53 protein-coding genes, 2 tRNA genes and 1 rRNA gene (1 of these 56 running past the window's edge) are annotated in these 57671 nt (G+C 67.4%); 41 read left to right on the top strand and 15 right to left on the bottom strand.

Annotated features, from left to right (window positions below):
* Nucleotides 1–778 carry the 5' portion of a ferritin-like domain-containing protein gene (locus GPX89_RS15685; protein WP_157388337.1) on the bottom strand. The gene continues 146 nt to the left of window position 1, outside the view, so only the first 778 of its 924 coding nucleotides appear in the window; its start codon is at nt 776–778; the stop codon falls past the left edge of the window.
* 20 nt (nt 779–798) lie between these two features.
* The gene (locus GPX89_RS15680; protein WP_157388336.1) at nt 799–1635 is read right to left on the bottom strand and encodes an SDR family NAD(P)-dependent oxidoreductase; all 837 of its coding nucleotides are present in this window, start codon (nt 1633–1635) and stop codon (nt 799–801) included.
* A 207-nt stretch (nt 1636–1842) separates the two neighbouring features.
* Between GPX89_RS15680 and GPX89_RS15675 the strand changes: the two genes are divergently transcribed.
* Nucleotides 1843–2520, top strand: coding sequence for a TetR/AcrR family transcriptional regulator (locus GPX89_RS15675; protein ID WP_328601876.1), 678 nt, complete (start codon nt 1843–1845; stop codon nt 2518–2520).
* A 3-nt stretch (nt 2521–2523) separates the two neighbouring features.
* Here the strand turns inward: GPX89_RS15675 and GPX89_RS15670 are convergent, their stop codons facing one another.
* From GPX89_RS15670 to icmF, 3 genes are all read right to left on the bottom strand, one after another.
* Entirely contained in the window at nt 2524–3510 is a 987-nt protein-coding gene (locus GPX89_RS15670) for a methyltransferase (protein ID WP_157388334.1), read from the bottom strand.
* Nucleotides 3511–3592: 82 nt separating this feature from the next.
* On the bottom strand, nt 3593–4654 hold the full coding sequence (locus tag GPX89_RS15665) for an amidohydrolase family protein (protein ID WP_235947438.1): 1062 nt from the start codon (nt 4652–4654) through the stop codon (nt 3593–3595).
* 110 nt (nt 4655–4764) lie between these two features.
* Entirely contained in the window at nt 4765–7974 is a 3210-nt protein-coding gene (icmF, locus tag GPX89_RS15660) for a fused isobutyryl-CoA mutase/GTPase IcmF (protein ID WP_157388332.1), read from the bottom strand.
* A 185-nt stretch (nt 7975–8159) separates the two neighbouring features.
* Between icmF and GPX89_RS15655 the strand changes: the two genes are divergently transcribed.
* The 5 genes from GPX89_RS15655 to GPX89_RS15635 are packed head-to-tail and all read left to right on the top strand — an operon-like array spanning nt 8160 to nt 13672.
* Nucleotides 8160–9659, top strand: a complete 1500-nt coding sequence (locus GPX89_RS15655; protein WP_157388331.1) for a CoA-acylating methylmalonate-semialdehyde dehydrogenase — start codon at nt 8160–8162, stop codon at nt 9657–9659.
* 3 nt (nt 9660–9662) lie between these two features.
* Nucleotides 9663–10802: an acyl-CoA dehydrogenase family protein gene (locus GPX89_RS15650; protein WP_157388330.1), complete on the top strand. Its 1140-nt coding sequence runs from the start codon at nt 9663–9665 to the stop codon at nt 10800–10802.
* Nucleotides 10799–11929, top strand: a complete 1131-nt coding sequence (locus GPX89_RS15645; RefSeq protein WP_235947436.1) for an enoyl-CoA hydratase/isomerase family protein — start codon at nt 10799–10801, stop codon at nt 11927–11929. The genes GPX89_RS15650 and GPX89_RS15645 overlap by 4 nt, the downstream gene beginning before the upstream one ends.
* 16 nt (nt 11930–11945) lie before the next feature.
* On the top strand, nt 11946–12848 hold the full coding sequence (mmsB, locus tag GPX89_RS15640; protein WP_157388329.1) for a 3-hydroxyisobutyrate dehydrogenase: 903 nt from the start codon (nt 11946–11948) through the stop codon (nt 12846–12848).
* Complete coding sequence (locus GPX89_RS15635) at nt 12845–13672, top strand: enoyl-CoA hydratase (protein WP_157388328.1); 828 nt, start codon at nt 12845–12847, stop codon at nt 13670–13672. The genes mmsB and GPX89_RS15635 overlap by 4 nt, the downstream gene beginning before the upstream one ends.
* A 208-nt stretch (nt 13673–13880) precedes the next feature.
* Here GPX89_RS15635 and GPX89_RS15630 read toward each other — a convergent pair whose 3' ends face one another.
* Nucleotides 13881–14942 carry an Hsp70 family protein gene (locus GPX89_RS15630; RefSeq protein ID WP_235947434.1) on the bottom strand — a complete coding sequence of 354 codons (1062 nt, stop codon included), beginning with the start codon at nt 14940–14942 and terminating at the stop codon, nt 13881–13883.
* 67 nt (nt 14943–15009) lie between these two features.
* Entirely contained in the window at nt 15010–15552 is a 543-nt protein-coding gene (locus GPX89_RS15625) for a MarR family winged helix-turn-helix transcriptional regulator (RefSeq protein WP_157388327.1), read from the bottom strand.
* Between the two features lie 127 nt (nt 15553–15679).
* Here GPX89_RS15625 and GPX89_RS15620 point away from each other — a divergent pair.
* Nucleotides 15680–15753 (top strand) — tRNA-Cys (locus GPX89_RS15620).
* Between the two features lie 47 nt (nt 15754–15800).
* On the opposite strand, the gene GPX89_RS15615 is transcribed toward GPX89_RS15620, so the two are convergent.
* Both GPX89_RS15615 and GPX89_RS15610 read right to left on the bottom strand, forming a co-directional pair.
* Complete coding sequence (locus tag GPX89_RS15615) at nt 15801–17192, bottom strand: metallophosphoesterase family protein (protein ID WP_157388326.1); 1392 nt, start codon at nt 17190–17192, stop codon at nt 15801–15803.
* A 7-nt stretch (nt 17193–17199) separates the two neighbouring features.
* Nucleotides 17200–17643 (bottom strand): Rv0361 family membrane protein, encoded by a 444-nt coding sequence (locus GPX89_RS15610; RefSeq protein WP_157388325.1) that lies wholly within the window; start codon nt 17641–17643, stop codon nt 17200–17202.
* A gap of 158 nt (nt 17644–17801) precedes the next feature.
* On the opposite strand from GPX89_RS15610, the gene GPX89_RS15605 reads away from it, so the two are divergent.
* The 6 genes from GPX89_RS15605 (at nt 17802) to GPX89_RS15580 (ending at nt 24122) form a co-directional block, all read left to right on the top strand.
* Nucleotides 17802–18824: an iron ABC transporter substrate-binding protein gene (locus GPX89_RS15605; RefSeq protein ID WP_157388324.1), complete on the top strand. Its 1023-nt coding sequence runs from the start codon at nt 17802–17804 to the stop codon at nt 18822–18824.
* Between the two features lie 92 nt (nt 18825–18916).
* A complete protein-coding gene (locus GPX89_RS15600) occupies nt 18917–20395 on the top strand; it encodes an ABC transporter permease (protein ID WP_157389068.1) in 1479 nt (492 codons plus the stop codon).
* Nucleotides 20392–21522: an ABC transporter ATP-binding protein gene (locus tag GPX89_RS15595; protein ID WP_198347515.1), complete on the top strand. Its 1131-nt coding sequence runs from the start codon at nt 20392–20394 to the stop codon at nt 21520–21522. The genes GPX89_RS15600 and GPX89_RS15595 overlap by 4 nt, the downstream gene beginning before the upstream one ends.
* Before the next feature lie 216 nt (nt 21523–21738).
* Nucleotides 21739–21963 carry a hypothetical protein gene (locus GPX89_RS15590; protein WP_157388323.1) on the top strand — a complete coding sequence of 75 codons (225 nt, stop codon included), beginning with the start codon at nt 21739–21741 and terminating at the stop codon, nt 21961–21963.
* A 152-nt stretch (nt 21964–22115) separates the two neighbouring features.
* Nucleotides 22116–23513, top strand: coding sequence for a hypothetical protein (locus tag GPX89_RS15585; RefSeq protein WP_157388322.1), 1398 nt, complete (start codon nt 22116–22118; stop codon nt 23511–23513).
* A gap of 9 nt (nt 23514–23522) precedes the next feature.
* Nucleotides 23523–24122 (top strand): TIGR03086 family metal-binding protein, encoded by a 600-nt coding sequence (locus tag GPX89_RS15580; RefSeq protein ID WP_157388321.1) that lies wholly within the window; start codon nt 23523–23525, stop codon nt 24120–24122.
* Nucleotides 24123–24128: 6 nt separating this feature from the next.
* Here GPX89_RS15580 and GPX89_RS15575 read toward each other — a convergent pair whose 3' ends face one another.
* On the bottom strand, nt 24129–25370 hold the full coding sequence (locus tag GPX89_RS15575) for an alpha/beta hydrolase family protein (RefSeq protein WP_157388320.1): 1242 nt from the start codon (nt 25368–25370) through the stop codon (nt 24129–24131).
* A gap of 210 nt (nt 25371–25580) precedes the next feature.
* Between GPX89_RS15575 and GPX89_RS15570 the strand changes: the two genes are divergently transcribed.
* Entirely contained in the window at nt 25581–25928 is a 348-nt protein-coding gene (locus GPX89_RS15570) for a DoxX family protein (protein WP_157388319.1), read from the top strand.
* Between the two features lie 412 nt (nt 25929–26340).
* Here GPX89_RS15570 and GPX89_RS15565 read toward each other — a convergent pair.
* The 3 genes from GPX89_RS15565 to GPX89_RS15555 form a co-directional block, all read right to left on the bottom strand.
* Nucleotides 26341–26413 (bottom strand) — tRNA-Arg (locus GPX89_RS15565).
* Nucleotides 26414–26539: 126 nt separating this feature from the next.
* Complete coding sequence (locus tag GPX89_RS15560; protein WP_328601875.1) at nt 26540–27265, bottom strand: DUF305 domain-containing protein; 726 nt, start codon at nt 27263–27265, stop codon at nt 26540–26542.
* 11 nt (nt 27266–27276) lie between these two features.
* Nucleotides 27277–28248: a DUF3105 domain-containing protein gene (locus tag GPX89_RS15555; protein ID WP_157388317.1), complete on the bottom strand. Its 972-nt coding sequence runs from the start codon at nt 28246–28248 to the stop codon at nt 27277–27279.
* A gap of 121 nt (nt 28249–28369) precedes the next feature.
* Here GPX89_RS15555 and argS point away from each other — a divergent pair, with 121 nt between their 5' ends.
* From argS to prmC, 10 genes are all read left to right on the top strand, one after another.
* Entirely contained in the window at nt 28370–30028 is a 1659-nt protein-coding gene (gene argS, locus GPX89_RS15550; RefSeq protein WP_328601874.1) for an arginine--tRNA ligase, read from the top strand.
* Entirely contained in the window at nt 30029–31450 is a 1422-nt protein-coding gene (gene lysA, locus GPX89_RS15545) for a diaminopimelate decarboxylase (RefSeq protein WP_157388316.1), read from the top strand.
* On the top strand, nt 31447–32778 hold the full coding sequence (locus tag GPX89_RS15540; RefSeq protein WP_157388315.1) for a homoserine dehydrogenase: 1332 nt from the start codon (nt 31447–31449) through the stop codon (nt 32776–32778). The genes lysA and GPX89_RS15540 overlap by 4 nt, the downstream gene beginning before the upstream one ends.
* Nucleotides 32775–33863, top strand: coding sequence for a threonine synthase (gene thrC, locus GPX89_RS15535; RefSeq protein WP_157388314.1), 1089 nt, complete (start codon nt 32775–32777; stop codon nt 33861–33863). Before GPX89_RS15540 ends, thrC begins: the two co-directional genes overlap by 4 nt.
* A gap of 25 nt (nt 33864–33888) precedes the next feature.
* Entirely contained in the window at nt 33889–34845 is a 957-nt protein-coding gene (gene thrB / locus GPX89_RS15530; protein ID WP_157388313.1) for a homoserine kinase, read from the top strand.
* A gap of 343 nt (nt 34846–35188) precedes the next feature.
* Nucleotides 35189–37261 (top strand): transcription termination factor Rho, encoded by a 2073-nt coding sequence (gene rho / locus GPX89_RS15525; RefSeq protein WP_328601873.1) that lies wholly within the window; start codon nt 35189–35191, stop codon nt 37259–37261.
* Nucleotides 37262–38005: 744 nt separating this feature from the next.
* The gene (gene rpmE / locus GPX89_RS15520) at nt 38006–38230 is read left to right on the top strand and encodes a 50S ribosomal protein L31 (RefSeq protein ID WP_033085055.1); all 225 of its coding nucleotides are present in this window, start codon (nt 38006–38008) and stop codon (nt 38228–38230) included.
* Nucleotides 38231–38365: 135 nt separating this feature from the next.
* Nucleotides 38366–39445 carry a peptide chain release factor 1 gene (gene prfA, locus GPX89_RS15515; RefSeq protein WP_157388311.1) on the top strand — a complete coding sequence of 360 codons (1080 nt, stop codon included), beginning with the start codon at nt 38366–38368 and terminating at the stop codon, nt 39443–39445.
* A gap of 18 nt (nt 39446–39463) precedes the next feature.
* Nucleotides 39464–39904, top strand: coding sequence for an aminoglycoside 6'-N-acetyltransferase (gene aac(6'), locus GPX89_RS15510; protein ID WP_157388310.1), 441 nt, complete (start codon nt 39464–39466; stop codon nt 39902–39904).
* 246 nt (nt 39905–40150) lie between these two features.
* Nucleotides 40151–41029: a peptide chain release factor N(5)-glutamine methyltransferase gene (prmC, locus tag GPX89_RS15505; protein ID WP_328601872.1), complete on the top strand. Its 879-nt coding sequence runs from the start codon at nt 40151–40153 to the stop codon at nt 41027–41029.
* A 294-nt stretch (nt 41030–41323) separates the two neighbouring features.
* Here prmC and GPX89_RS15500 read toward each other — a convergent pair whose 3' ends face one another.
* On the bottom strand, nt 41324–41617 hold the full coding sequence (locus GPX89_RS15500; RefSeq protein WP_157388308.1) for a DUF427 domain-containing protein: 294 nt from the start codon (nt 41615–41617) through the stop codon (nt 41324–41326).
* 101 nt (nt 41618–41718) lie between these two features.
* Here GPX89_RS15500 and GPX89_RS15495 point away from each other — a divergent pair, with 101 nt between their 5' ends.
* The 11 genes from GPX89_RS15495 to GPX89_RS15445 all read left to right on the top strand — a co-directional run bounded on the left by GPX89_RS15495 (nt 41719) and on the right by GPX89_RS15445 (nt 51535).
* A complete protein-coding gene (locus tag GPX89_RS15495) occupies nt 41719–42384 on the top strand; it encodes an L-threonylcarbamoyladenylate synthase (RefSeq protein WP_328602056.1) in 666 nt (221 codons plus the stop codon).
* Between the two features lie 11 nt (nt 42385–42395).
* Complete coding sequence (locus tag GPX89_RS15490) at nt 42396–43589, top strand: MraY family glycosyltransferase (protein WP_157388306.1); 1194 nt, start codon at nt 42396–42398, stop codon at nt 43587–43589.
* An 11-nt stretch (nt 43590–43600) separates the two neighbouring features.
* Nucleotides 43601–44029, top strand: a complete 429-nt coding sequence (locus tag GPX89_RS15485) for a hypothetical protein (protein ID WP_407939398.1) — start codon at nt 43601–43603, stop codon at nt 44027–44029.
* A gap of 417 nt (nt 44030–44446) precedes the next feature.
* Complete coding sequence (atpB, locus tag GPX89_RS15480; RefSeq protein WP_328601871.1) at nt 44447–45172, top strand: F0F1 ATP synthase subunit A; 726 nt, start codon at nt 44447–44449, stop codon at nt 45170–45172.
* Nucleotides 45173–45245: 73 nt separating this feature from the next.
* The gene (locus GPX89_RS15475) at nt 45246–45491 is read left to right on the top strand and encodes an ATP synthase F0 subunit C (RefSeq protein ID WP_040805202.1); all 246 of its coding nucleotides are present in this window, start codon (nt 45246–45248) and stop codon (nt 45489–45491) included.
* A 26-nt stretch (nt 45492–45517) separates the two neighbouring features.
* Nucleotides 45518–46072 carry a F0F1 ATP synthase subunit B gene (locus GPX89_RS15470; RefSeq protein ID WP_157388305.1) on the top strand — a complete coding sequence of 185 codons (555 nt, stop codon included), beginning with the start codon at nt 45518–45520 and terminating at the stop codon, nt 46070–46072.
* A gap of 19 nt (nt 46073–46091) precedes the next feature.
* Entirely contained in the window at nt 46092–46901 is an 810-nt protein-coding gene (locus tag GPX89_RS15465; RefSeq protein ID WP_157388304.1) for a F0F1 ATP synthase subunit delta, read from the top strand.
* 64 nt (nt 46902–46965) lie between these two features.
* Nucleotides 46966–48603, top strand: a complete 1638-nt coding sequence (atpA, locus tag GPX89_RS15460; RefSeq protein ID WP_157388303.1) for a F0F1 ATP synthase subunit alpha — start codon at nt 46966–46968, stop codon at nt 48601–48603.
* 53 nt (nt 48604–48656) lie between these two features.
* On the top strand, nt 48657–49628 hold the full coding sequence (locus GPX89_RS15455; protein ID WP_157388302.1) for a F0F1 ATP synthase subunit gamma: 972 nt from the start codon (nt 48657–48659) through the stop codon (nt 49626–49628).
* Between the two features lie 92 nt (nt 49629–49720).
* Nucleotides 49721–51151 carry a F0F1 ATP synthase subunit beta gene (atpD, locus tag GPX89_RS15450; RefSeq protein WP_157388301.1) on the top strand — a complete coding sequence of 477 codons (1431 nt, stop codon included), beginning with the start codon at nt 49721–49723 and terminating at the stop codon, nt 51149–51151.
* A gap of 6 nt (nt 51152–51157) precedes the next feature.
* The gene (locus tag GPX89_RS15445; protein WP_157388300.1) at nt 51158–51535 is read left to right on the top strand and encodes a F0F1 ATP synthase subunit epsilon; all 378 of its coding nucleotides are present in this window, start codon (nt 51158–51160) and stop codon (nt 51533–51535) included.
* A 121-nt stretch (nt 51536–51656) separates the two neighbouring features.
* Here GPX89_RS15445 and GPX89_RS15440 read toward each other — a convergent pair whose 3' ends face one another.
* Nucleotides 51657–52748 carry an NAD(P)-dependent alcohol dehydrogenase gene (locus GPX89_RS15440; RefSeq protein ID WP_328601870.1) on the bottom strand — a complete coding sequence of 364 codons (1092 nt, stop codon included), beginning with the start codon at nt 52746–52748 and terminating at the stop codon, nt 51657–51659.
* Nucleotides 52749–53069: 321 nt separating this feature from the next.
* Between GPX89_RS15440 and GPX89_RS15435 the strand changes: the two genes are divergently transcribed.
* From GPX89_RS15435 to GPX89_RS15410, 6 genes are all read left to right on the top strand, one after another.
* The gene (locus GPX89_RS15435; RefSeq protein WP_328601869.1) at nt 53070–53684 is read left to right on the top strand and encodes an MspA family porin; all 615 of its coding nucleotides are present in this window, start codon (nt 53070–53072) and stop codon (nt 53682–53684) included.
* A gap of 27 nt (nt 53685–53711) precedes the next feature.
* On the top strand, nt 53712–54422 hold the full coding sequence (locus GPX89_RS15430; protein WP_157388298.1) for an MspA family porin: 711 nt from the start codon (nt 53712–53714) through the stop codon (nt 54420–54422).
* Nucleotides 54423–54590: 168 nt separating this feature from the next.
* A complete protein-coding gene (locus GPX89_RS15425) occupies nt 54591–55013 on the top strand; it encodes a DUF2550 domain-containing protein (protein WP_198347467.1) in 423 nt (140 codons plus the stop codon).
* Nucleotides 55014–55036: 23 nt separating this feature from the next.
* The gene (locus tag GPX89_RS15420; RefSeq protein WP_328601868.1) at nt 55037–55630 is read left to right on the top strand and encodes a cob(I)yrinic acid a,c-diamide adenosyltransferase; all 594 of its coding nucleotides are present in this window, start codon (nt 55037–55039) and stop codon (nt 55628–55630) included.
* Between the two features lie 10 nt (nt 55631–55640).
* Nucleotides 55641–56903, top strand: coding sequence for a UDP-N-acetylglucosamine 1-carboxyvinyltransferase (gene murA / locus GPX89_RS15415; RefSeq protein WP_328601867.1), 1263 nt, complete (start codon nt 55641–55643; stop codon nt 56901–56903).
* Between the two features lie 446 nt (nt 56904–57349).
* Nucleotides 57350–57671 (top strand): 16S ribosomal RNA (locus GPX89_RS15410); the annotation flags it as partial.

Here is a 57671-nt window from a genome sequence, read left to right as displayed (position 1 = left end):
GCAGCCGGACCACGTGGTAGAGCGGGACGCGCTTGATGTCGGGGCTGCGCTCACCGGCTTTCTCGTAGCGGCGCACGGCATTCCAGAGCTTCTCCTCGTCCAGTCCCATCGCCATGATGTTGGTGGACATGCGCGACAGCAGCGGCGTGTACAGCACCGCGCCCATCAGGATGCTGGGTCGCAGCACGTAACCCGCCGACTCGATGGCGAGCCGTCGCATGGGTCCCGCGCCGAGCTGCTCCAGGACCTGGAAGCCGACGGCGAGATGCCGGGACTCATCACTGTTGATGTGCCGGAAAACCTCGTGGCACAGCGGATCTCGTACTTCGTCGAGCAGGAATTTCACCAGCGCGCCGTCCAGCGCGCACTCCAGCGAGGGGATCACCGTGCCCAGGACCGGCAGGGTCAGGCTGTCCCCGTAGCGGTCGAGCCACTGGATGACGAGCCGAATGTTCTTGTTGGGCAGCGGCATCGCGTCCTCGTCGAGCATGCCCCAGCGGCGCATCAAGGCCAGTTCGGCATTGGCGTGCTTCTGTTCCTCGGCGTGGAAGTACCGGTAGATCTCCTTGAGTGGTCCGTCCGGGGCGCGCAGCGTGAGCGCCGCGAAGCCGCGCGCGCCCACGTGTTCGATCCAGACCAGGTCGGCCATGAATTTCGCCAGCGCCGGGCGCTGCTCGTCGGTGATGAGTTCGGCTCCCGGTGCGTCCCAATCGATGTCGGCCAGCGCCCACTGTCGATCCTGGATGACGGTGAGCATGTCGGAATACGCGAACGCCATTGTTCAACTCCAATCGGCTGTTACCGCACCAGCCGCTCCAGCAGTCCGGCGGCACGGGTGTAGGGCTCGGGCAGCAGTCGCTTGGACTGCCAGATGGCCTTGGCCTCGAGCTGTGGGACCACATACAGCTGGCCGCGGTCCACGGCGTCGAGGGTGGTGCGGGCGATCGAACCCGGCGGGCGTCCGGTCCAGCGGATCAGGCGATCGCCCCAGCGCTGCAGGTTCTCGTCGCCGATCGAAACGCCTTCCAGGATGTTGGTTCTCACCCCGGTGGGGCAGAGCACGGTGACCGTGACGCCGGTGCCGGACAGCTCCGCGGCGAGGGTCTCCGACAGCGCCAGCACGCCCGCCTTGCTCACGTTGTAGGCGGCCATGCGCGGCGCGGAGCCGAAGGCGGCCGCGGAGGCGACATTCACGATCGCGCCGTGCCCGGCCTCGCGCAGCCGGGGCGTGAAGACGTGACAGCCGTGGATGACGCCCCACAGGTTGACGTCGAGCACCTGATGCCATTCGGCGGGCGGGGTTTCGCCGATGAGGGTGCCGCCGCGCCCGATGCCCGCATTGTTGACGACCAGGTCCGGGTTCTTGCCGAACCATTCCTCGGCGGTGTGCGCCAGCGTCGCGACCTCCGCGAGGCTGCTCACGTCGCAGACGGTGTCGAAGGCCTTTCCGCCTGCGGCGCTGACCAATTCGACGGTCTCGCGGGCGCGCTCGGCGTCGATGTCGGAGCAGATGACCCGTCCACCCCGCTTGCCGATCTCCAGGGCGAAGGCTCGGCCGATGCCGCTGCCCGCGCCTGTCACCACCGCGTCCGCCTGCTGGGTGCGGCGGGATCCACCGAAGGGATTGAGTCGCATGGGAACTCCCGGGGCCGTGCCGTCCGGGCGGTCAAACTGGGGGCGTATGCCACCACTGGCCGCACCTGCCACCAATTAGGCTCCCGGTGCGCTACTTTGTCAACTATGGACCGGTCCTCACCGGCGGCCGCTCGCACTTCCGCGCGGGCCGCAACGGATGTACCAGCCCGGCCGACGTCTAATGCGGCCACCGGAGTGGCGGCGGAGGTGTCCGCGCGGCCGGTGCCGGGTGGGCGCGGGGAGGCGACGGCCCCTGCGCGGCGTGGCGGCACCTGGGGCGGGCGCACCCAAGAGGAGCGCCGCGCCGAACGGCGGGAGCGTCTGCTCTCGGCCGGTCTGGACATCTGGCTCGAAAACGGCTGGGCCGCAGTGACCATGCGCGGCGTGTGTACCCGCGCGGGGCTCAACGATCGCTACTTCTATGAGCACTTCGCCGACCGCGACCAGTTACTGGGCGCGGTCTGGGACGACGTCGGTTTTCAGGTGCTGGCCGAACTCTCGGCGGTGGTCGCGGAGAACCTGCAGCACCCGGCGCTGGGCATCCTGCACCTGGCCATCGCACGCGCGGTCGGCCTGCAGAGCGAGGGTCCCGCTCGAATTCTCTTCGGCGATCACGCCGGTAGCCGGGTGCTCGAGGAACGCCGCAGCGAGATGCTGACCGAGGCCACCGACCTGCTCATCGCCACCGCACGCCCCTACCTGCGCCCGGGTGTTGACGAATCCGACCTGCGCATGGGCGTCCTCATGGGCATCGGCGGCTTCATCGAACTGCTGACGGCCTGGCGCACCGGCACCGTCACCGCCGACGCCGACCGCATCATCGACCATGTCAGCCGCACCGCGGACCTGCTGGGCGCGCAGTACCTGGCCTTCCCCGACCGATGACCGCTACTTGACCGCCCAGACCATCGACTCCGGCCCGGCCAGGTGTTCGGTGATGGGGTTGTGGAAGCCGGTGTCGGTCAGCCAGGTTCGCAGGTCGGCGGCGGTGTAGTCGAAGCCGCCGGGGGTTTCGATGAGCATGTTGAGGCTCATCAGCAGGCCCTGGAGATTGGTGCGGCGGTCGTCGTCGATGAGGGACTCGTAGACGAGGATGGCCCCGCCCTCGGGGAGGGCGCGGTACGCCTTCTCCAGGAGCATCAGCTTCGTGGGCAGATCCCAGTCGTGCAGGATGTGGCCGAAGACCAGGACGTCGGCCTCGGGAAGTTCATCGATGAAGAAGTCGCCGGACTGGAAGGTGGTCCGATCCTCCACCGGCGCACTGTATTCGGTGAAGATGGGCTCGACGGCCGCCAGGTCGTAACCGATGCCGTGCAGGTGGGGGTTGGTTTCGAGCACGGTGCGCAGCAGCGCGCCCTGTGCGGTGCCGATGTCGGCCACGGTCTTCCAGCGCTGCCACGGAAAGATCTCGGCGATGGCGTGCGCGCTGGGCAGCGACAGACCGGTCATGGCGCGTTGAAAGTCATAGAGCCGCTGGGGATCCCGGTAGAGGGTGGTGAAGAAGTCGCCGCCGCCCTTGGCCTCGTTCTGCGGGAGTCCGGTGCGCAGGCCGTCGGTGAGCCCGCCCCAGAAGGGATACAGTCGCGCGGCCGCCATCTCCAGGAAGCCGCCGATGTATTCGCTGCCGGTGCTGTCCAGGTAGGTGGCGCTGTCGGCGGTGTTCGCGTAGCGGTCGTCGGTGCGCCGCAGCAGGTCCATGGCGACCAGCGCGTCGAGGAAGTCGCGGGTCGAACGCGGGTGCAGACCGAGTTCGCGCCGCAACTGCTCGGCGGTCAATTGCCGATGCCCGAGCACCGTGAACACCCCGAGTTCGACGGCACTGAGCAGGGTCCGGGACTCCCAGAAACCCATTCCGATCCGCAGGATCCGCTCCATGGCGCATCACGATAGCCACAGCGACCCGCCGGCAACGGCAAATCCGTGCGGCCGGGACGGCAGCGGTCCCGGTTGCCGGGAATCAGAGCTCGTCGATGCCGTACACCCGCTCGGCGTTGGTGCGGAAAATCTGCTCGATGGCCTTGTCGTCGGCCCCGTGCCCGGACAGTGCGGTGGCCACCGCCTCCGCGGCGTTCGGAATGCTCGTGATCGGTTTGTCCACCGGGAAATTCGAGCCCCAGATCAGCCGGTCGGCCCCGAACACGTCCAGCGCGTGCTCCAGCATCGGCGAAATCCGTTCCAGCAGCACCGGAACCGGTGTCGGCTTACCGCGCTCGGGCACCGGGTGCCCGAGGATCGGCATCATCAGCCCGCTCACCTTGGACACCACATTGGTGTGCACGGCCAGCGCCGCGAGGTCGTCGCGCCAGCGCACGAACAACTCGCGCCGCTGCCCGGGGTGCTGTCCGGTATTGCGTCCCACCGGTCCGAAAATCCCGGCGGGTGTGCCCAGATGGTTGAGCACGATGGTGGTGTCGGGATACCGCTCGGCCAGCGCCGTCACCTCCGGCAGCTGACCCGAGTACACCCACGCCTCGAACGCCAGGCCGCGATCGGCCAGCGCGCCGAAGCCGCTCAGGAAAGCGGAGGAGGTGAGCAGACCCGGTGTCTTGCACATCGCGCGCACCTGCGGATCCGGATGCGTCTCGACGCGCGCCCGGATGCCCCGGAACCGTCGCGAGGCGGCCTGGTGCGCGTCGAGCAGCTCGCCGAAATCGGGTGCCGTGGGGTCGCCCGCGCCCATGATCGCGCCGAGCGCGGGCGTGTCCACCCCGAACGGCAGGCTTTCCACCCAGCGGGTCTCATCGGCGGGCGCGAGCCGGCCCTTCCCGTTCCATTCCACCTCGATGTGCACGATCGCCTCGACCGGCACCTCCCCGGCGTCCTGCTGATAGTCGCGCGGCAGATAGGGATGCACGAAAGGGGTTGGATCCCCCACGAATTCGCGTTCCCGCCGGGGAGCCAGCCGTTTGGCCAGGTCCACGGGGATCGGGACGTACCGGAACAGTTTCGCCAGACCGCTGAACTCGCGCGGCGTCGTCAGCGGATCCCACTGATGAATGTGCGCGTCCACGACAGTCATTCCCGCAAGGTCCATGAGGTGCCTTCCGTCTGGGTCAGCCTGTCCCGGATTGTTCCACGCCGACCCGCCTCCGGCCGTGAAATCGGGACTACCCGGACAGCACTGCCCGGTCAGACGTTGCGGCGGTATTGGCCTCCCACGGTGAAGAAGGTGTCGGTGATCTGCTGGAGGGTGCAGACGCGGGCGGCGTCCATCAGCACTTCGAAGACGTTGTCGTCGCTCGAGGCGGCCGCGGCGAGCCGGGCCAGGGCGGCGGGGGCCTCGTCGCGATGGCGCTCGGTGAATTCGCGAACGCGGTGCAGTTGGGACTGTTTCTCGGCCTCGGTGCCGCGCGCCAGTTCGAGTACCCGGTGCTCTTCCTCGTGCGGATTGCGGAAGGTGTTCACCCCGATGATCGGCAGGCTGCCGTCGTGCTTGCGGCGTTCGTAGAGCATGGACTCGTCCTGGATCCGCCCGCGTTGGTATCCGGTCTCCATCGCTCCCAGCACACCGCCGCGCTCGCTGATCCGCTCGAACTCCCGCAGCACCGCCTCTTCCACCAGATCGGTGAGCTCCTCGATGATGAAGCTGCCCTGCAGCGGGTTCTCGTTCATCGCCAGCCCCCACTCGCGGTTGATGATGAGCTGGATCGCCAGCGCCCGCCGCACCGACTCCTCGGTCGGCGTGGTGACCGCCTCGTCGTAGGCGTTGGTGTGCAGGCTGTTGCAGTTGTCGTAGACCGCGATGAGCGCCTGCAGGGTGGTGCGAATGTCGTTGAAGCTCATCTCCTGTGCGTGCAGCGACCGCCCGGAGGTCTGCACGTGGTACTTGAGCTTCTGCGAGCGGTCGTTGGCCCCGTACTTGTCGCGCATGGCGATCGCCCAGATGCGCCGCGCCACCCGGCCGATCACCGAGTATTCGGCGTCCATGCCGTTGGAGAAGAAGAACGACAGATTGGGCGCGAAGTCGTCGATGTCCATGCCGCGCGCCAGATACGCCTCCACGTAGGTGAATCCGTTGGCGAGCGTGAAGGCCAGCTGGCTGATCGGGTTCGCCCCGGCCTCGGCGATGTGATAGCCGGAAATGGACACCGAGTAGAAGTTGCGAACGCTGTTGCGCACGAACCATTCCTGGATGTCGGCCATCATGCGCAGACTGAACTCGGTGGAGAAGATGCAGGTGTTCTGGCCCTGATCCTCCTTGAGGATGTCGGCCTGCACGGTGCCGCGCACCGTGGCCAGGGTCCGGGCGCGCAGGTCCCGCTCCTCGTCGGCACTCGGCGCGCGGCCGTTCTCGGCCGAGAACTGTTCCCGCGCTTGATCGATGGCGGCATTGAGGTAGTAGGCGAGGATGGTCGGCGCGGGACCGTTGATGGTCATCGACACCGAGGTGCTCGGCGCGTCCAGGTCGAACCCGTCGTAGAGCACCTTCATATCGTCGAGCGTGGCGATGGAAACCCCGGAGGTCCCCACCTTGCCGTAGATGTCCGGCCGCTCGGCCGGATCGTGCCCGTACAGCGTGACCGAGTCGAACGCCGTCGAAAGTCGTTTGGCGTCAGCGTGTTCGGACAGCACCTTGAACCGCCGATTGGTTCGGAAGGCATCGCCCTCACCGGCGAACATGCGCGCCGGATCCTCGTTGTCCCGCTTGAACGCGAACACTCCCGCCGTGAACGGGAACCGGCCGGGGAGATTCTCCGACCGCAGGAACCGCAGCAGCTCACCGTGATCGGTGAAACGGGGGAGGGCCACGCGCGGAATCGAACTGCCGGACAAGGTCTCTCGCCGCAAAGCGGTGCGCAGCTCCCGATCGCGAACCCGGACCACCTGCTCCTCGCCCCGATACGATTCGGCGACGGCGGGCCATTCCGCCAGCAGTGCGGCGTTCTCCGGTGAGAGCGACTTCTTCGCCCGCTCCAGCAGCTCGCTCACCGATTCGTCCTCGGGCAACTCGGCGAGCACCTGCTCGACCCGCTGCACGCGCTGCGCGGCCTCGATCTGTCGCGCCGTCTCCGCGTGGTAATCCCGGACCGTCTCGGCGATCTCGGCCAGATACCGCACCCGAGCCGGCGGAATGATCTGCGCGAACCGGGTGGAGGCCCGGGTCCGCACCCGCGGCAGCACGCCCTCCTGCAAGGGCAGTCCCCGTTCGCCGAGCAGTGCGGCGAGGTGCTGGTAGAGCGCCGTCACGCCGTCATCGTTGAAGGTGGCCGCGCTGGTGCCGAACACCGGCATGTCCTCGGGCATGGCGTGGAAATCCTCGCGATTGCGCACCAACTGCCGCGACACGTCCCGCAGGGCGTCCTCGGCCCCGCGCCGCTCGAACTTGTTGATGGCCACCACATCCGCGAAATCGAGCATGTCGATCTTCTCGAGCTGGGAGGCCGCCCCGAACTCCGGCGTCATCACGTACAGCGACACGTCCACGTGCTCGGCGATGGCCGCGTCGCCCTGCCCGATGCCCGGCGTCTCCAGGATCACCAGATCGAAACCCGCTGCCTTGCAGGCGATCACCATGGTGTCGATGTCGTGCGGCACCTCCCGCTCACCCCGGGTGGCCAGCGACCGGAAGTACACGCGCTCACCGTCGAGGGCGTTCATCCGGATCCGGTCGCCCAGCAGCGCGCCGCCGCCGCGCCGCCGCGTCGGGTCCACCGCCAGCACCGCCACCCGCAGCTTGTCCTGCTGGTCGGTGCGCAGCCGCCGAATGAGTTCGTCTGTGAGAGAGGACTTTCCCGATCCACCGGTGCCGGTGATGCCCAGCACCGGCACATGCCGCCCGGCCGCCGCGGCCGTCAACGCCGCCCGATCCGCCTCCGGGAGCGTGCCCTGCTGCAAGCAGGTGAGCGTCCGCGCGAGCGCCGCCCGATCCCCGGTGAGCACCGCCTCGATACTCGCGGGCGTCTGCGAAAGGTCTACGTCGCAAGCGGAAATCAGCTCATTGATCATCCCCGGCAGCCCGAGCCGCTGCCCGTCCTCGGGCGAGAAGATGGTCACCCCGGACTCGGTCAGCCGCGCGATCTCCTCGGGAATGATGACGCCGCCACCCCCGCCGAAGATCTTCACGTGCTCGGCCCCGGCCTCCTTCAACGCCTTGGCCAGGTACTCGAAGTACTCGATGTGCCCGCCCTGATACGAGCTGACGGCAACGCCCTGCACGTCCTCGGTGACCGCCGCGTCCACGACCTCCCGCACGGCTCGGTTATGCCCCAGATGAATCACCTCGGCCCCCTGGGCCTGCAGGATTCTCCGCATGATATTGATGGCCGCGTCATGGCCATCGAACAGCGCGGCGGCGGTGACGAACCGCACGGGATTGACCGGAACATGCAACTCGGGCATGCGATTGCTCCAACTCTCGGAGGCTCTCAGGGGCTCCCCCTGAAACCCCAATCACGATCGGGCTTGTGAATTATCCCACAGCCAATACTTGGATGTCCAACTATAGGATCGCCACGGAACGCGCAATCGGCGCGCAAGCTTCGCAAGCATCGAGACAGGCTGTAAAAGTCGTGGAAGGGCCAGGCATGGTTCGCGAACTCACTCATTTCGTCGGCGGAAAGCATGTCCCGGGAACTTCGGGCAACTTCGGCGATGTGTTCAACCCGAGCACCGGACAGGTCCAGGCCAAGGTGCCGCTGGCGAGCAAGAGTGAGGTCGAGGCGGTCATCGCGAACGCGGCCGCGGCGCAGCCCGCGTGGGCCGCCACGAACCCGCAGCGGCGGGCTCGGGTGCTGATGAAGTTCCTGACCCTGGTACAGGACGAGATGGATTCGCTGGCCGCACTGCTGTCCAGCGAGCACGGCAAGACCATCGCCGACGCCAAGGGCGACATCCAGCGCGGGCTCGAGGTCATCGAATTCGCCTGCGGCATCCCGCATCTGCTCAAGGGCGAATACACCGAGAGCGCCGGCACCGGCATCGACGTGTACTCCATGCGCCAGCCGCTGGGCGTGGTCGCGGGCATCACCCCGTTCAACTTCCCGGCCATGATCCCGCTGTGGAAGGCCGGTCCGGCGCTGGCCTGCGGTAATGCCTTCGTGCTCAAGCCCTCCGAGCGCGACCCCTCGGTGCCGCTGCGGCTGGCCGAGCTGTTCCTCGAGGCCGGGCTGCCCGCGGGCATCTTCAACGTGGTCAACGGCGACAAGGAAGCCGTGGACACGCTGCTGCACGACGAGCGCATCAAGGCCGTCGGCTTCGTCGGCTCCACCCCGATCGCGCAGTACATCTACGAGACCGCGTCCGCGAACGGCAAGCGCGCCCAGTGCTTCGGCGGGGCCAAGAACCACGCCATCGTCATGCCCGACGCCGACCTCGACGATGTGGCCGACCAGCTGATCGGCGCGGGCTACGGCTCGGCCGGTGAGCGCTGCATGGCCATCTCGGTCGCGGTGCCGGTGGGCGAGGAGACCGCGGATCGGTTGCGCGCCAAGCTCATCGAGCGCATCAACAAGCTCAATGTGGGCGTCTCCGACGATCCGGGCGCGGACTTCGGCCCGCTGGTCGGCCGTGACGGCGTGGACCGGGTGAACAACTACGTGCAGATCGGCGTCGACGAGGGTGCGGAGCTGGTCATCGACGGCCGCGGGCTGGTCGTGGAGGGCGGCGAGGACGGGTTCTTCGCGGGCGCTTCGCTCTTCGACAACGTCACTTCCGAGATGCGGATCTACAAGGAGGAGATCTTCGGCCCGGTGCTGTCCATCGTTCGCGCCGCGGATTACGAAGAGGGCCTGCGCCTGGCCAACGAGCACGAATACGGCAACGGCGTCGCCATTTTCACCCGCGACGGCGACACCGCCCGCGACTTCGCCGCCCGCGTGCAGGTCGGCATGGTCGGCATCAATGTCCCGATCCCGGTCCCGATCGCCTACCACACCTTCGGCGGCTGGAAGCGTTCCGGCTTCGGCGATCTGAACCAGCACGGCCCGGACTCGATCCGCTTCTACACCAAGACCAAGACGGTGACGCAGCGCTGGCCCGCGGGACTCAAGGAGTCCAACGCCTTCGTCATCCCGACCATGGACTGACGGATGTTCGTACTAGACGAAGACGAGAAGGCGATCGTCGAGACCGCCCGCTCCTTCGCCGACGAACTGCTCGCGCCCAATGCCCTGGAATGGGATGAGCGCAAGCACTTCCCGGTGGACGTGCTGCGCAAGGCGGGCTCGCTCGGCCTGGGCGGCATCTACGTGCGCGAGGACGTGGGCGGCTCGGAGCTGCGGCGGCTGGACGCCGTGCGCATCTTCGAGCAGCTGGCCACCGGCTGCCCGGCCGTGGCCGCCTACATCTCCATCCACAACATGGCGACGTGGATGATCGACACCTACGGCGATGAGACGCAACGCAATCGGTGGCTGCCGGGACTGACGTCCATGGACCTGCTGGCCTCCTACGCGCTCACCGAGCCGGGCGTCGGCTCCGACGCGGCGGCCTTGAGCACCAAGGCCGTTCGCGACGGCGACGACTACCTGCTCACCGGTGTCAAGCAATTCATCTCCGGCGCGGGCAGCAGCGATGTGTACGTGATCATGGCGCGCACCGGAAACGAAGGGGCACGCGGGATCTCGGCGTTCATCGTTCCGGCCGATACCCCCGGGCTGTCCTTCGGGGCGAACGAGCGCAAGATGGGCTGGAATGCCCAGCCCACCCGCCAGGTCATTCTCGATCAGGCCCGGGTGCCCGCGGCCAACCTGCTGGGCGCGGAGGGCAACGGCTTCCGCATCGCCATGAACGGGCTCAATGGTGGGCGGCTGAACATCGCCGCCTGCTCGATGGGCGGGGCGCAGGCTGCGCTGGACCGGACGGTCACGTACATGGCTCAGCGCAAAGCCTTCGGCTCGCGACTGCTGGACAACACCGCCCTGCAGTTCGAGTTGGCCGATATGCGCACTTCGCTGGAGGCCGCCCGCACCCTGCTGTGGCGCGCCGCGGCCGCCCTGGACGCCGACGCCCCCGACAAGGTGGAGCTGTGCGCCATGGCCAAGCGGTTCGCCACCGACGCCGGGTTCGAGGTGGCCAACAAGGCCCTGCAATTGCACGGTGGCTACGGTTACCTGGCCGAATACGGCATCGAGAAGATCGTTCGCGACCTGCGGGTGCATCAGATTCTCGAGGGGACGAACGAAATCATGCGGGTGGTCGTCGCCCGCTCGGTGGTAGGAGCAGCATGAGCGAGCGCAGCGAGCGAAAGATGGACACAGCCGAGCCGGTGAACGAACCCGAGGTGTTGATCGAGAAGCGCGACGGGCTCGGCCTGATCACGCTGAACCGGCCCCGGGCCATCAACGCGCTCACCCACGCGATGGCACTGGTCATCCTGGACGCGCTGCGGGCCTGGGTGGACGACGACGAGGTGCGCGCGGTGGTGCTCACCGGCGCGGGCGAACGCGGCTTGTGTGCGGGCGGCGACATCGTCGCCATCCACAACGACGCGAAGAACCTTGTCGCACAGGATGCTTCGCAGGAGGCGGCCGCCGATTCGGAGACCGGCAAGTTCTGGCGCGACGAGTACATCCTCAACGCCTACATCAGCCGCTACCCCAAGCCGTACGTCGCGATCATGGACGGCATCGTCATGGGTGGCGGCGTCGGCCTCTCGGGCCACGCCTCGCACCGCATCGTGACCGAGCGGTCCAAGATCGGTATGCCCGAGGTCGGCATCGGCTTCATCCCGGACGTGGGCGGCACCTACCTGCTGGCACACGCGCCCGGCGAGATCGGCACCCATGTCGGGCTCACCACCGCGCGCATGTCCGCCGGTGACGCCATCGCGGCCGGCTTCGCCGACTACTTCGTGCCGTCCGAGCACCTGCCTGCGCTGCTGGAAGCCCTGCGCGACAATGAGATCGACGTGGCCATCGCGAAATTCGCGCAGCCCGCGCCGGTGTCGGAGTTCGTGGCCCAGCAGGACTGGATCGACGCCTGCTACAGCGCGGACACCGTCGAGGAGATCGTGCACCGCCTGGAGATCGACGGCCGCGCCGAAGCCGCCAAGGCCGCGCAGGACGTGCTGTCGAAATCGCCGGTGGCGGTGAAGGTCACGCTGCGTTCGCTGCGCGGCGCCCGCCAGGCCGCCGATCTGGAAGCGGCGCTGAACCAGGAGTACCGCGTCTCCATCGCCTCCCTCAACACCCACGACCTGGTGGAAGGCATTCGCGCCCAGGTCATCGACAAGGACCGCAACCCGCAGTGGTCGCCCGCCACCCTGGCGGACGTCACCGCCGCCGACGTCGACGCCTACTTCGGCGCGCTCGGCGACCGCGAACTGGGTTTGGCCGCACCTACTTCAGGCGAATAGAACTCGAGGACGAGTAATGAGCAACAACACCAAGGTCGGGTTCCTCGGACTCGGCCACATGGGCGGACCCATGGCCGCCAACCTGGTCAAGGCCGGATACGACGTGCTGGCCTTCGACCCCGTCCCCGCCGCGCAGGACCAGGCCCGCCAGGACGGCGCGACCGTGGTCGCCACTGCCGCCGAAGCGGTTTCGGCCTCCGACATCGTGATCACCATGCTGCCCAACGGCCGCATCGTGCTCGACCTCTACAACGAGGTGCTCTCGGCCGCCAAGCCGGGCACCCTGTTCGTCGACTGCTCCACCATCGACGTCGCCGACGCCAAGCAGGCCGCGGAACTCGCTGCGGCAGCGGGACATCGGGCCCTGGACGCCCCTGTCTCCGGCGGCGTGGCGGGCGCGGCGGCAGGCACCTTGACCTTCATGGTGGGCGGCGCGGACGCCGACTTCGCCGACACCCTGCCGCTGCTCGAGGTCATGGGCGGCAAGGTCGTGCACTGCGGCGGCGCGGGCGTGGGCCAGGCCGCCAAGATCTGCAACAACATGCTGCTCGGCATTTCGATGATCGGACTCTCGGAAGCCATTGTGCTGGGCGAGAAGCTGGGCCTGACCCACGACAAGTTCTTCGACGTGGTGTCCACCGCCTCGGGCCAGTCGTGGGCGCTCACCTCGTACTGCCCCGTGCCCGGACCGGTGCCGACCAGCCCCGCCAACAATGACTACAAGCCCGGTTTCGCGACCGCGCTCATGAACAAGGACCTCGGTCTGGCGGCCAACGCCCTGCGGGCCAACGGTGTGGACGGGCAGATCGGACAGCTCGCCGCCGACATCTACAACCGCTTCAACCAGGACGAAGCGGGCAAGGACTTCTCGGCTATCGTCACCGATATCCGCAAGCGATCTGAGGGAGAGACAAAATGACCGTGTCGCGTAGCGACTCCGTTGGGGGTGGGGGCGGGGCGACGGGCGGGCCCGACTTCGAGACCATTCTGCTGGAGCGCAAGGGCCGCGTCGCCCTCATCACGCTGAACCGGCCGAAGGCCCTCAACGCGCTGAATTCGCAGGTCCTCACCGACATTTCGGCCGCCCTCGACGAACTCGAGAACGACAACGAGATCGGCGCGGTCGTGCTGACCGGCTCCGACCGCGCCTTCGCCGCCGGCGCGGACATCAAGGAAATGCAGTCCAAGTCCTACATGGACATGTTCCTGACCGACCATTTCGCCGGTTGGGACCGCCTGGTCGCCTTCCGCAAGCCCATCATCGCCGCGGTCGCCGGCTACGCCCTGGGCGGCGGCTGCGAACTCGCCATGATGTGCGACCTGCTCATCGCCGCCGACACCGCCAAGTTCGGCCAGCCCGAGATCAAGCTCGGCGTCATCCCCGGCATGGGCGGCTCCCAGCGCCTCACCCGCGCCGTCGGCAAGGCCAAGGCCATGGACCTCATCCTCACCGGCCGCAACATGGACGCGGAAGAGGCCGAACGCGCGGGCCTGGTCTCCCGCATCGTCCCCGCCGCGGAACTCGTCTCCACGGCCATGGAGGTCGCCGAAACCATCGCGTCCATGTCGCTGCCCTCGGTCATGATCGCCAAGGAAGCGGTCGACCGCGCCTTCGAAACCACCCTCACCGAGGGCCTCCGCTTCGAACGCCGAGTCTTCCACTCCCTCTTCGCGACGGACGACCAGAAGGAAGGCATGACCGCCTTCGTCGAAAAGCGCCCCGCCAACTTCACCAACAAGTAGCCGCCCCACCAACTCCCGCTTCTTCGTTGAGTGGCACCTCTCCGAGGGGTTTTGTCCGTTTCCCTCTCGATAATGTGCCACTCAACGATCGTGTCGGCTGACACGGCGAAGGTCGTCAAGGCCGGGCCTCGAGGGGGGTGGGGTTGGGCGTGGGCTGGTGGCACAGGCGGCCCCTCTCCCTGATCTAGGCCGCTTTTGTCTTTGGCTCTTACCCGTGCTTGGGAGGGCCGACCACTTCGACCGTGGGCGGCTTGCCGTCCGTGTGGTCGCCGCCGTCGCGGTTCATCGCGAGCGCGCCCACGATCGTGCCGCCGAGCGTGGCGGTAACCGCGACCGCGGCAACCAGTTTGCGGCGGGATACCGGGGAGGAGGGGGCCTCATGGGCACCGGAGTGCGGCGTCAGGTGGACGCTGCGGATGCTGCGGGCGGAGGGCCGTTCGGCGGCGAGCAGGACCGCGCCGCGCGTGGAGACGAATTCGGGCTCGGGATCGTAGATGAGCTGCATGCCGAGCTGCTGCTTCAGCTCGTCGCGGATGCTCTTGTTGCGCGTACAGCCGCCCAGTAGCGCCATACCCGTCGGCTGCACCCCGGTCTCGTCGATCATGTGCCGGACGAACGACGCCGAGTGATGAATCCCCGCTTCGACCAGTTCGGCGAAATCGCTCCGGGTGACCACGGTGCGCTGCCCGGTGATCGGGTCGCACACGGCCAGCACGCGTTCGGAGGCCAGCGCCTCCTTCTGCCGCCGAGTGTTGGCCAGGTCCAGCGTGACGCCGCCGCGAGTGAGCAGCCAGCGCAGCAGGGCGTCGTGGCCGTCACCGCCGACGACGGTGCTGCGCTTGGTGGCGAGGACGGCATCGGTTCGGCAGTCGATCTGGGTGAGGGTCAGGCCGGAGGCGCCTAGGTCGTAGAGCAGGATCGAACCCTCGGTGGGCAGCCGGCCGGTGAATCTGAGATATCTGAGCTGGGCCACCGGCTCGTCGATGACGGTCAGGCGATTGCGGCCGGCGGCGGTCCGGACGGATTCGGCATGGTTGCTGCACCGGGTGGTCACCGCGATGCCGGTAATGAATTCGTCCCGCTTGGCCGCGGATTTCCGCATCAGCCGAATGGCCTCGAACACCGCCTCCTCCATGCTCCCGCCACCGGCACGGCGTAGCACCTTGCAACGGTCGATGGGGGGCAGGTGAGGCTGGTCGGAATGGGTGAGCATGGCGCGTGCGCCAGCAGCGCCCGCCGACACCCCGAGGACCAGCACCATGGCCTCCATGGTGAACCTTTTGCGAGCCGAATCCAAGACTATGACGCAGGAAATTGGCTGCTGGGTCGCTGAAGAGTTACTGACCGGCCCACCGTGTCGGGGAGCTACCCGGATCGAAGTCGCCGGCCGCCTGCCGGAACTCCGCCAGCAATTGCAGCAGCAGATGCAATCGTTCCGGTGGCAGGCCCGCCTCGGCGAAAACACGCCGATTCAGTTCGGTGGTGGCCTTGGCCACCGAATCCCTTCCGGCATCGGTGATTTCGATGAGCGTCGCCCGCCGGTCACTCGGATGTGGCACACGCTTCACCAACTGGGCGGCCTCGAGCCGGTCCACCGTGTTGGTGACCGAGGTCGGATGCACCTGCAGGCGGGCGCTGGCTACCGCCATGGGCAGCGCGCCCGTTTTGCTGAAACTCAGCAGCATGAGTAGCTCGTAGCGGGAAAAGGTCAAACCGGACGGTCGTAAGGCTTCATCGACCCGCGCCATCACGATCTGCTGCGCCCGCACCAGCGACGTCACCGCCGCCATGCCGTCGGCCACGTCGCCCCAGCCGTGCTCGGTCCACTGGCGATGCGCCTCCTCGATGGGATCGAGCGGCAGCGGACGGGGACGCGACATGCCCCCGATCATCGCACGTCGCGGACCGGTTGGTTGAAGCGCCGAGCCAATCCGCGCACCGGTAGAAATCACCGTGATCCGAAACCTGGGCAACTGACCCCGTTCGGGCCAATATCGACGACACGATGCGGGTGTGACCGAGGGGCTAGGTAGCGGTCTGCAAAGCCGTATACGCGGGTTCGACTCCCGCCGCTCGCTCCATCGAGAAAACGCCCCCCCATGCCGGACATGGGGGGGCGTTTTCATGTTCAGGAGGCTGACACTCCGGAAAGGTCGCGCAGCACCGCGTGATTGCGGTCGGCGGTGGTGCCGAGCGTGTATTCGGGCAGCAGGCCGAAGTATTCGCCGCGGGAACGGGTGCTCCAGCGGCGAGCCTCCGCGGTGCGGGTCTTGTAGAAGTTCGCCATGTAGCCGCCCTCGTAGAGGCGCAGCAGGGTGTAGCCGCCCGGGTATTCCTTGGCGGCCGCCACTTCCAGGAATTCGACGTCGATGGGGAGGTCCGGGCGGGTGCGGCGGTTCCGGTGGGTGTGGCCGGAGTGGTGCAGGAACACGCCGGGGGCCGACCGGTAGATCGATTGCAGCTCTGCGGCGTTCGCGGCGTTCAGGATGAAGCTGGGGCCCGCCAGGTTGGACCAGCCGGATTCGGCGGTCACCGGGTGGTGGCCGAAAACCAGTGTGGGACGGTCCGGATCGGCGGTGAGCAGGCCGCGCAGCTCGTCGAGCTGGGACCGGTCCAAGGTGCCGCCGGGGATGTCGAGCTCGGTGGTGTCGAGGGCGATCAGGCGCAGCTCGCCGACCTCGTGGGACACCAATTGCTGTCTGGCGGAGAAGGAATCGCCCCAGCAGTCGTCGTGATCCAGGTAGGGCGTACAGCTCGCGTAGTCGGAGCCCAGATGCGGGCGGTCGTGATTACCGCGCGCGGCGAACCAGTCCCGGCCTGCCGCACCCCAGTTCGCGAGGCGGTTGTGGACGCCGCCGACCTGTTCGGGGGTGGCCTCCGCGGTGAGGTCGCCGGCCAGCAGAAGATGATCGACCGCGCGGTCGGGGCGGCGCATGTCGTCGAGCAGCGCGGCCAGCATGATCTCGGGATACGGTGCGAGACCGGGCTCTTGGCGGAAGCCAGGCGGCAGGCCCGCGGTGATGATGCCGCTGACCTCCTCGCCGAGGTGAATGTCGTTGGAGAGCGCCAGGGTTCGCAGCAGCCGGCCCGGCGGCGGCACCAGGGTGGTGAAGACGCCCAGTGATTCCGGTGTATTCGGTTGGCGCGTGGCCACATTCACCGCGGGTGCGGCCGGGATGCCGGCGGAACGGGTCTCGAATCGGTAGGCGCGGCCCGGTTCCAGTCCGGTGACCTCGGCGTAGTGGAAGGCCGTCGGCCGGGAGTCGCCGTAGACCTGGCGCAGTCCGGAGCCGTCGGCGGGACCGATCCAGACCTCGCTGTCGGCCTCGACCGGGGCGGCGTCGGGGCCGCGGGTCGTCCAGGTGAAGACCGCCGACTGTTCGGTGACCGTCACGACCTCCAGCTCGGTCACCACCAGCGAACCCGGCTGCGCGCGAGCCGGACTCGCCCACGCCACCGGCATCGCCGCCGCCGCGAGCAGGCCGAGGACCTGGCGCCGGCTCGGGCCGCAGCAACTCATCGCCGTCCTACTTCGCGTCGGTGGAGCAGACCTTCCATACGCCGTCTTCCTTGCGCAGATGCTCCGGGATGGATCGCTTGCTGTCGCTCACGCCGGGAATGGTGATGGTGCCCAGGGTGGTCGCGGTGGCGCGGTCGCCGGTGATGTTGATGCCCTGGATCTCGTCGATCTTCATCGAGATCTTGCCCTGGTCCGAACCCTTCTTCGCGGCGTCGGGGAGCGCGTCGTACTGGGCGCGATCGCTCGCGCAGGTCTTGCCCACGGCGGCCGACGCGCCGCCGGTGGACATGGCGTCGTAGAAGTCGCGTAGCGCGGTCTCGACGCGCTTGTCGTCACTGGCGCCGGAGTCCTTGCCGTTCAACGTCACCGCGGTGGCGATGCCACCCCCCACGAGTACCACGGCCACTGCGCCGAGTCCGATGGTGAGGGGAGTGCGGCGATTGCGGGTCATCGAGATCCTTCGACTCGGGCCGATCTTCGGTTCTGGAACGACGGCAGACTACAGCGATTCCGTGTCGATTGGTGGGGTGGCATTTGAACCGGGAGCCCGGGACTGTACGTTGGTTAGGCAAACCTCAGAGGCTAGGCTCGGTGAGTGGAAGGACGGTCATGACGGCGGCTCGATGGAAACTGGTGTCCGGCGCACTGGCCGCGCTCGCGGTGCTCGGCGCGACCACGGCGTGCTCGAGCTCGTCCAAGGACGACAACGAGATCCTGGTCTACAACGCGCAGCACGAATCCCTCACCAAGGAGTGGATCGACGCGTTCACCAAGGACACCGGCATCAAGGTGACCATCCGCAACGGCGGTGACACCGACCTGGGCAACCAGCTCGTGGCCGAAGGCAAGAACTCCAAGGCCGACGTCTTCCTCACCGAGAACTCCCCGGCCATGGCGCTGGTCGAGAACGCCGGCCTGTTCGCCGATGTCGACAAGGACACGCTGGCGCAGGTGCCCGAGCAGTTCCGCCCGTCCACCGGCAAGTGGACCGGAATCGCCGCGCGCTCCACCGTTTTCGTCTACAACTCCGCGAAGCTCCCCGCCGACCAGCTGCCCAAGTCGCTGCTGGATCTGCAGCAGCCGCAGTGGAAGGGCAAGTGGAGCGGCGCCGCGTCGGGCGCGGACTTCCAGGCCATCGTGGCCGCGCTGCTCGCCCAGAAGGGCGAGGACGCCACCAAGGCGTGGCTGAAGGGCATGAAGGACAACGCGGTCATCGGGCAGAACAACACGACCGTGATGAAGAACGCGAACAACGGCCAGATCGACGGCGGCGTCATCTACCACTACTACTGGTACCGCGACCAGGCCAAGACCAAGGAGAACAGCGGCAACACCCAGCTGTTCTACTTCAAGAACCAGGACCCGGGCGCCTTCGTCTCCATTTCCGGTGGCGGCGTGCTGAAGTCGAGCACCAAGCAGGCCAACGCCCAGAAGTTCCTGAACTTCATCACCTCCAAGAAGGGGCAGACGGTGCTGCAGACCGGTGACTCCATGGAGTACCCGGTGGCCTCCGACGTCGCGGCCAACCCGGCGCTGCCGCCGCTGGCCTCGCTGGACTACCCCAAGATCGACCCGAGCAAGCTGGACGCCAAGAAGGTCACGCAGCTCATGACCGAGGCGGGCCTGCTGTAACCGTGTCAGTTCGGACCGCTGTACCTGCTGCGAAGGCGTCTCCGATCCGGGCCCCTCGGCCCGGGTCGCTCGTCACGATCGCCGCCCTGCTCATGGTGGCGGCCACCTTCGTACCGCTGGGCTACATCGTGTCCACCCTGGTCTCGACCGGCTGGAACGAGACCGCGCACTTGATCTTCCGCCCGCGCGTCGGCGAATTGCTGCGCAACACCGCCGAATTGGTGGTGCTGACGGTGCCGATCTGCGTGGCGCTGGGCGTGGGCCTGGCCTGGATCATGGAACGCACCGATGTGCCGGGCGCGGCCTGGTGGGGACCGATCTTCGCTGCCCCGCTGGCGGTTCCGGCCTTCGTCAACAGCTACGGCTGGGTCAGCGCGGTCCCCTCGCTGCACGGGCTGTGGGCGGGCGTGATCGTCTCGACCGTCTCGTACTTCCCGCTGGTGTACCTACCGGCGGCGGCCACCCTGCGGCGGCTGGATCCCGCCGTGGAGGAATCGGCCCGGGCCCTGGGCTCCGGGCCGGTCGCCGTTTTCGCGCGCGTGGTGCTGCCCCAGCTGCGGCTGGCGGTTCTCGGCGGCGGACTGCTGATCTCGCTGCATCTGCTGGCCGAGTACGGCGCGTTCGCCATGATCCGGTTCGACACCTTCACCACCGCCATCTTCGAGCAGTACCAGTCGAGCTTCGCCGGTGCGGCGGGCAGCACGCTGTCGGGCGTGCTGGTGGTGCTGTGCCTGGTGCTGCTGGCCGGTGAGTCGGCGGTGCGCGGGCGGGCCCGCTACGCCCGGATCGGCGGCGGCGCGCAGCGCGGCGCGAACCGGATTCGGCTGGGCTGGGCCAAGATTCCCATGTTCGCTCTGCTGGCGGGTGCGCTGGCGGCCACACTGGGCGTGCCGCTGTGGACCATCGGACGCTGGCTGAAGCTCGGCGGTTCCGCGGTGTGGGACACCGGCGAGATCGGCCGATCCCTGGGGCAGACCCTCGGTTTGGCGGTCACGGCCGCGGTCATCACCACACTGTGCGCATTCCCGGTGGCCTGGATCGCGGTCCGCTCCACCTCGCGGTTCGCGCGAATCATCGAGGGAGCCAACTACATCACCAGCTCGCTGCCCGGCATCGTGGTCGCGCTGGCGCTGGTGACGGTGAGCATTCGCTGGCTGCCCGCGTTCTATCAGACCGCCGCGACGATTCTGGCCGCCTACACGCTGATGTTCCTGCCCCGTGCGCTGGTGAGCGTGCGGGCCGGGCTGGCGCAGGTGCCGGTGGGGCTGGAGGAGGCCTCGCAGGTGCTCGGAAAGTCGCCCGCCGCAACGTTCTTCCGGGTCACGCTGCGGTTGACCGCGCCCGCGGCGGCCGCGGCGGCCGCCATGGTGTTCGTGGCCGTGGCCACCGAGCTCACCGCGACCCTGCTGCTCGCCCCCAACGGCACCCGCACCCTCGCCATGCAGTTCTGGCAGCTGTCGGGCGAATTGGACTACGCGGCCGCCGCGCCGTACGCGCTGATCATGATCATCGCCTCGGTGCCGGTCACCTATCTGCTGTTCACCCAATCCAGGAAGGCGGCGGGACTGTGAGTCGTCTTGTCGTAGACCAGGTTTCCAAGACCTTCGGACACGCGCCGGTGCTCGACGCCATCGACCTCGACGTGGCCGACGGCAGCGCCACCGCGGTGGTCGGATCCTCCGGCTGCGGGAAGACCACGCTGCTGCGGGTGATCGCGGGATTCGAGAACCCGGACGCGGGCACGGTGTCCATCGGCGGGGAAGTCGTGACCCGGCAAGGGTTCTCGGTGCCGCCGCACCGGCGCGCCATCGGCTACGTGGCGCAGGACGGCGCGCTGTTCCCGCACCTGACCGTCGGGCAGAACATCGCCTACGGCCTCGGCGGCGGGCTGGGCGGCAAGCGCAAGCACCGGGAGCACATCGCCGAACTGCTCGAAATGGTCTCGCTCGACCCGTCTTACGCCGACCGCCGCCCCCACCAGCTCTCCGGCGGACAGCAGCAGCGCGTGGCCCTGGCCCGCGCCATGGCCCGCAAACCCAAGGTCATGCTGCTGGACGAGCCCTTCAGCGCGCTCGACACCGGACTGCGCGCCGCCACCCGGCAGGCCGTCGCCGAAACCCTGCGCGCCGCGGGCATGACCAGCATCCTGGTCACCCACGACCAGGAGGAGGCGCTGTCGTTCGCCGATCAGGTCGCGGTCATGTGCTCGGGACGCTTCACCCAGGTCGGCACGCCCGAAGAGGTGTACGCCGCTCCGGCGGACCTGTTCACGGCCGGATTCCTCGGCGACACCGTGCTGCTGGACGCCACCATCGGGACCGAGACGGCCGAGACCGTGCTGGGCCGGATCCCGGTGCAGGTGAACGCGCCGACCGGCACGGGCGCGGTCATGATGCGTCCCGAACAGCTGCTGGCCCGGTCCGTCACCGACGGGCACCCCGGCCGGGCCACCGTGCGCGCCTTGGAGTTCCGGGGCGCGGACGTCGTGCTCACCCTCGATCTCGACGGCTGTCCGGAACCGATCCAGGTGCGCCGGGTCAGTGTCGACGCGCCGGCCGTCGGCGATCGGGTCGACCTCGAAGTCCTCGGTGCGGCCGTCGCTTTCACCTCCGAGCAGTGCACGGCCGCCGGCCGGGCGTCCGGAAGCGGCGCCACCTCGACCGGCATGACCGTGCCGGACGCGGTGTCGGCGGTCTGAACGCCGGGAATGTGACTGGGCGGTCGGTAGACCACCTATATTGGCGCGGAGGCCAATTCGCCTCGGCTCGACCCGAAGGAGTCCCGGTGCGCCGCACGCTGCTCGTCACGTCCGTTCTCGCCGCCGCGTGCGCGCCGGCCCCGCTGGCGGGTGCGGAACCGCCGGCCGATCCGGCATTGCAGGTGCAGGCCGTCTACGGTCCCCGAACAATTCCCCATGGCGGGTGTCGCCGCCGATATCGGACCCTGCGGCGGGGGAGCGAAGCTCGCAACGGTGACCACCGGCACTGATGGCTCTGCCGTCTACAACGGCGCGCCCGGTTGCTACCGCGTGCAGATCAGCACCCCGACCGGCTGCGCCCTCGACAGTGACGCGGCCCTCGAGGTCAACTCCGTTCCCGGCATCACGCCGCTGGCTGCCTTCCGTTTCCGCTGCGCCTGACGCTTTCGAGGGCCGTTCCGCAGTCCGCGCGGGATGTGACCGACTCCACTTCTCAGAATTCACATAGGCAGGCCCTGTTAACCTCGGCGTCGATAGCTGCTCGTTATTGCTGTAACGCGGAAGGCGTCGCATCACCGAGGGAAGGTGACGAGATGGGCGCGAAGTTCGCGTTGGCACAGGCCCCGGGCGCGCTCGCGCCCGCGGACTTCCGCCGGTTCGCGCCGCCCGTCGAGGCGCTGGGGGCCCTGCTCGGAGCGGCGATCGCCGGACTGCTGCTGATGGCCCCCCTCGATCTCGGGTGGACCGGGGAGGGCTCGGTCCTGCAACTGGATCTGATGGTGCTGAACATGCCGCGCGCGGCCGCGGCGGGTGCGGCGTTCGCGGTGGTGTCGGCGGCCCTGGTGGTCGCCCTGGGACGGCGCAGCGCGTGGATCGCCTCGTTCGGCAGCGCGACGGTCCTGCTCATCGACCAGCTGTGGAACAAGGACGCGGCCACCACCGGCGCGCTGACCACGGTCAACTACATCGACTCCATCTTCAGCGGCATCCTGCTCGGCGCGCTCGCGGTCGCGGTATTCGGCAAACCCGTCGCGACCGGGGCCTACCTGATCGGGACCCTGTCGGCCATTCTGATCGGCGACCAGACCTCACTGCCCGACTCCGGCAAGAGCAATCCGCTCATCGAATGGGCTTCCGGCGCGACCCCGCCCGCGTGGCTGATCCTGCTCACCGCGATCGTGCTCGCGCTGGGCATCGCGATGCAGCACCCGGCTCCGGTGGCCCAGGACGAGAACACGGATCTGGCGATCGGCCCGATTCTGTCCGCGCTGGTGCTGGTCACCGCGACCGCGCTGTCGACGGAATGGTTCGTGCGGCACTCGGGGACACCCGCGCAGATCGGGGTGGCGGTCGCGATCACGATTGCCGCGGCCGTGGTGGCGGCCCTGCTGCTGCCGGGGCGGGAGGGCACGCTGGTGCTGCTGGCGGTGGCGGTGGCGAACGCGGGCAGCGCGATCGTCGCGGTGCCCCGGCCGGATTGGTCCGCGCCGGTTCCGGTGCTGGCGGTGGTGCTGGGGCTCGCGGCCGGACGACGTTGGCGCTCACCTTGGATCGCGCTGGCCGCGACCGGCGGACTCGCGGTGTTCGCGGCCCTCACCGCGGGGCCCGCACACTCGAGCGCGGTGATTCCGGTGCTCGGGGTGGCCCTCACCGGGCTGATCATCGGGTTCTGCTTCGGCGCGGCGGTACCAAGGACGGCGGGCAGCGCCGTGGTGGCGGTCGCGGTGCTGATCGTGCCGTGCCTGGTGGTGGCCTTGCGCGGCACCAGTTTCGGCCGGATCGCCTATTCACCGCGCTGGTATCGGGATCCGCAGGGCGTCACCTCGAGCATGCCGGGATGGATGGCCCTGGTCATCACGCTGGGCTGTGCGGCGGGCCTGTACGTGCTGTGGCGGCTGCGGTCCCCGCGGCGTGAGGCGGCGCGGGCGGCGCGCACGCCGCGGATCGTGCCTTTGCGCGAGACGACCCGGAAGGTCCTGCCCCAGGTCTAGTCTGGCCCCATGGCCGACAAGGCACCTGTGGACCCGACCGTCGATCTGGTGGAGCGCGCGGTGGCGCAGCTGGGCGATGTCATCGCCGCGATCACCCCGGACCAGGCGGGCCTGCCGACACCGTGCGAGAACTGGGACGTGCGTGGGCTGCTGACCCACGTCGTGGGCAAGGGCCTGCCCAACTTCGTGGTCTCCATGCGGGGCGGAACGATCGACTGGACCGCGCCGCCCGAGGAGATCGGCGAGAACTGGGACGAGAAGTTCCGGGCCCACGCCCGGGCGCTGCTCGAGGAATGGCGCGCGGCCGACCTGGACCGGTTGGTGCCGGGTAGGGGCGGGGAGGTCCCGCTGCGCAGCCGCGCCGACCAGCAGATCGCCGAATTCGTGACGCACGCCTGGGATCTCACGCGGGCGACCGGGCAGAGCCGCACTCTCGACCCGGAGCTGGCCGAACACACGCTGGCCTGGTCCAAGCCGATACTGAAGCCCGAATTCCGCGGTCCGGGAAAGCCTTTCGGGGCCGAGCTGCCGATCGCCGATGACGCGCCCGCCTACGACCGGCTGGCCGCCTGGTTCGGCCGCGATCCGCACTGGCAGCCGGCCGCCTGAGCGCCGCTACCGTCCGAAGCGGGTATCCACCCAGGACAGCGCGTCATTGAACGAGGCCTCCAGCACGCCGCGGTGGTCCACGCCCGGATAGCCCCGGTACTGCACCGGCCGCCCGCTCGCCTGCTGCTGCACGACCATGGCATCGGTCGCCAGCGCCGGGACCGTGGTGTCGGCGCGGCCCTGTAGCACCAGCAGCGGCTGGGTGAAAGGCAGTGCGGTGGGGTCGTTCTCGTTCAGTACGCGGGTCAGGCCGGAGATGTCGCCATTGCGCACGAAGACGTCCTCGGCCGTCAACCCGCCCCAGGAATCGCCCTGCCGCAACTGGCCGATGCACTGGGTGTCGGCCAGCGCCAGCATGGATTGCGCACGGGGCGTGAGGAATCGGGCCGGATCCGGATCTGCCACCGTCTGTGAGCCGCGAACGATCAATGGCAGGAACGACACCGCCCCGCCGGTGAGCGGGGTGAGCGCGCCCGCCACGCCCGCGGTGTTGGCGAGCTGGGACGCCTGCAGCCCGATGCCCTGGTGCGAGGCGGGGGCGAGCGCGACCGAGCCCAGCAGTTGCAGCTCGGGCGCCCACTGCTGGGCCTGGGAGTTGGTGAAGACGGCGGCCTGACCGCCCTGGGAGTGCCCCATCGCCACCCAGCGGGTGCCGATATCCGGGTCGACTTCCCGTGCGGCCCTGGCCATGTCGGTGACGGCGCGCTGCTCGGCCGTCCCGATCAGATAGCCGTGCGGGCCGGGGGTGCCCAGGCCCTGATAGTCGGTCTGCGCCACCGCGTACCCGGCCGCGATCCAGCGCTCCTGCACCCGGCGCACCAGTGAGGTGTAGTCGTGGGCCGGGAAATCGGGGGAGGTGTCGTGCGAGGGCGCGCACACATCGGCGACGCCGGTGGTGCCGTGCGCCCAGGAGATCAGTGGCCAGCCGCCCGCCGGCGCCGGGCCGTCGGGGACCGCGAGGGTGCCGGAGACCGCGACCGTATCGCCGTGCATGTCGACGGACCGGTAGAGGATCAGGTAGTTCCGCGCGCCCGCGAGGCCGGGATCGCCTGTGAGTGGCCGCAATTGGATGACCGAGCCGTGCGTGCCCGGCACCCGGTCGTCGGCCGCGTGGTAGAACGCCACGTCCGCGGGCTCCTCGGGCGCCACGGGTGTGGCGGCGACCGGTGCGGCCAGGTTCAGGCCCGCGATCGCGGCCGCGAGGGCCGTGGTGAATCCCCCGGTGAGCAGGCGCGAGATCTCGGACACCTGTCAGAACATACCGGCCCGTACCCATTTCACATGGAAGGCAGGGCCGTTCGCACTGCGAACGGCTTGCTCGCGGCCGATGTATGGGGCCTGCCTACAGCCGGTGTATCGGGGATCGATCGAAAACGAATAGCGGATCTATGAATTCGCCGCCGCAGGATTTCGATCGGCAAACGCCGACCCGAACCGAGCAGAATGCGAGCCCCGCCCATGTCCATCGCCTATCACATCGTCACCGTCCTGGCCGCCCTCTGGGTGGGCTTCTCCGCGGTCTCGCTGCTGCGCAAGGCCGCGTTCGTGGCCGAGCCCCTGGTCGAGTACGGCGTGCCCGAATCCTGGTGGACCTGGCTCGGACTGGCCAAGCTGGCCGGGGCCGCCGGACTGCTGGCGGGCCTGTTCTACCCGCCCTTGGGCGTCGCCGCGGCCGTCGGCATCGTGCTCTACTTCAGCGGCGCGGTGATCACCATCGTCCGTGCCAAGTCCTGGGGCCACGTCCCGTTCCCCATGCTCTACATGATCCCGGTGATCGTGGCCATGGGCCTGGAATACGCGGCCTGACCGATGTGAGACCGTCACCATTCCAACGGATCTCGTCCTGTGATGGATTCGGGGCAACGCGGTGCTCACGTTGGGCTGAGACGCGCTCGCGGTGTCCGATAGCCTCCTGCACAATCGGACACCGCGTGCACGAGTACTACCTTCGTGCCGGGGACCGCGATTCGGAATACGGATCGGTCACGATGGCACGATAAGTCAGACTTATCCGCCTCTCCGCGCCTTCAGCGGGCGGCAAAGAGTCGTCGCAGGTCTCGACCCGTGCATGCGGTCGGGTGCCGAACCGATTTCGGACGTCCCGACGAGTTACCCCGGCCGGTACCGGATCAGTTGGCGCCCTGGGCAACGAGAAGTCGTCGATGATTCGCGAATGAACAAGGCCCCGACCGTGGTTCACGGTCGGGGCCTTGTGTTGTGCCCTCGGCAGGATTCGAACCTGCGGCCTTCTGCTCCGGAGGCAGACGCTCTATCCCCTGAGCTACGAGGGCGGGGATTGGTCCCGTCCGGTCTCCCGGTCGGGCTGGGAAAGCGTATCGCATCGGCTGCGTTGCGCCAAAAAGCGACGCGGACCGGGCGTTTTGAATGCCCGGCCCGCGTCGGTTCAGGCGGCCTTGTCAGTTCATCGGCAACGGGGATGCCTTGCGGTCGGCGAGCATCTGCGTCATCAGATCCATCTCGGCCTTCTGCGTCTTGCCCATGCTCTGCGCCAGCGTGCGCACCGCGTCGGTGTCCGCGTGCTGCTCGGCGTACTCGGCCATCGCCATACCGCCCTGGTGATGGCGCAACATGAGCTGCAGGAACATGGTGTCCAGCGCCGGGCCGGTGGCCTTGCCCAGTGCGGCCAGCTCCTCTGTCGTGGCCATGCCGGGCATCACCTGGACCGGGCCGCTGTGGTCGGCGGTGCCGGTGTGGTGGTGTGCGGACATGTCGGTCATCCAGCCCATGTAGCCGTCGGTCGACATGGGCGGCTTGCCCCACTGTTCCAGCCAGCCGGCCATGCGGCCCTGCTGATTGGCCTGCGTGCTCAGGATGTCGTAGGCCAGTCGCTTCACCTCGGTATCGGTGGAACCGGCCAGGGCGACGCCGGCCATCTGGACCGCCTGCGCGTGATGGACCGACATGTCCTGTGCGAACCCGACATCCACCGCGTTCGGCGTATCACCCGAACTGTGTGTCGAATGGCCCACCAGGAGCCCGGCCACGAAACCGACCAGCAGCACCGCGATCACACCCAGCACCAGCAGCGCCGGCCGCTGGCCGCGTCCGGGTTGCCGATCGGGCTCGTCGGTCGGATCGGGTTCGGCCGCGGGATCTGGTCCCGGTTCGGAGATTTCGTTCACGAGCGGCCCCATCACTGGGTCGGAGCCGGCTGATCCGGCTGCGTCGGGGCGTCGGTGGCGGCGCCGGTCGGTGTGTCGGTGGCGGCACCGGTCGGGGCGTCGGTCGGGGCCGGGATGGACGGGATGCCGCCCGGCAGGGTCGGGCTACCACCGCCCGGCAGTCCGGCGGACGGGTCGCTCGGCAGGCCCGGGATGTTGGGCATCCCCGGCGTGCCACCGCCACCGGACTCGTTCTGCACCTTGGTCGCGCCCTTGCCGTCCATCGGCACCGCGTCGGGGCCGACCGGGCTGGGGTCGAACGGCGGCGGGTTCTTGGTGTCGAAGGTCGGGTTCGAGCAGCTGGCGCCGACTTCCGGGTACAGCTTGCTGTTCAACCGGGTGTCGTTGATGAAGCGATCCAGCCGCGAATCGTCGGCGTTCGGCAGCTTCAGCTGAAAGCCCCAGGACTGCAACGAGACCGGGGTGGACAGGCCCGGGTACGGCGACATCAGCGTGTACGGCTTGCCGGTGACCTTCTTCTTCAGGGTGTCGACCGCGGCCTGATCCAGCTTGTCCGGGTTGTAGGTGATCCACACCGCGCCGTGCTCGAGCGCGTGCACGGCATTCTCGGTGCGAATCGCCTTCGGGTACACCGTGCCCATGCAGTCGGCCCAGGAGGCGTCGTGCGGGCCGCCGAACGGCGGGGACTGGTCGTAGGCGACGCGCTGCGTCGAGGCCACGTGCAGGCCCGCGGGGTATTCCTTCTTGACGACGCCGTCGATGTAGGCCGACGGGTCCTTCATTTCTTCTTTGTGGTTGTACTTCGGCACGATCACCCAGGCGATCCCGCCGATCAGGGCGAGCACGCAGGCTACCGCCCCGATCATGAGCCACGGAATCTGGCGTTTACCGCCTAGTCCGCCGCCGCGGTTACGCGACGACCCGGCGGACTTGCCCGCGGCCTTGATGGCCTTGGCCGACTTGGCACTGGTCTTGCTCGACATGCCTGTTGTGCTCTTTTCGACGTATCGGACAATCAAACGACGCGGGCGCATCGTTTGCTGGGCGGTGCCCGGTGGTGCCCGCTCGCGGCGTTCACCTGCTCGGACCATAGGATAGTGACTCGTGACTCCAGCTGACCTTGCAGATCTCCTTCGTGCTACCGCGGCGAAGGTACTTGTCGAACGCGGATCCGACCCTGCGGTCCTGCCCGACGAGGTCAAGGTGGAGCGTCCCCGCAACCCTGAGCACGGAGACTATGCCACGAATGTGGCCATGCAGGTAGGGAAGAAAGCGGGAATGAACCCCCGTGACTTCGCAACTTTGCTCGCCGAGGCGCTGTCCCAGGCCGAGGGCATCGACGCCGCCGAGGTCGCGGGACCTGGCTTTTTGAACATCCGACTGGCCAAGGCCGCGCAGGGCGCGATCGTGGAGAAGATTCTCGAGGCCGGTGAGAACTTCGGTACCGCGCCCACTCTCGCGGGCCAGAAAATTAACCTCGAATTCGTCTCGGCGAACCCGACGGGCCCGATCCACCTGGGCGGCACCCGCTGGGCCTCGGTCGGCGACGCGCTCGGCCGGATCCTGGCCTCGCAGGGCGCGGACGTCACCCGCGAGTACTACTTCAACGACCACGGCGCGCAGATCGACCGGTTCGCTAATTCCCTGGTGGCGGCAGCGCTGGGGCAGCCGACCCCCGAGGACGGCTACGCGGGCGACTACATCAACGAGATCGCCGACACCGTCGTGAAGGCCAACCCGGGCGTGCTGGAACTCCCGGAGACCGAGCGGCACGAGCTGTTCCGCCGCGAGGGCGTCGAGCTGATGTTCGCGCACATCAAGAAGACGCTGCACGAGTTCGGCACCGACTTCGACGTGTACTTCAACGAGAGCTCGCTGTTCGCCTCCGGCGCGGTCGAGAAGGCCATCGAGACGCTGAAGGCGTCCGGCAAGCTCTACGAGAAGGACGGCGCGTGGTGGATCGCCTCCACCGAGTACGGCGACGACAAGGACCGCGTCGTCATCAAGAGCGACGGCAAGTCCGCCTACATCGGCGGTGACATCGCCTACTTCCAGAACAAGCGCTCGCGCGGATTCGACCTGTGCATCTACATGCTGGGCGCGGACCACCACGGCTACATCGGCCGGCTCAAGGCCGCCGCGGCCGCGTTCGGCGACGACCCGGACACCGTCGAGGTGCTCATCGGCCAGATGGTGAACCTAGTGAAGGACGGTGCGGCCGTTCGCATGTCGAAGCGCGCGGGCACCGTCGTCACCCTCGACGACCTGGTCGAGCAGATCGGCGTGGACGCGGCCCGCTACTCGCTGGTGCGTTCCTCGGTGAACTCCAGCATCGACATCGACCTGGACCTGTGGACCCGCCAGGACAGCGAGAACCCGGTCTACTACGTGCAGTACGCGCACGCCCGCACCAACCAGATCCTGGGCAACGCGGCCGCCTTCGACTACGCCTCGGTCGCACCGGATTTCGCGCTGTTGACCGACGACCGCGAGGGCGCGCTCATCCGCACCCTCGGCGAGTACCCGCGCGTGGTGGCCACCGCCGCGGAAATGCGTGAGCCGCACCGCGTCGTGCGCTACCTGGAGGAGCTGGCCGGGGCCTACCACCCCTTCCAGTCCGACAAGACGCTGCGCGTCATCCCGCAGGGCGACGATGTGGTCACCCCGCTCAATTCCGCTCGCCTCGAGCTGGTCAAAGCCACCCGTCAGGTTCTCGCCAACGGCCTCGGCCTGCTAGGCGTCTCTGCCCCGGAGCGTATGTAAATGAGTGCCCACCCCGCCGGACCCCGCCACGCGGACATCCCGCACGCCCCGACCATCGCGGAGCGGCCGAGCGACCCGGCGCAGATGATCGAACTGCCCGCGCACGTGTGGCCCCGCAACGCCTCCCGCGACGCCGACGGCGTGGTCCGGATGGCCGGCGTCTCGGTGACCGACCTGGCCGCCGAATTCGGGACGCCGCTGTTCGTCGTGGACGAGGACGACTTCCGCTCGCGCTGCCGGGACATGGTGCGCGCCTACGGTTCCGACGCGCGCGTGCACTACGCCTCCAAGGCTTTCCTGTGCGGCGAGGTCGCGCGCTGGGTGCGCGACGAGGGCCTGCACCTGGACGTCGCCTCCGGCGGCGAGCTGGCGGTGGCGTTGCACGCGGGCTTCCCGGCCGAGCGAATCGCCATGCACGGCAACAACAAATCGGTGGTCGAGCTCGAGCAGGCGGTGGCCGCGGGCGTCGGGCACGTGGTGCTCGACTCGCTGATCGAGATCGATCGGCTCGAGGCCGTCGCCGGTCGGGCCGGAGTGGTGCAGGACGTGCTGGTCCGCGTCACGGTCGGCGTGGAAGCCCATACCCACGAATACATTTCGACCGCGCACGAGGACCAGAAGTTCGGCTTCTCGCTGGCCGACGGTGCCGCTCTGGAGGCGGTCGGCCGCGTCTTCGACGCCCGCAACCTGCGCCTGGTCGGCCTGCACAGCCACATCGGCTCGCAGATCTTCGACATCGACGGCTTCGAGGTGTCGACCCGCCGCATGCTGCGCCTGCTCAGCGAGATCGGCGACAAGTTCGGCGTCGCCCGCTCCGAGCAGATGCACCTGCTGGATCTCGGTGGCGGGCTTGGCATTTCGTATGTGCCCAGCGACGACCCGCCGCAGCTATTCGACTTCGCCGACAAGGTCCGCCACCTGGTGCAGACCGAGGCCACCGCGATGGGTCTGCCGACCCCGTCGATCGCGGTCGAGCCCGGTCGCGCCATCGCGGGCCCCGGCACCATCACCCTCTACGAGGTGGGCACCATCAAGGATGTCACCCTGGATGCGGGCGCCCAGCGCCGCTACGTCAGCGTCGACGGCGGCATGAGCGACAATATCCGTCCCGCCCTGTACCAGGCCGAGTACGACTGCCGGTTGGTCTCGCGTTCCAGCGATTCCGATCCGGTGGTGGCTCGGGTGGTCGGAAAGCATTGCGAGAGTGGGGATATCGTCATTCGCGATACCTGGCTCCCGGCCGATGTGGGCCCGGGCGACCTGGTGGCGGTGGCCGCGACCGGCGCGTACTGCTACTCGATGTCGAGCCGATACAACTTGCTCACCCGGCCCGCGGTGGTCGCTGTGCGAGACGGCAAGGCGCGCTTGATCCTTCGTCGTGAAACGGTGGAGGACCTACTCAGCTTGGAGGTGAAGGCATGACCGAGAACAAGACTGGCGTTGTGTGGGGACAGGATCACCCCATTGGCGTCGCCGTCCTCGGCATGGGCACGGTCGGCACCGAGGTGGTGCGCATCATTCGCGACCACGCGGACGACCTGTGCAACCGCGTCGGTGCGCCCGTCGTGCTGCGCGGCGTCGCGGTGCGCGATCTGAGCAAGGACCGCGGCCTGCCCGCCGAGCTGCTCACCACCGATGCCGAAACCCTGGTCGCCCGTGACGATGTCGACATCGTCGTGGAGGTCATGGGCGGCATCGATCCGGCCCGCGCCCTCATCGCCGCCGCCCTGAATGCGGGCAAGTCGGTCGTCACCGCCAACAAGGCGCTGCTGGCCGACTACACCGGCGAACTGGCCGCCGCGGCCGAAAACCACCGCGCCGACCTGTATTTCGAGGCTGCCGTCGCCGGAGCCATCCCGGTGATCCGTCCGCTCATCCAGTCGCTGTCCGGCGACCGGGTCAACCGCGTGGTCGGCATCGTGAACGGCACCACCAACTTCATCCTCTCGGCCATGGCCGAGACCGGCGCGGACTACGACGACGTGCTGGCCGAGGCCACCCGCCTGGGCTACGCCGAGGCCGACCCGACCGCCGACGTCGAGGGCTACGACGCCGCCGCCAAGGCGGCGATCCTCGCCTCGGTCGCCTTCCACACCCGCGTCACCTCCGGCGACGTCTACCGCGAGGGCATCTCCAAGATCACCGCCGAGGATCTCGAGACCGCCGCGGCCGTGGGCTGCACGGTGAAGCTGCTGGCCATGGCCGAGCGCGTCACCGACGAGGACGGCAAGGACAAGGTCTCCGTCCGCGTCTACCCGGCCCTCATCCCGCGCAAGCACCCCCTCGCCTCGGTCAACGGCGCGTTCAACGCCGTGGTCGTGGAGGCCGAGAACGCCGGCCGCCTGATGTTCTACGGTCAGGGCGCGGGCGGCGCGCCGACCGCCTCGGCCGTCATGGGTGACCTGGTGATGGCGGCGCGCAACAAGTTCTTCGGTGGCCGGGCCCCGGGCGAATCGGTCTATGCTGAACTGCCGATCGCCTCGATCGGTGATACCCCGACCCGCTACCACGTGAACCTGCAGGTGGCAGACCGCACCGGTGTGCTGGAAGCGGTCGCGGGAGAATTCGCCAAGCATCATGTGAGCATCTCGACGGTCCGCCAGGAGGGCCACGACGAGGGCGCGCGCTTGGTCGTGGTGACCCACCACGCGCAGGAATCGGCGCTGGCGGATACCGTTGCCGCGTTGGCCGAACTGGACTCCGTCACGTCCGTGACCAGTGTTCTGAGATTGGAAGGCACCGAGGAATGAGTGCAACAGCACGAGCTGCAGCCGTGCATACCCCTTGGCCGGGTCTGATCGACGCGTATCGGGATCGCCTCTCGATTCCCGCCGATTGGAAGGCCGTCACTCTCTTCGAGGGCGGCACCCCGCTGGTGCCCGCGCATCACCTCTCCGAGCTCACCGGCTGTGAGGTGTACCTCAAGGTCGAGGGCGCGAACCCGACCGGCTCGTTCAAGGACCGTGGCATGACCATGGCCATGACCGACGCCAAGTACAACGGCAAGAAGGCCGTGCTGTGCGCCTCCACCGGCAACACCTCGGCCTCGGCCGCGGCCTACGCCACCCGGGCCGGTCTGCACTGCGCGGTGCTCATCCCCTCGGGCAAGATCGCCATGGGCAAGCTGGCCCAGGCGGTCATGCTGGGCGCCAAGATCATCCAGGTGGACGGCAACTTCGACGACTGCCTCGAGCTGGCCCGCAAGGTCACCTCGGACTTCCCCGAGGTCGGCCTGGTGAACTCGGTGAACCCGGCTCGTATCGAGGGCCAGAAGACCGCCGCCTTCGAAATCGCCGACGCGCTGGGCAAGGCGCCCGATGTGCACGTGCTGCCGGTCGGCAACGCGGGCAACATCACCGCCTACTGGAAGGGCTACAGCGAGTACTACGCCGACGGCGTCACCACCTCGCGCCCGCGCATGCTGGGCGTGCAGGCCGCCGGTGCCGCGCCGCTGGTCCACGGTGCTCCGGTGTCGAATCCGGAGACCATCGCCACCGCCATCCGAATCGGTGCGCCCGCGTCCTGGAACCAGGCCGTGGCCGCGAAGGAGGAGTCGGGCGGCGCGTTCCGCGCGGCCACCGACGACGAGATCCTGGCCGCCTACCGCCTGGTCGCGGCCAAGGAGGGCGTCTTCGTGGAGCCCGCTTCGGCCGCTTCGGTCGCCGGTCTGCTGGCCGCGCGCGCCGAGGGCTGGCTCGATGCCGGCCTCACCGTGGTCTGCACCGTGACCGGCAACGGTCTCAAGGACCCGGACAACGCCCTCAAGGGCATGCCCGAGGTCAAGCCCATCGCGGTCGACCCGGTCGCCGTGGCCCACGAGCTCGAGCTGGCCTGAGTTGACCACGCGTGACGCTCAGCTCATGACTCGGACGCTGCCCGCCGGAATCTCCGTCACCGTGCGGGTTCCGGCGTCCAGCGCCAATCTGGGTCCGGGTTTCGATTCCCTCGGAATCGCTTTGGGGCTCTACGACGAGATCACGGTGTCCACCACGGACTCCGGGCTCACCATCCGGGTCGAGGGGGAGGGCGCCGACGATGTGCCCTGGGGCCCTTCGCATCTGGTGGTGCGCGCCATCGAACGCGGCCTGCAGGCCGCGGGCGTGTGGGCGGACGGCCTGGACGTGGTGTGCCGCAACGTGATTCCGCACTCACGGGGGATGGGTTCCTCCGCGTCGGCCGCGGTCGGCGGGCTGGCGGCCGGGCGTGGCCTGGCCGCGAAGTTCGATCCCGAGCTGGCCTACGGCGATGACGTGATGGTGCAGCTGGCCGGTGAATTCGAAGGCCACCCGGACAATTCGTCGGCCAGCATCCTGGGCGGATTCGTGGTGTGCTGGACCGAAACCGACCGTTCGGCGGACGAAAACGGCAGTGCCGACGCGCATCACGCCCGCCTCTATCGCGCGGTGCGCCTGGAACCGCACCCCTCGATACGGCCCGTGGTGCTCATTCCCGAGGAGCGTTCGGCCACCGCGCACACCCGCGGTCTGCTTCCGGAAATGGTTCCGCACGTCGACGCGGCCTTCAACGCGAGCCGTTCGGCGCTGGCGGTAGTCGCCTTGACGCAACGCCCCGACCTGCTGCTTCCGGCCACGGCCGACCGGCTACACCAGGGCTACCGCGCCTCCGCGCTGCCGCTGACCACCAAGTGGGTGGAACGGCTGCGCGAGGCCGGCATCGCGGCCATCGTGTCGGGCGCGGGACCGACCGTGCTCGCCTTCACGACCAGCGAATTCCCCGAAGAACTGCGCGAACTCGCGATCGCGGACGGAATGCGCGTGCTCGAACCCGGCATTGCCGGCGGCGTTCTGGTGGATTGACAGCGCGCCTGCCTTGCCGATGCAAAAGGTGGGAGCTATCCTGAGCGAGTCCGTACATCGTGCGCGTCAGACGCCGGTGCTTCATCAGGGCAAATCGCTCCAGAGGCTCCTTGCTCAGGCTCGAGGCTTGAGGCTCGAAACTTGGGGGTAGCCAGTCAACTGGAATGATCTCTCCCACCTTTTTCGTGTGATGAGCACCAGCACTCGGTGGCGAAGCCCACGTGGTGGGAACCCCACTGGCCAGGCGGAACAGGCGATACGGCATCCGAGTTCGGCACGAGACCGGACTGCAGGAGGAACCCTCGAACAGGCACACGGCGGTCGAGGGAAGGAAAGGATTTCCGTGACAGATACGGACCTGCTCGCGACACCCGGGACGGATAGCGATACAGCGTCCGCGGGTAGCCGCGAAAGTGACTCCGGACAGATTTCGAAGATGAGCGAACAAACTGACGTCGCACGATCGGGGCTGACTGGAATGTTGTTGCCGCAGTTGCGTGCGCTTGCGGGAGAGCTCGGTATCCGAGGCACTTCCGGGATGCGTAAGGGTGATCTCATCGCCGCCATCAAGGAGAACCAGTCCGGCGGCAGTGCCAAGGCCACTACCGGCAAGGCCACGCGGAATGCGAAGGCCAAGGCCGAGGACGCGCCGACGGGTGGGGAGTCCGCGTCGGCCCCCGCCCCCGCCAAGGCCGAGGTGAAGGCCGCCGAGTCCGCTCCGGCCAAGGCCGAGGTGAAGGCGGAGGCTCCGGCGAATCGCGCCGAGCAGGCCGAGTCGCGCCAAAGTGCCGCTGAGTCGCGTCAAAGTTCTTCTGAGAAGCGCGAATCCAAGCGCGAAGAGGGCGAGAGCCCCCGCGCCGAGGGCGATGAGGGCCGGGACGGTGGCCAGCGCGGCCAGCGTGGTCGTCAGCGCCGGGGTCGCGAGCAGCGTGGTGCCAACGCGAACGCGGAGGCCACCACCGCCGAGGCGCCCGCCGCCGAGAAGGGCGAGTCCGAGGGCGGCGAGCGTCGCCGGGACCGCAACCAGGGCGACCGCAACCAGGGTGAGCGCAACAACCAGCGCAACGACCGTGGCGAGCGGAACCAGAACGGCGGCCAGCAGAACCAGAACGGTACCGGTCGTCCGCAGCGTGACGCCCGTGACGATGACGACGAGGAAGGCGGCCGCGGTCGCCGGGGTCGTCGCTTCCGTGAGCGTCGTCGGGGCCGGGATCGTGACGGCGGCACCGGTGGCGGCGGCGAGGCCCGCGAGATGGAGATCCGCGAGGACGACGTCCTGCAGCCGGTCGCCGGCATCCTCGATGTCCTCGACAACTACGCGTTCGTCCGCACCTCGGGCTACCTGGCCGGGCCGAACGACGTGTACGTGTCGATGAACCTGGTCCGCAAGAACGGCCTGCGCCGCGGTGACGCCATCACCGGCGCGGTGCGCGCCCCGCGCGACGGCGACCAGTCCAACCAGCGCCAGAAGTTCGATCCGCTGGTGCGGCTGGACACGGTCAACGGCACCGATGTCGAAAGTGCCCGCCGCCGTCCGGAATTCAACAAGCTGACCCCGCTGTACCCGAACCAGCGACTGCGGCTGGAGACCCAGCCGAACAAGCTGACCACGCGCATCATCGACCTGATCATGCCGATCGGTAAGGGCCAGCGCGCGCTGATCGTGTCCCCGCCCAAGGCGGGTAAGACCACGATCATGCAGGACATCGCGAACGCGATCTCGGTCAACAACCCCGAGTGCTACCTCATGGTCGTCCTGGTGGACGAGCGTCCCGAGGAAGTGACCGATATGCAGCGCTCGGTGCGCGGCGAGGTCATCGCCTCCACGTTCGACCGGCCGCCGAGCGACCACACCTCGGTCGCCGAGCTCGCCATCGAGCGCGCCAAGCGGCTCGTGGAGCAGGGCCAGGACGTCGTCGTGCTGCTCGACTCGATCACCCGATTGGGCCGTGCGTACAACAACTCGTCCCCGGCCTCGGGCCGAATCCTTTCCGGTGGTGTGGATTCCACCGCGCTGTACCCGCCCAAGCGGTTCCTCGGCGCGGCCCGCAACATCGAGAACGGCGGCTCGCTCACCATCATCGCGACCGCGATGGTGGAGACCGGTTCCACCGGTGACACGGTCATCTTCGAGGAGTTCAAGGGCACGGGTAACGCCGAGCTCAAGCTCGACCGCAAGATCGCCGAGCGTCGCGTGTTCCCGGCCGTCGACGTCAACCCGTCCGGCACCCGCCGCGACGACCTGCTGATGTCGCCCGACGAGGCCGCGGTCCTGCACAAGCTGCGCCGCGTGCTCTCCGGCCTGGATTCACATCAGGCGATCGACCTGCTGGTCGACCGCTTGAAGAAGACCAAGAGCAATGTCGAGTTCCTGATGACGGTCTCCAAGACCGCCCCGGGTGCGCTCGAAGAGTGATCAGGTAGCGCAACGCTGCAATGTTCTTGTAGCGCACTGCTATTGACGATGGCGGCCTCGCCTCGGCGGGGCCGCTGTCGTGTGTGCGGGCTGAAGAAGAACAGGCCGATGAACGCGGCGCCGAGGATCATGAAGCCGAGGATGAGCGCGGTCACGGCACCGGTGTAGTCCGGCGCCGTGACCGCTGTGTAGGTGAGTGTGGCGTCCCCCCGCGGTGGGTTGGGGACCGGGTTCAGAGGCCCCACCGCGTTGCCGGACTCTCCGGGAGCCATCCACCAGCCCGCGACCGTCAGAAGCGTCAGTGACACCAGGACCCCGCCCGCGACGAGTTCCGCGCGCCGCCGGTATGCCCTCCCGGCTTCGGCGTGCGCGGAGACCGGGGACAGGCCCCCGATCGTCGCGTCCTTCCTGGTCACCGCTGTCCTTCCGCTAGTCTCGGGACTCTCACCTGGACAAACTCTATGAACACGGGTGTTCGCATTCTTGAGTAGCGAACTACTCGACTTCCAGCCTCACCCGGATACACGAAATATGCGTGCCCGTAGTTTCTTGGGGTGGAGGGCGGGAACAAACCGGATCCACCGCCTGTTCAGGAGGGTGTCACCCCTCGTGACGACCACTCGGTCGCGGCACATATACTGTTCCGTCGGCAACCATGCCTAGTCGGTTTTGGTTCACGTCTCGTCGCCGTCCTCGTGGATGGCAGTCGGTCGAGGCGACCCAAAACCTTTCGAAAGGACACCCATGAAGGCAGGAATTCACCCCACGTACGTGGACACCACGGTCGTGTGCGGCTGCGGCAACACCTTCCAGACCAAGAGCACCAAGGAGTCGGGCCAGATCACGGTCGAGGTCTGCTCCCAGTGCCACCCGTTCTACACGGGCAAGCAGAAGATTCTGGACACCGGTGGCCGCGTGGCTCGCTTCGAGGCCCGCTACGGCAAGCGCGCCCCCAAGGCTGCCAAGTAGCTGTCCCGCCAACGCCCGTCCTGCCTCCGCAGGCCGGGCGTTGGTGCGTTTTACGGACCTACTTCCAGCGAGCTGAGACAGCTCACACATACTTTCCGGGTGTGCCTACCCGGCACCCCGATGGGAGGAACCGCGATGGCCGACAAGACGGCCCCCAACGCGATCGACGACATCCTGGCCGAGTACCAGGGGCTGGAATCCCAGCTCGCCGACCCTTCACTGCACAACGACCCGGGCGCGGCGCGCCGGGTGGGCAAGCGCTTCGCGGAGCTCGGCCCGATCATGTCGACCTACAACAAGCTGAGCACCGCGCGTGACGATCTGGCCGCCGCGCAGGAGCTGGCCGCCGACGATTCGTCTTTCGCGGCCGAGGTCCCCGGCCTGCAGGAACAGGTGGAGGAGCTGGACAAGCAGCTCACCGACCTGCTCGCGCCGCGCGACCCGCACGACGGCGACGACGTCATCCTCGAGGTGAAATCCGGTGAGGGCGGCGAGGAGTCGGCGCTGTTCGCCTCCGATCTGGCCCGCATGTACCTGCGCTACGCGGAACGCCACGGCTGGAAGGTCGAGGTGCTCGGCGTCACCTACTCCGATCTGGACGGGTACAAGGACGCCAGCTTCTCCATCAAGAGCAAGGAGCCGACCCGCGACGGCGTGTGGTCCAAGCTCAAGTTCGAGGGCGGCGTGCACCGCGTGCAGCGCGTGCCGGTCACCGAATCCCAAGGGCGTATTCACACTTCGGCCGCGGGCGTGCTGGTGTACCCGGAGCCCGACGAGGTCGAGGAAGTCGAGATCGACGAGAAGGACCTGCGCATCGACGTGTACCGGTCCTCGGGCAAGGGCGGTCAGGGCGTCAACACCACCGACTCCGCGGTCCGCATCACGCACTTGCCCACCGGCCTGGTGGTGACCTGCCAGAACGAACGCTCGCAGCTGCAGAACAAGATTCGCGCCAAGCAGGTGCTGGCCGCGCGGCTGCAGGCCCTCGCCGAGGAGCAGGCCGACGCCGAGGCCGCGTCCGGTCGTGCCGCGCAGATCCGCACGGTGGACCGCTCCGAGCGCATCCGCACCTACAACTTCCCCGAGAACCGGATCGCCGACCACCGCATCGGTTTCAAGGCCCACAACCTGGACTCGGTCCTCGACGGCAACCTCGACGACCTGTTCAACGCCCTCGGCGAAGCGGATCGCGCCGCCCGCCTGGCCGCCGAATAAGGCCGGGGGACAGCGGAAATGAACATCGCGCGGATGACGGCCGAGTCCATCGAGAAGGCCGTGCCCCTGCGCTATGCGCTGTGGCCGACCTCGGACGAGGCCGAGCACCGCGCGGAGCTGGCGGAACTGGCGGAAAGCCCCGAGCACGTCGTGCTGGTCGCCCGCACCGATGACGGCGAGGCCGTCGGCTACGCCGAGGCCAGCATTCGCCACGACTACGTGAACGGCTGCGACACCTCGCCGGTCGCCTTCCTCGAGGGCATCTACGTGGCCGCGGGCCATCGGCTGCACGGCCTCTCGGGTGAGCTCTGCGGGGCGGTCGAGGAGTGGGGCCGCGAGTTCGGCTGCACCGAACTCGGTTCGGACGCCCTGCTGGAGAACGCCGTCGCCCACCGCTTCCACCAGGCCAACGGCTTCGAGGAGCGCGAACGTGTCGTGTACTACCGCAAACCGCTGTAGAGCAGGGACCGGCCGCCATGCCCACCGCAGTCGGCGCGCGGCCAGCCGCGGAGTAAACCGGCATAGCATGACAATCGAAGATGGACGGCCAGTATCGTTTGCCAACGTGACCATTGATTTCGGGATGGTCGGGGTAACTCCCCGGGTACGTCCAGAATCGGTTGGGCACCCAACCGCAGGCCCGGATACATGCCGGTCGACGGCTCTGGGCCGTCCGCTGAAGTCCCGGAGAGGCGGGGGAGCATCGTGAGTCGGACACCGTTGCGGCCGGCCATCCGAGAGGCCACCGAGATCCTGGCGAACGCCGGGGTTCCCAGCCCCCACGCCGACGCGGAAAATCTTGCGGCACATGTGCTGGGAGTGGACCGCGGTCGGCTGGCACTGATGCCGATGCTCACCCCCGACCAGCTCGAGGAGTACCGCAAGCTGGTCGCTCGGCGCGCGGAACGCTTTCCGCTGCAACACCTTACGGGCACCGCCGCCATGGGCGAGATCGATCTCGCGGTCGGCCCCGGCGTTTTCGTGCCGCGCCCGGAGACCGAGCTGCTGTTCGCCTGGGCCCTGGCCCAGCTCGAACAGGTGGGCCACGAGCATCGGCCGATCGTGGTGGACCTGTGCACCGGCTCCGGCGCGCTCGCCCTGGCCATCGCCCATGCCCGCCCCGACGCCCAGGTCCACGCCGTCGAACTCGACGCCGAGGCCCTGACCTGGGCCCGCCGCAACGCACTGCAACTGGCCGACGAGGGCGACAACCCCATCGACCTGCACGCGGGCGACGTCACCGACCCCACGATCCTCGAACACCTCAACGGCAAGGTCGACGTGGTCGTCTCCAACCCGCCCTACATCCCCGAGGACGCCCAGCTCGACCCCGAGGTCATCGACCACGACCCCCACCGCGCCCTCTTCGGTGGCCCCGACGGTCTCGACGTCATCCGCCCCATGATCGCGACCATCGCCCGCCTGCTCCGTGAAAACGGCTCCACCGCAGTCGAACACGACGACACCAACGGCTCCGGCGTCGCGGCCCTGTTCGCGGCCGACGGCAATTTCACCGACATCATCGAACACCCCGACCTGGCTGGAAAGCCCCGCTTCGTCACGGCCCGCCGCACCGCGAATTGACCGTGACCCGCCGAAGACGATGGGTCTCGCCCATCCGGTGAGTGTGCGCGGCTCGGCCGGGTTCGGACGATGCTCCCGGGAATCCGCCGCGACCGTTCCGGATCGGCGAACGCGGTGCGGTACGCGTCCGAATTCGTCGACTCGGCCGCGAACGGATACTGCGCGAACCGCCTTCTGTCGCCGGTCCGCCCGAGGCATACCGCGCTCTTCGTCGGCTTTGTCCGGGCGGATGCGGTCGGTAACCGGTGGCGGTCGCGCACCGGATGCGGTGTCGGGAAGCCCGATGCGGCGGGGCTACTCGGGCGAGCCCTCGACTTGCACGCCGTTCCAGAAGGCGACGTGGTTCTTGATCTTGCGGGCCAGCGGGCTCGGGTGCGGGTAGTACCAGGCGGCGTCGGGGTTCTCCGCGCCGTCGACCGTGACGGTGTAATAGCTCGCGATGCCCTTCCACGGGCAGACGGTGTGCTTGGAACTCTCGCTGAAGTATTCGCTCCTCAGCGATTCCACCGGGAAGTACTGGTTGCCCTCGACCTCGACGGTTCTCGGGGCCTCGGCGATGACCGTTCCGTTCCAGATCGCACGCATCATGGGGTCGTGCCTCCTTCGTCGAGTCCGAGAATACGACGCAAATGCGTCCGAAACCCGGCGCGACAGTGGCGCGCAGAGCGTCCCGTGCCAAGATGTCTGCCGTGAGTACCGTCTACGACTGTGCCGATCCCGATTCCCGTGCCGCCGGTCTGAATGCCGCGCGCAGCACCCTGAAGTCCGGGCGATTGGCCGTCATTCCGACCGACACCCTGTACGGGCTCGCCGCCGACGCGTTCGACAGTCAGGCGGTGGGCGCGCTGCTGGCGGCCAAGCGCCGGGGACGCGATATGCCGGTGCCGGTGCTCGTCGGATCGTGGAACACGATCGACGGCCTGGTCTACTCCGTGCGCCCGCAGGCCCGGGAGCTGATCCGCGCCTTCTGGCCGGGCGGGCTGAGTCTGGTTGTGCAGCAAGCCCCTTCGCTGGCCTGGGATCTGGGCGACGCGCGCGGCACGGTCATGCTGCGCATGCCGCTGCATCCGGTCGCGCTGGAGCTGTTGCGTGAGGTCGGCCCGCTGGCCGTGTCGAGCGCGAACGTCTCCGGCCAGCCCCCGGCCACCACGGTGTCCGAGGCGCAGGCGCAGCTGGGCGAGCTGGTCGGGGTGTACCTCGACGGCGGCCCGGCCGATCACGCGGTCGCCTCCACCATCGTCGATCTCACCGCCGACACTCCGCGCATCCTGCGCGAGGGCGCGGTGCCGGTCGAGAAGCTCGCGGAGGTGCTCGGCATGTCGCCCGAGGAGCTCCGCCAGGACGGCGCGCGGTGACGGCCCGTTAGATGCTGTTGAGTCAGGGCGTATTCAGCCAGGGCGCGGTCGTCCCGCTGCGGGAGCTGCTGCTGGTGCTGCTCGTTGCCACGGTCGTGACATTTCTGAGCACGGGCGGAGTACGAGTGCTGGCCATCGGCTTCGGGGCGGTGGCCATTCCACGCGAACGCGATGTGCACGTCAAGCCGATCCCGCGCATGGGCGGGCTCGGAATCTATCTGGGCTTGCTCGGTGCGATTCTGTTCGCGCATCAGCTGCCGGCTCTGCGGCGAGGTTTCGACTATCCCAAGGACATTCCCGCGGTATTGGCCGCGGGCACGCTCATCGTGATCGTCGGCATCATCGACGATCGATGGGGTCTGGACGCGCTGACCAAGTTCGTGGGTCAGGTCACCGCGGCGGGGGTGATGGCAGTGATGGGCCTGAGTTGGGTAGCGATCTACAACCCCTTTACCAATGAGACGGTGGTGCTGGATCCGCTACAGGGCGGTCTGGTCACGGTCGGCATCACGGTCACCGTCGTGAACGCCATGAATTTCGTGGACGGCCTCGACGGTTTGGCGGCGGGTCTGGGCTTCATCGCGGCCGTCGCGGTCTTCGTGTTCACCGTGGGTTTGCTGTACGAGGTCGGTGGTTCCACCGACACGTATCCGCCCGCGTTGCTGGCCGCCGCGCTGGCCGGTGCGTGTTTGGGATTTCTGCCACACAATTTCTCGCCGGCCCGGATTTTCATGGGCGATACCGGCTCCATGCTCATCGGGTTGATGCTGGCCGCGGTGTCCACGGGCGCCTCGGGGCGAATTCCGCTGCAGGGTTACGGTCCGCGCGACATCGTGGGTTTGCTGTCGCCGCTGTTGCTGGTGGGTGCGGTGATCTTCATTCCTGTTCTTGATCTTGTTTTGGCGGTGGTTCGCCGAGTTCGCGCGGGTGTGAGTTTTTCCACTCCGGACAAAATGCATCTTCATCACCGTTTGCTGCAGATCGGACATTCTCAGCGACGCGTGGTGCTGGTGATCTATCTCTGGGTGAGCGTCTTCGCATTCGGCGCGGTTGGCACGTCATTGATCTCGGATCGCCGCTTGGTCGTGCTCGGGTTCGCCGCCGGATTGGTTTTCGCGCTCATCGTTACCGCGGTGCCCTCCTGGCGTGAGTTGAGAAACCCGACTCGCAAACCGCCCCACGATCGCGAACACGCCGCCGGGTAAGGTTGCTGACCGTGAGCACGCCTTCGAATCCCGGTCCCGACGCCCCGCTGCGCGCGGCCCTGCGCTACGGCCTCGACGGTTTGGCTGTGCTGGTTGTGGTTTCGGCGATCCTGTCGTCGATCTTCGCGGGCCTGCCCGGCCTGTGGGGAGCCCTGATCGGCGCCGCCCTGGGCGGCGCCTTCATCCTCACCACGGCCGCGTCGGTGCTGTTCAGCGCCAAGATCGAATCCGGCCTGCAGGGCATTGTGCTGCTCGGCAGCTGGGTCGGAAAACTGCTGCTGGCAGTGGTTGTCATCGCGGCGCTCAAGCAGTTCGATTTCTACAACCGATACGCGCTGTTCTTCACGGTGATCGCCGCGCTGCTCATCGTGCTCGGCGCGGAGACGTACGGTCTTCTGCGCCAACGCGTTCCGACCGTCGAAGTGGAGCGCGACCTGTAGTTTCCGGCTCCCGGACCTGCGGCGAAACACCGGTCACCACGTGTTTCGCCGACCCCCTACGCATTGTCGTAGATAACTTGATAAACTCTTTACCTGTAGCCAACCGAATCAACAGGGGGGGTCGCCTGAGACCCGCCTGAGAGCAGGTTATGCTTACAGCCGTACCGGGCCCTTCGGGTCACCGGTTCTGCACCGTCGACGATGTCGCCGACGCGCGTACAGACGCCAGGGCGTGACTGCCACAGCTGCTGACGAACTTCGAGCCGACCTGAGTCGACCCACCAGATCGTCAATGTCCGATCGAACCGCAGGAGAAAACTATCTCCTGCGTTCCGACCACGGGAGAGAACGCTGAGCGTCACCATTTTGGCGGGCGAGTTCCACGCGCCGTCACTCAACGACTTCTTCCCTCCAGCAGTGCTGTTCGAGGGGACGCCTTTCGAGCTCGACCGTTTGATGCTGATCCGCATCCTCATGGCGGCCGTTCTCGTGATCGTCATGCTCGCGGCTTTCCGTCGCCCGCAGCTGGTTCCGCGCGGCCTCCAGAATGTCGCCGAATACGGTCTGGTGTTCGTCAAGGAGCAGATCTGCGACGAGGTGCTGGGCAAGGAGTCCGGGAAGAGGTTCTTCCCGCTGATTGCGTCGATCTTCTTCGGCGTGCTGTTCCTGAACTTCTCCAGTGTCATTCCGGGCCTGAATATTTCATCGAACGCCCGAATCGGCATGCCGCTGGTGCTGGCCGTCGTCGCCTACATCACCTTCAACTATGTGGGCATCAAGAAGTACGGCTTCCTGAAATACATGCGCTCGTCCATCGTGGTGCCGAATGTGCCGCCCGCGCTGCATGTGCTGCTGATCCCGATCGAGTTCATCTCGACCTTCCTGCTGCGTCCGTTCACGCTGACCGTCCGTCTCATGGCGAACATGCTGGCCGGCCACATCATGTTGGTGCTGTTCTTCAGTGCCACCCAGTTCTTCCTGTTCGATGCCGTCACCTGGATGAAGGTGTTCTCGCCGTTCTCGCTGCTCGCGGGCTTCGGCTTCACACTCTTCGAAGTTCTGGTGATCTTCTTGCAGGCGTACGTCTTCGCGCTGCTGACCGCCGTGTACATCGGTCTCGCGCAGCACGCCGACTCTCACTGACCAACCGCACCAACACCAAAAACCTGCTACACGCGCTATCGGCGGGTGGGCGACAGAAAGGGAAACAACACTAATGAGCACCCTCTCGTACCTGGCTGCTGAAGTTGCCGAGTCGAAGGCCAAGGGCTACGGCGCCATCGGTTACGGCCTCGCCGCGATCGGCCCCGGCATCGGTGTGGGCATCGTCGTCGGTAAGGCCATCGAGGGCATCGCCCGTCAGCCCGAGCTGCAGGGCACCATCCGGACCAACATGTTCCTGGGTATCGCGTTCACCGAGGCCCTGGCGCTGATCGGTCTCGTCGCCGGCTTCATTTTCTGATTCCGGCAAAAGACTAGGAATCAACGATGAACAACATTGTGTTGCTCGCGGCGGCCGAGGAGGATATCAATCCCCTCGTCCCCAAGACCTATGACATTGTCTGGTCTGCGATCGTCTTCATCGTTATCGCCTTTGTCTTCGCCAAGTACGTCGTCCCGCGCCTGACCAAGGTGCTGGACGAACGTTCCGAGAAGATCGAGGGCGGTATCAGCAAGGCCGAGGCCGTGCAGGCCGAGGCGCAGGCCACCCTGCAGCAGTACCAGGAGCAGCTGGCCGAGGCCCGCCTCGAGGCTGCTCGCATCCGCGAGGAAGCCCGCACCCAGGGTGCGGCCATCCTGTCGCAGATGCGTTCCGATGCGCAGGCCGAGGCCGACCGCATCGTGGCCGCCGGTCACTCGCAGCTGGAGGCTCAGCGCCAGCAGATCGTGACCGAGCTGCGGTCCGAGCTGGGCCGCACCGCGGTCGACCTGGCCGAGAAGATCATCGGTCAGTCGGTGGCCGACGAGGCCAAGCAGTCGGCGTCGATCGACCGGTTCCTGCAGGAGCTGGACGCGAACGCCGGCATCGGGGTCGGAAGGTAACGAGCCGAAAGTGGGAAGCATGTACGCAGCGAGCCGCGAGGCGAGTTCCCGTGCGCGGGAAGCTCTTCGGGCCGCTCTGACCGGTAGCGACACCGTCGCGGCTACTACGGGGTCCGAGCTGTTCGCCGTTGTCGCCGTCCTCGACGACCAGCGTTCGCTGCGTGTGGCGCTCGCGGATAAGTCGGTGTCGAGTTCGGCGCGCGCCGAGCTGGCCGAACGCGTCTTCGGCGGCAAGATCAGCGGAACCACCCTGGCCGTGCTGACCACCGCGGTGGCCCAGGACTGGTCGCGCACCCGCGATCTGGTCGACACGCTGGTGCTGCTCGGCCGCGAAGCGCTGCTGCGCGCCGCGGAGGACCGCGGCCGCCTCGGCGCCGTCGAGGACGAGCTGTTCCGGCTGGGCCGCATCATCGATGACAACCCGGACCTGGAGCAGGCGCTGCAGGACCACGGCAAGCCGGCGGATGCCAAGCGTGCCCTGGTGCAGCGTCTGCTCGCGGGCAAGGTCGAGGACATCACCCTGCAGCTGGTCGAACAGGCCGTGCTGCGCCACAAGGGCGATGCCGGCCAGGCCATCGATGAGCTGTCCGATCTGGCCGCGTCGCTCCGGGAGCAGATCGTGGCGCACGTGCGCGCCGCGGTGGCCCTGACGCCGCAGCAGCGCGAGCACCTCGCCGCGTCGCTGCAGCGCATCTACGACAAGCCCGTCACGGTGCACGTGCAGGAGGACCCGACCTTGCTGGCCGGTGTCGTCGTGCGTGTCGGCGACGACCTGATCGACGGCAGCGCCATCGGGCGACTCCAGCGCTTGCGTCAGTCTCTCGCTTAGAGACGAACGCCGAGAAGCGCAATAACACACCGACATTCGAGACCACAGCGAGAGCAGGAAGAACATGGCGGAGCTGACGATCTCCCCCGATGAGATCCGTAGCGCGATCGAGAGCTACACCCAGAGCTACACCCCCGAGACCTCCATCGAAGAGATCGGTGTCGTCACCGACACCGGCGACGGCATCGCCCACATCAGTGGCCTGCCGTCCGCGATGGCCAACGAGCTCCTGGAGTTCCCGGGCGGCGTCCTCGGCGTGGCGCTGAACCTGGAGGACACCGAGATCGGTGCCGTCGTCCTGGGTGAGTTCGACACCATCGAAGAGGGCCAGCAGGTCCGCCGCACCGGCGACGTGCTCTCGGTTCCCGTGGGCGACAAGTTCCTCGGCCGCGTCATCGACCCGCTGGGCGCGCCGATCGACGGCCTGGGCGAGATCGAGGCCGACGAGCGTCGCGTGCTCGAGCTGCAGGCCGCGACCGTGCTGGAGCGTCAGCCGGTCGGTGAGCCCATGGCCACCGGCATCACCGCCATCGACGCCCTGACCGCCATCGGCCGTGGTCAGCGTCAGCTGGTGATCGGCGACCGCAAGACCGGTAAGACCGCGGTCTGCATCGACGCCATCATCAACCAGAAGGCCAACTGGGCCACCGGCGATCCGTCGAAGCAGGTGCGCTGCATCTACGTCGCGATCGGCCAGAAGGGCTCCACCATCGCGGGTGTGAAGTCCGCGCTCGAGGCCCACGGCGCGATGGAGTACACCACCATCGTCGCGGCCCCCGCGTCCGACTCCGCCGGCTTCAAGTGGCTTGCGCCGTACACCGGTTCGGCCCTCGGCCAGCACTGGATGTACCAGGGCAAGCACGTCCTGATCGTGTTCGACGACCTGTCCAAGCAGGCCGAGGCCTACCGCGCCATCTCGCTGCTGCTGCGCCGCCCGCCGGGCCGCGAGGCGTACCCGGGTGACGTCTTCTACCTGCACTCGCGTCTGCTGGAGCGTTGCGCCAAGCTGTCCGACGCGCTGGGCGCGGGCTCGATGACCGGTCTGCCGATCATCGAGACCAAGGCCAACGACGTCTCGGCGTTCATCCCGACCAACGTCATCTCCATCACCGACGGCCAGGTGTTCCTGGAGTCGGACCTCTTCAACAAGGGTGTCCGCCCGGCCATCAACGTCGGTATCTCGGTGTCCCGAGTCGGTGGCGCCGCGCAGACCAAGGCCATGAAGAAGGTCTCCGGTTCGCTGCGTCTGGAGCTGGCCTCCTACCGTGAGCTCGAGGCGTTCTCCGCCTTCGCCTCCGACCTGGATGCCGCCTCGCTGGCTCAGCTGGAGCGTGGCGCGCGCTGGGTCGAGCTGCTCAAGCAGGACCAGTACGCCCCGGTTTCGGTTGAGGACCAGGTTGTTTCGCTGTACCTGGTCGACGCCGGCTACTACGACTCGGTGCCGGTCGGCGACATCCGTCGCTTCAACGGCGAACTGCTCGAGTACCTGCACTCCTCGGTGCAGTCCTCCTTCGACGCCCTGCAGGGCGGCTCGAAGGTGCTCGAGGGCGAGTCCGCCGACGCCATCAAGAGCGCGACCGACAAGTTCAAGCAGGGCTTCCTGGCGTCCGACGGCTCGCGGGTCGTCGAGGCCGAGGCCGACAAGCTGGACCACGAAGAGGTCGAGTCTCTTTCCGTCACTCGCAAGCACGTCGAGAAGTAAGACGGGCACATGCGACTGACCGAATCGACGAATGAAGGGAGTGTGAACCGCTAATGGCAAGCGTGCGCGAATTGCGCTCCCGCATTCGATCTGTGAGCTCGATCAAGAAGATCACCAAGGCTCAGGAACTGATCGCGACCTCGCGAATCAGCAAGGCGCAGGCCCGAGTTGCCGCCGCCAAGCCCTACGCGGAGGAGATCACCAAGGTGCTGGCCGAATTGGCCAGCGCCAGTGGGAATCTCTCGCACCCGCTGCTCACCGAGCGTGAGAACCCGCGCCGCGCAGCGGTTCTGGTCATCACCTCCGACCGCGGTATGTGCGGTGGCTACAACTCCAACGTGCTCAAGCGCGCCGAGGAGCTCATGGTCACGCTGCGCTCCGAGGGCAAGGAGCCGGTGCTGTACGTGATGGGCGCGAAGGGCCTGACCTACTACACCTTCCGCAAGCGGTCGGTGAACGGGTCCTGGCTCGGCTTCTCGCAGCAGCCCAACTACGCCGACGCCTCGGCCGCCTGCAACCACCTGGTCGAGGCGTTCATGGCCGGCTCGGACGGCGAGGTCGCCACCCCCAACGGGGTCGGCACCATGGAGGGCGTCGACGAACTGCACATCGTCTACACGCGTTTCGTGTCGATGCTGTCGCAGCAGCCCGAGGTGCGTCGCCTGGCTCCGATCCAGGTGACGTTCGTGGACGAGGATTACGACATGGGTCCGGACTCCTTCACCGACTCCGAGTCGGCGGAGCTCAAGCCCCAGTACGAGTTCGAGCCGGACGCGGATCGCCTGCTGGGCGCGCTGCTTCCGAAGTACGTCAACACCCGGATCTACTCGTCGCTGCTCGAAGCGGCGGCATCGGAGTCGGCTGCGCGCCGCACCGCCATGAAGGCCGCAACGGATAACGCCACGGACCTGGTCAATTCGCTGACCCGGACCGCGAACTCGTTGCGCCAGGCGCAGATTACGCAGGAAATCACGGAAATCGTCGGCGGTGCCAACGCACTGGCGTCGAGCTCGGACCGCGACTAAGGCCGGGTGAGCTGTGCCTCAGGCGCGGAGGCGGCAGCTTGCGTAACCACGCAGCGCCAGCACAGCTCACTATCTAATACGGAAGAGAACCAATGACCGCAGCTACTGAAACTCGGGTTGGCACCGGCCGTGTCGCCCGCGTCATCGGACCCGTCGTGGACGTCGAGTTCCCGCGCGGTTCGATCCCCGACCTGTACAACGCCCTCAATGTGGACATCGCGCTCGCGTCGGTGGCCAAGACCCTGACCCTCGAGGTCGCGCAGCACCTGGGCGACAACATCGTTCGCACCATCTCGATGCAGCCGACCGATGGTCTGATCCGTGGCGCCGAGGTGCGCGACACCGGCAAGCCGATCTCGGTGCCCGTCGGTGACGTCGTCAAGGGCCACGTGTTCAACGCCCTCGGCGACTGCCTCGACACCCCGGGTCTGGGCCGCGACGGCGAGCAGTGGGGCATCCACCGCCAGCCGCCCGCCTTCGACCAGCTCGAGGGCAAGACCGAGATCCTCGAGACCGGCATCAAGGTCATCGACCTGCTGACCCCGTACGTCAAGGGCGGCAAGATCGGTCTGTTCGGTGGTGCCGGTGTCGGCAAGACCGTTCTGATCCAGGAGATGATCACCCGTATCGCGCGTGAGTTCTCCGGTACGTCCGTGTTCGCGGGCGTCGGTGAGCGCACCCGTGAGGGCACCGACCTCCACCTCGAAATGGAAGAGATGGGCGTCCTCCAGGACACCGCCCTCGTCTTCGGCCAGATGGACGAGCCGCCGGGCACGCGTATGCGCGTCGCTCTCTCGGCCCTGACCATGGCCGAGTACTTCCGCGACGTCCAGAACCAGGACGTGCTGCTGTTCATCGACAACATCTTCCGGTTCACCCAGGCCGGCTCCGAGGTCTCGACCCTGCTGGGTCGTATGCCCTCGGCCGTGGGTTACCAGCCCACCCTGGCGGACGAGATGGGTCAGCTCCAGGAGCGGATCACCTCGACCCGTGGTCGCTCGATCACCTCGATGCAGGCGATCTACGTCCCCGCCGACGACTACACCGACCCGGCGCCGGCGACCACCTTCGCCCACCTCGATGCGACGACCGAGCTTTCGCGCCCGATCTCGCAGAAGGGCATCTACCCGGCCGTCGACCCGCTGTCCTCGACCTCGCGAATCCTCGAGGCCTCGATCGTCGGCGAGCGGCACTTCCGGGTGGCCAACGAGGTCAAGCGAATCCTGCAGAAGTACAAGGAACTCCAGGACATCATCGCGATTCTGGGTATGGACGAGCTCTCCGAAGAGGACAAGGTCCTCGTCGGTCGCGCCCGTCGCCTGGAGAAGTTCCTGGGCCAGAACTTCATCGTGGCCGAGAAGTTCACCGGCCAGGAGGGTTCGGTCGTGCCGCTGGAGCAGACCATCGACGACTTCGATCGGGTCTGCAAGGGCGAGTTCGACCACCTGCCCGAGCAGGCGTTCAACTCCTGCGGTGGCCTGGACGACGTCGAGGCGGCCGCGAAGAAGATCGCCGGGAAGTAGTCACCCATGGCAGATATGTCCGTTGACCTGGTCGCCGTCGAGCGACTGGTGTGGTCGGGCCGGGCGAAGTTCGTCTCGGCCCAGACCACCGAGGGCGAGATCGGCATCCTGGCCGGTCACGAGCCGCTGCTCGGCCAGCTGGTCGAGGGCGGCACCGTGACCATCGTCTCGGATGACGACGAGCGCATCGTCGCGGCCGTGCACGGCGGTTTCTTCTCGGTCACCGCCACCTCGGTGCGCGTGCTGGCCGAGTCCGCCGAGTTCTCCTTCGACATCGACGAGGCGGCCGCCAAGGCCGTCGTCGCCGACGCCGATGCGAGCCCGGCCGCGCTGGCCAAGGCTCAGGGCCAGCTGCGCGCCCTCGAGAAGGCTGCCTCCGCGTAGTCTTCGGCACCGAAGCAAAAGGCGGCGGCCCCGGGGAAAACCCCGGGGCCGCCGCTCTTTTCACTTCCGCCACCTAGTTCCATGCCCGCGCCCGGCCAACAGCCGGGCGCGGGCATGTTTGTCACTCGAAGACGAGAATCGGCTTGATCGTGCCGCCGTGGTGGGCGTCCTCGAGCGCGGTGTCGATGTCCTCGAATTCGTAGGTCTTGCTGATCTTCTCGATGGGGAACTTGCCCTCGGCATGCCATTGCAGCAGCTGCGGAATGAACTTCTGCGGATCTCCGCTGCCCTCGATACAGCCGCGGACGGCCTTGCCGTTTCCGGTGAGGTGACCGATCTCCAGGTCCATGCTGGCCTCACCGAGGCCGACGAGTACCAGGGTGCCCATGGGGGCCAGGGCTTCCAGGCCCGTGGCGATCACGGGATTGAGGGCCGTGGTGTCGAGCGCGAAGTTCGCGCCGCCATCGGTCGCCGCGATGATCTGCGCCACCACGTCCTCGGCCGCGCCGTCGATGGTGACGTCCGCGCCCAGCTCCTTGGCCACGGCCAGCCGCGCCGCGGAAAGGTCAATGGCCACAATGGTTCCCGCGCCGATGGCACGCGCCGCCATGAGGGCCGACATGCCCACGCCGCCGACGCCGAAGATGGCGATCGAATCGTTCGGGCCCGGCTTCATGACATTGGCGACCGCGCCCGCGCCGGTCTGCACGCCGCAGCCGAAGGGGGAGGTGGCGACCAGATCCACGTTCTTGTCGACCACCACGACGCTGCGCGCCGGCACCAGCGCGTGGGTGGCGAAACTCGACTGCCCGAAGAACGCGCCCATCACGCGCTCGCCATTGCTGCTCAGCGGCGAAGTGAAATCCGAGCGGCCGCCCGACGTGTTCAGAATGACGAAATTCTCGCAATAGGGCGGAAGCCCGTTGACGCAGCGTGAACAGGTACCGCAACTGGCGTAGGTGAGCAGTACGTGGTCGCCTACTTCGATTCCGGTTACCTCCGAGCCAATTCGCTCGACGACGCCCGATCCTTCGTGTCCGAGCACGATCGGCAAATCGGCGGGAAACACGCCCTTGGTGACCAGGTCGGTGTGGCACACCCCGCTCGCGACGAGGCGCACCAGCACCTCGTTCGCGCGCGGGTCCTCCAGTTCGAGGGTCTCCATGGAGAACGGCTTATCCGCTCCCCGGGCCACCGCAGCGGTGATTTCCACGGAATCTCCTTCCAAGACATCCCAATTGTCCGGAGCATAAGAACGTGTTCCAGTTTTGGGCCATCTCGGATCCTACTGAGCGGGCCTGCCGTTGGGAACCGGTCGGCCGAGGCTGGTAAGCAGCAACGGATTTCCGATTCGTCGTGGCGAAATTGCGACCCGGGTAACACTGTGTGGTTAAATGCAATCGCCGGTCTACGGATGTGATCTGAAGCATCCCGCAAAGCCTCGGCAATCCAGCATTTTCAGCTTTACCTCCACGATGCACACTGCACGATGAGCGAGGGGTTGATGAGCGGGCTTCGTATTGGCAAATGGGGGGTGGCTGTCGCTGTCGTCGCGGTCGCCCTCGGATTCTTCTCACCGGGTGCGGCGAACGCGGATGTCACGGTTCCGCTCCCCGACGGGCATATCGAGGGCCCGGGCGTCAAGATCACCAGTCTCGGTGAGCGCGCGATCATTTCGCCGTCGCTGGCCGACAACGGCGCTGGTCGCACCTCCTGGGTGACGGGCAACGTCACCGCCGAGGTGGAAACCCCGGACGGCACGGTCGGACCCAATAACGGTCCGAAGAACTTTCCGGGCACCAACAACTCGGGCACGCACGGATCGTCCAACCTGACCACCGGCTACATCGTCGGATGCCAGGTGAACCTCGGGACCTTCAGCGCGAACTCGTCGTTCACGATCAGCGCCACCCCGAGTCTGTCGGGCGGCTTCAGCTTCCCGCTGTCCCCGGGGCAGGTGCAGTGGGTCGCGATCAACAACATCGAGTTGACCAAGAGCGGCAGCTACACCATCAACTATCAGGACATTCCGATGGAGATTCAGGGCTGCGGCGGTTACGCCCAGGCCCGCCAGGTCTCCGTAGTCGAGATCATCGGCGCGGACTACCACAAGGTCTCCCTCTTCGGTCAGCCGTTCAGCATCGGCTGACGAGACCACTCCGACGGAAGGGATCGCATGTACGGCAAGGCAATTCGCGTTCGGGGTGGCAGGGCCCTCGGGGTGGCGCTGACCGCGGTGGTGGTGTCCGGTCTCGGTTCGACCGGACCCGCGCACGCCGACACCTTCATTCCGCTGCCCGGTGGATCGATCACCCGCACGCTCGCCGACGGCACCACCATGACTGTCCGGATCACCGGGGAGTCGGCCAAGATCAGCGGCTCGATGGGTGACACCCCGATGCACCGCAATGTCTGGACCACCGCGGTGGCCAGCGTCGATCTCGACGGCCCGAGCGCCGGGAGCGACAACATCCAGATCAAGATCAGTCCGGGCTACATCGTCGGCTGTCAGGTGGACATCGGCGGACTGCAGAACGGGGCCAACGCCGGGGTGACGAACGATCCCAGTAAGGCCTCGTCATCCAATCCGTTCGGCGGGCTCTCCGCGACCCAGTCGCTGTCCGAGGGCATCACCGTCGGACCCGGTCAGGCCGTCGCGCGGCTCATGCTGGACCTCGAGAAGCCCGACGACTACGGCATGGAATCGCACAAGCGCTACAACAAGGTTGCCGGTCCGCACGCCAGCGTCAGCTGGCAGGACGAAGCCTTCGAGGTGAACGGCTGCGGTGGTTACGCCCAGGCGCGCTCGTTCGTGGCGGCCGAGGTGGACACCCCGAACTTCATCGGCAACCTCGTCCTCTACGGCGATCCGTTCACTATGGGCTGATATATCTTCTGCACCTCGCTGAACAGCGCATTCGTCACATTCGGTGGATGGCCGGACTTCGCCTTTCCGCGGTCGCTACTATCGACCGAAAGCGGGGCCCGGCCACTGGCCGGTTCGTGATCGACAGCAACGCGGATGTGAAGGGACGGAGCGGCATTGCAAACCGGGATGTGGCTTCTGATCATTCTGGTGTTGCTGCTTGTCGGTTTGGCCCTGGCCTCGACCTATCGCCTGATCATGCTGCGCCGCGGCGGCACCGCCGCGTTGCTGCGGGTATTGCCCGCGCGCGGGCACGGCGGCGGCTGGCGGCACGGCCTCATCCGCTACGACGAGGACACCCTCCTCTTCTACAAACTCTCGAGTCTGAAGCTCGGCCCGGATTCGTCCATGCGCCGGCTCGCCATCGAGATCGGCCCGCGGCGCTCCCCGGACGGCGACGAGTACGACATCATGACCGACGAGGTCATCGTCATGTGCTCCGACGGCGACGGTAGCTACGAACTGGCCCTGGACCGGGGTGCGATGGCGGCCTTCCTGTCCTGGGTGGAATCCCGCCCCTCCGAGCGCATTCGCCGCCGCCGCGCCGGCTAGCCGCGACGCGTTAGGCTCACCCTGTGAGCGTGCACCTGACTCGGATCTATACGCGGACCGGCGATGACGGTACGACCGGTTTGAGTGATTTCTCCCGGGTGGCCAAGACCGATCCCCGGCTCATCGCCTACGCCGACTGTGACGAAACCAATGCGGCACTGGGTGTGGCCATCGCGCTCGGGCAGCCCGATGAGCGGATGCTCGGTGTGCTGCGTTCCGTACAGAACGATCTCTTCGACGCCGGCGCGGACCTCTCTACCCCCGTGGTCGCCGAGCCCAAGTACCCGCCGCTGCGCATCACCCAGGACTACATCGACCGCCTCGAGAAATGGTGCGATGAGTTCAATGAGCCTCTGGCGCCGTTGAATTCGTTCATCCTGCCCGGCGGCACCCCCCTTGCCGCGCTGCTGCACACGGCACGCACCGTCGCGCGACGCGCCGAGCGTTCAGCCTGGGCCGCGGTCGACGCACACCCGGATGACACGAGTGCGCTGCCCGCCAAATACCTCAACCGGCTGTCCGACCTGCTGTTCATCCTGAGCCGCGTCGCCAATCCGGAGGGCGACATACTTTGGCGCCCGGGCGGAGACGCCGCGAGCACGGGAACGGACCACTAGGCTGACCCCCGTGAGTGAACGGTTTCTGGTGACCGGGGGCAGCAGGCTCGTCGGTGAGGTCGCGGTGGGCGGCGCGAAGAACAGCGTCCTCAAGCTGATGGCCGCCGCGTTGCTGGCCGAGGGTACGACCACCATCACCAACTGCCCGGACATCCTGGATGTGCCGCTGATGGCAGAGGTGCTGCGCGGTCTGGGCTGCGATGTCGCCGTCGACCACGAGACCGTGACCATCACGACGCCGCCGGAACCGAAGTACCACGCGGACTTCCCCGCGGTCACCCAGTTCCGCGCCTCGGTGTGCGTGCTCGGTCCGCTCATGGCGCGCTGCAAGCGAGCCGTCGTCGCGCTGCCCGGCGGTGACGCCATCGGTTCGCGTCCGCTGGACATGCACCAGCAGGGCCTGCGGCTGCTCGGCGCGACCTCGGAAATCGAGCACGGCTGCCTGGTCGCGCGGGCGGAAGAGCTGCAGGGCGCCCGGATTCGCCTGGACTTCCCGTCGGTCGGCGCGACCGAGAACATCCTGATGGCCGCGGTGCTCGCCGACGGTGAGACGGTCATCGACAATGCCGCGCGCGAACCGGAGATCGTGGATCTCTGCAACATGCTGGCGCGGATGGGCGCGAAGATCTCCGGTGCGGGCACCTCGGTGCTGACCATCGAGGGTGTGGACAAGCTGTCGCCGACCACGCACCGGGTGATCGGCGACCGCATCGTCGCCGCCACCTGGGGTATCGCCGCCGCCATGACCACCGGCGACGTGCGGGTGACGGGCATCAACCCCAAGCACCTGTCGCTGGTGCTGGACAAGCTGCGTTCCGCCGGCGCGCGAATCTCGTTCGAACCGGATGGTTTTCGTGTGGTGCAGGCGGATCGGCCTCGTGCCGTGAACTTCTCGACCCTGCCGTTCCCGGGTTTCCCCACCGACCTGCAGCCCATGGCCATCGGCCTGGCCGCGATCGCCGACGGCACCTCGATGATCACCGAGAACATCTTCGAAGCGCGCTTCCGATTCGTCGAAGAGATGATCCGCCTGGGCGCGGATGCCCGCACCGATGGGCATCACGCTGTGGTGCGCGGTATTCCGCGGCTGTCCTCGGCGCCGGTCTGGTCCTCCGACATTCGCGCCGGCGCGGGCCTTGTGCTCGCGGGTCTGGTCGCCGACGGTGTCACCGAGGTGCACGACGTCTTCCACATCGACCGTGGTTACCCGGATTTCGTGGAGAACCTGCGCTCGCTCGGGGCCGAGATCGAACGGGTCGGAACCACCGATTGAACAACCGGTGTCGGGACGTGTTCGCGAAAACCCGTCCTGAACAGGCGATTTGACATGCGAACAACCAACACGTAACTTATTCCAGGTCAGAGCGACACGGACACCGACTCCGGTGAGACGAGCTTCGCCTGATGATCACACTAGCTCCCACCAACCAGCCGATTTGGTTCTGCTGTGCGGATGGGGCTAAGCTTGAAAAGTTGCCTCACGATCGAGCGGGACTAAGAGCCCGGGAGATCGTTTGTGCGTGTGTTCTTTGAGAACTCAATAGTGTGTCGATGAATGTCAGTGCCAAATATTTTATTTGGTTCCAATCATTCTCACCCCCGTGAGGGTGGTTGGACATTAAGTCAGCTTAATTTCCGAGCTGGCGTTTGATTTTGCCAAGGTTTTCGGACTCTGGTTAATTCTTCCGATTTCATCCGTAAGGATGCGATTGAGAGTCTTCAACGGAGAGTTTGATCCTGGCTCAGGACGAACGCTGGCGGCGTGCTTAACACATGCAAGTCGAGCGGTAAGGCCCTTCGGGGTACACGAGCGGCGAACGGGTGAGTAACACGTGGGTGATCTGCCTTGCACTCTGGGATAAGCCTGGGAAACTGGGTCTAATACCGGATATGAGCAGCCTTCGCATGGGGGTTGTTGGAAAGATTTATCGGTGCGAGATGGGCCCGCGGCCTATCAGCTTGTTGGTGAGGTAACGGCTCACCAAGGCGACGACGGGTAGCCGGCCTGAGAGGGCGACCGGCCACACTGGGACTGAGACAC

Source organism: Nocardia terrae, assembly GCF_009760405.1.
GTDB classification, from domain to species: Bacteria; Actinomycetota; Actinomycetes; order Mycobacteriales; family Mycobacteriaceae; genus Nocardia; species Nocardia terrae.
The sequence above is the reverse complement of the archived record's forward strand: the minus strand, read 5'-3'. Positions and strand labels throughout refer to the sequence as shown.

Bases quoted from the DNA above. Each gene is read 5' to 3' on its own strand.
- GPX89_RS15600 (WP_157389068.1), top strand. From the start codon at position 18,917: ATGGTGGCGGCCACCTTCGTACCGCTGGGCTACATCGTGTCCACCCTG.
- GPX89_RS15615 (WP_157388326.1), bottom strand. From the start codon at position 17,192: ATGAGTTGCTGCGGCCCGAGCCGGCGCCAGGTCCTCGGCCTGCTCGCG.
- GPX89_RS15605 (WP_157388324.1), top strand. From the start codon at position 17,802: ATGACGGCGGCTCGATGGAAACTGGTGTCCGGCGCACTGGCCGCGCTC.
- GPX89_RS15475 (WP_040805202.1), top strand. From the start codon at position 45,246: ATGAGCACCCTCTCGTACCTGGCTGCTGAAGTTGCCGAGTCGAAGGCC.
- GPX89_RS15655 (WP_157388331.1), top strand. From the start codon at position 8,160: ATGGTTCGCGAACTCACTCATTTCGTCGGCGGAAAGCATGTCCCGGGA.
- GPX89_RS15650 (WP_157388330.1), top strand. From the start codon at position 9,663: ATGTTCGTACTAGACGAAGACGAGAAGGCGATCGTCGAGACCGCCCGC.
- thrC (WP_157388314.1), top strand. From the start codon at position 32,775: ATGAGTGCAACAGCACGAGCTGCAGCCGTGCATACCCCTTGGCCGGGT.
- GPX89_RS15455 (WP_157388302.1), top strand. From the start codon at position 48,657: ATGGCAAGCGTGCGCGAATTGCGCTCCCGCATTCGATCTGTGAGCTCG.
- GPX89_RS15635 (WP_157388328.1), top strand. From the start codon at position 12,845: ATGACCGTGTCGCGTAGCGACTCCGTTGGGGGTGGGGGCGGGGCGACG.
- mmsB (WP_157388329.1), top strand. From the start codon at position 11,946: ATGAGCAACAACACCAAGGTCGGGTTCCTCGGACTCGGCCACATGGGC.
- GPX89_RS15445 (WP_157388300.1), top strand. From the start codon at position 51,158: ATGGCAGATATGTCCGTTGACCTGGTCGCCGTCGAGCGACTGGTGTGG.
- atpD (WP_157388301.1), top strand. From the start codon at position 49,721: ATGACCGCAGCTACTGAAACTCGGGTTGGCACCGGCCGTGTCGCCCGC.
- GPX89_RS15645 (WP_235947436.1), top strand. From the start codon at position 10,799: ATGAGCGAGCGCAGCGAGCGAAAGATGGACACAGCCGAGCCGGTGAAC.
- GPX89_RS15490 (WP_157388306.1), top strand. From the start codon at position 42,396: ATGCTGTTGAGTCAGGGCGTATTCAGCCAGGGCGCGGTCGTCCCGCTG.
- GPX89_RS15425 (WP_198347467.1), top strand. From the start codon at position 54,591: ATGTGGCTTCTGATCATTCTGGTGTTGCTGCTTGTCGGTTTGGCCCTG.
- thrB (WP_157388313.1), top strand. From the start codon at position 33,889: ATGACTCGGACGCTGCCCGCCGGAATCTCCGTCACCGTGCGGGTTCCG.
- GPX89_RS15625 (WP_157388327.1), bottom strand. From the start codon at position 15,552: ATGTCGCGTCCCCGTCCGCTGCCGCTCGATCCCATCGAGGAGGCGCAT.
- GPX89_RS15430 (WP_157388298.1), top strand. From the start codon at position 53,712: ATGTACGGCAAGGCAATTCGCGTTCGGGGTGGCAGGGCCCTCGGGGTG.
- icmF (WP_157388332.1), bottom strand. From the start codon at position 7,974: ATGCCCGAGTTGCATGTTCCGGTCAATCCCGTGCGGTTCGTCACCGCC.
- prfA (WP_157388311.1), top strand. From the start codon at position 38,366: ATGGCCGACAAGACGGCCCCCAACGCGATCGACGACATCCTGGCCGAG.
- GPX89_RS15610 (WP_157388325.1), bottom strand. From the start codon at position 17,643: ATGACCCGCAATCGCCGCACTCCCCTCACCATCGGACTCGGCGCAGTG.
- GPX89_RS15665 (WP_235947438.1), bottom strand. From the start codon at position 4,654: ATGACTGTCGTGGACGCGCACATTCATCAGTGGGATCCGCTGACGACG.
- GPX89_RS15540 (WP_157388315.1), top strand. From the start codon at position 31,447: ATGACCGAGAACAAGACTGGCGTTGTGTGGGGACAGGATCACCCCATT.
- GPX89_RS15470 (WP_157388305.1), top strand. From the start codon at position 45,518: ATGAACAACATTGTGTTGCTCGCGGCGGCCGAGGAGGATATCAATCCC.
- GPX89_RS15585 (WP_157388322.1), top strand. From the start codon at position 22,116: ATGGGCGCGAAGTTCGCGTTGGCACAGGCCCCGGGCGCGCTCGCGCCC.
- GPX89_RS15555 (WP_157388317.1), bottom strand. From the start codon at position 28,248: ATGTCGAGCAAGACCAGTGCCAAGTCGGCCAAGGCCATCAAGGCCGCG.
- GPX89_RS15580 (WP_157388321.1), top strand. From the start codon at position 23,523: ATGGCCGACAAGGCACCTGTGGACCCGACCGTCGATCTGGTGGAGCGC.
- GPX89_RS15570 (WP_157388319.1), top strand. From the start codon at position 25,581: ATGTCCATCGCCTATCACATCGTCACCGTCCTGGCCGCCCTCTGGGTG.
- atpA (WP_157388303.1), top strand. From the start codon at position 46,966: ATGGCGGAGCTGACGATCTCCCCCGATGAGATCCGTAGCGCGATCGAG.
- lysA (WP_157388316.1), top strand. From the start codon at position 30,029: ATGAGTGCCCACCCCGCCGGACCCCGCCACGCGGACATCCCGCACGCC.
- GPX89_RS15670 (WP_157388334.1), bottom strand. From the start codon at position 3,510: ATGGAGCGGATCCTGCGGATCGGAATGGGTTTCTGGGAGTCCCGGACC.
- GPX89_RS15590 (WP_157388323.1), top strand. From the start codon at position 21,739: ATGGCGGGTGTCGCCGCCGATATCGGACCCTGCGGCGGGGGAGCGAAG.
- GPX89_RS15680 (WP_157388336.1), bottom strand. From the start codon at position 1,635: ATGCGACTCAATCCCTTCGGTGGATCCCGCCGCACCCAGCAGGCGGAC.
- GPX89_RS15500 (WP_157388308.1), bottom strand. From the start codon at position 41,617: ATGATGCGTGCGATCTGGAACGGAACGGTCATCGCCGAGGCCCCGAGA.
- rpmE (WP_033085055.1), top strand. From the start codon at position 38,006: ATGAAGGCAGGAATTCACCCCACGTACGTGGACACCACGGTCGTGTGC.
- GPX89_RS15465 (WP_157388304.1), top strand. From the start codon at position 46,092: ATGTACGCAGCGAGCCGCGAGGCGAGTTCCCGTGCGCGGGAAGCTCTT.
- GPX89_RS15630 (WP_235947434.1), bottom strand. From the start codon at position 14,942: ATGGAGGCCATGGTGCTGGTCCTCGGGGTGTCGGCGGGCGCTGCTGGC.